Genomic DNA, 57,206 nt, shown 5'->3' with positions numbered 1-57,206 from the left:
CGCAGGTAGCGCACCGTCGCCCCGGCCTGCTCGTACCGGCGCACGTGGGCGTCGATATCGGCGACGGCGATCACCTCGTCGTTCACCCCCTGGACGATGAGCAGGGGTGCGGCGGGCGCGCGAGTGCCGGGTTCGATGTCGGCGAGGATGCGGCGCAGGACGGGCTCGGCGAGCAGCTCCCCCATGCCGCCGCGCAGATGCCGGGTCACATCGCGACGGGCGAACCGCAGCAGCAGCGCGAAGGTGCTGCGCTCCTCGGCCTCACCGAGCAGACCGCGATATCGCGCGTCGAGGTGATCGCTGAGCACCGGATCGAGCTCGGGATAGGCCTGCCGCAATCCCGCGACGAACGCCGCCGGGAACCCGGCGAACCATCCGCCGTTGAGACGCACGAACGCGGCGGCCGGGTCACCCACCGGTGATCCCGCCGCCGCACCGACGATATTCAGCTCCGGCGCGTACTCGGCGGCCAGTTCGGCGGCCCACGCCGTCGCCAACCCACCACCCGAATAGCCCCACAGGGCAACCGCCGTGGTGGGCGTCAACGCCATCGGGGCGAAGTCGAGCGCGGCCCGAATCCCGTCCAGCGCACGGTATCCGGGTTCACGTGCCGCTCCGAACCGGCCACCCGCCCCTTCGTGATCGGGTACCGATACCGCCCAGCCCTGCTCCAGGGCCATCGCGATGATCGGCAGCTCGAGCGGCGCGATCGAACCGATCGTCCATGCGCCGCTCCGCAACGCGTACGACGGAAAGCACTGCGGGGCAACAGCATCGATCGCGCACTGGAACGACACCAGCGGCCGTGGACGCGCGGCAGCGCCCCACGGCAGCAGCACTGTCGTCACCGACACTTCCGGCGCACCGTCGAGATCGCAGGTGCGGTACAGCAATTGCCAGGCCGTGATCCGCTGCCGGATCACCCCGAACAGCGCGACGTCCACCGGCCGCGACCGCACCACCGTCCCCGGCGCGAGCGCGTCGAAACCGGATGGAGCGTCGTAGAACGGGTCGGCGGGCGGGAGCAGCGGTGCGGCGCGGCGGGTCGGCGCCGGGGCGTCGACGGTCATAGGCTGCCGCCGCCACCGAAGAACCAGGGGTTGAACGTGCAGGTCAAGGTGGGACTGCCTTCCGGATCGAGGGCACGCAGCGCGATCGAGGCGGCGCGCGGGGAATACATCATGGTCAGGTGGTCGGAGACGTCCTGCTCGCAGCCGTTCTGCAGGGCGATGTTGTCGACAGTCGCGTCCGGTCCGGCCCGCAGGAAGGCGAGGTCGAGGGGATTCATCACCTCGTCGTAACGGGAACCGACCACGGTGTAGGCGACGCCGGGCACAGTGTCGCCGGTGGCGTTGAGGGTGGTGTAGAACGACGAGCCGACGGCCTGTTCGACATTGGCGGCACCGATGATCGGCCGGTAGAAGCCCATGATGTCGATGCCGGCGTTGTTGATCATCCGGCCGAGGGTGGCGATCCCGAGCAGCGAGGTGCCGTGGTGGGTGGCGCCGAAACTGACGAGCTTGCCGACCTTGCCCTGGCCGCCCTCGAACTTCAGGTAGTGATTGGCGATGGTGCCGCCCTGGGAATGGCCGACGATGTCGACCTGGTCCGACCCCGTCGCCGCGCGGACTCGTTCGATGAAATCGGCGACCTGACGGGAGGAGTCGGCCATCGGGCCCACCCCGTAGCGCCCCGGCAGCACGGCGCCGAGTCCGCCGGCCTCCAGCAGCCCGGATTTGCCGAAGTTCAGCGCGAACACGCAGTACCCGGCCTCGGCGAGGCGGGGCGAGAGATAGGAGAAGGTGTCGTAGGCGTTGAGCCAGGTGCCGTGCAGCAGCACCACCGGGCGCGGGTGCTGCGCCGAGGGCTTGCAGTCCCAGCGGTTGGCGCCGGGCGGCGCGGCGTCGGGGTGGAGCAGGCCGTAGGCGAAGGCGGGCAGGTAGGCCGACATCTCGGGGCCCTCACCGACGGCGTCGGAGGCGCGGCTGCCCGACGAACCCGAGCTGCTGCCCGAGGCGCTGCCGGTGTCGGCGATGGCGGTGGGTGTGCGGCCGTCGGCGGCGGCGACCGTGCCTGCGTTCACGTATTCGGCCAGCGAGGCGATCGTCGGCTCCAGGGTGGGAGCCGCGTCGGCCGGGCCTGCGGCCACGGTCAGCGCCGCGGCGATGCCGATTCCGCACAGCGCGCGGCGAAGGGAATGCGTCGTTGCAATCATGGTTTCACTTCCGTAGATCCGCGTCGACGAACAGGTGGCTCGGACGCGCTCTGCGAATCTATGACCCAGGACACAGTGATGTCACTGCACCGGGCAACGAGAAACTCTGGACCGGATTGGCGCGGGAGCCAAGTTCTGTACGTTTTCGATCGGATGGTCCACTACCGGGCTGTCGTCGGACACAATCGAGTCATGCTCGCCGAACACCCCGTTTCCGAACTCCCCGCTCTGCCCGCGCTGACCGCTCGGCTGCTGACGCGGTGGCCACAGATCTCCGAACGCATGCTCGCCGACGGTCTCGGCGCCAACGCGCCCGCCGAATTGCCCGACGGACACTTCACCGCGGAAGTGCTGCCGACCATCTACGCGTGCGGGCGGGCCGTGCTCGAGGCGATCGGCGCCGACCGCGAGTTCACCTACGCCGAGGTCGCGGCCTTCGTCGCCCCGGTCGCCGAGCGTCACGCCGAGGACCGGTTGCCGTTGCCGATGCTGATCGGCGCGATCCACGGCTCGGCGCAGTCGGTGTTCGCGGAGGCGCTGTCGCTGGCTCTACCCACCGAGACCGCGGAGATGGCGCGGGTGGGCAACCGCCTGCTCGATCTGCTGCGCCATATCAACATGACGGTCGTGGAAACCTACACCGAGGTCGAGCAGTCGATCTATCACGCCGAACGCGAGGCGCGCCGGGAGCTGTGTTCGGCACTGGTGCGCGGCCTGCCCGCCGAGGAGCTCGCTGCCCGCGCCGACACGATCCTCGCCGATCAGTACACGGTGCTGGCGGTCCATCTGAGCGAGCCACCGCGCGTTGGCACCGCGGCCAACCTGGTGACCAGGCGACGGATCCGGGTGTTGCAGCGCGCTTTGGACGAGCTCACCGGCACCACCACCCCGGCCACCTTCGACGGCGCTCACGGCATCGCGTTGCTGAGTCACAGTTCCGAAACCGACATCCTCGACGCGGCGAAGTTCGACGAACTCGCCGACCGCCTGCGGGCCCAGTTCGGGGTACCGGTGTATCTGGCCGAATTCTCCGGTGTCAGTCGTGACGCCATTCCCGCCGCGGCGAAGGACGCGACCGAACTGACCGAACTGGCGCGACTACGCGGCAAGCCCGGCGGCTGCTACCGGCTCGACGATCTGCTGCTCGAATATCAGCTCACCCGGCCCGGCCCGGCCCGAGAACGCCTGGCGCAGCGGGTGATTCCGCTCTTGAGCAGTCCGCACCTGATCGATGCGCTGGAAGCGCATCTCGTGCACGGCGCCGACCGCAAAACTGCGTCACGACTTATTCACGTGCACCCGAATACTTTTACCTATCGCCTGCGCAGGATCGCCGAACTCACCGGTCTCGACCCGGCTGATCCGAAAGATTCACGTATGCTCGCCGCGTCGCTCACGGTGTATCGACTCGATTCCCTGGAGAACGAAAAAACCCGCTATTCGACGTGTGCATCGAATAGCGGGTAATTCGTTTCCCGACAAGGAAAGTCTTACTTGTCAGCGCTCTTTACAGGTAGGCGCTGCACACGGGCCAGGCGCCGGGACCCTGCGCGGCCAGCACGTTCTCGGCCACGCGGATCTGCTCTTCACGGCTGGCGTTGTCGGCGGAGCCCGCGCCACCGTAGGCTTCCCAGGTGCTCTGCGAGAACTGCAGGCCGCCGTAGTAGCCGTTACCGGTGTTGATGTTCCAGTTGCCTGTGCTCTCGCACTGCGCCACGGCGTCCCAGTTGTTCGCCGAGGCGGTTGCGGTGGTCAGACCGGCCGGAACGGCGATCATCGCGCCGGCAACAGCGGCAAGACCAAGGGCACGGGTGGTGAACTTGCGATTGAAAGACATAAAGTATTTCCTGCCTGCGCCCACCGACTCGGTGATGAAAACTACCGCGTCCCTGCCCCTCAGTCATGTCGGGGATCCTCGAATCACGGGGCAGGCTTTCTGGCGTTCTGCGATTCGATTCGGCTCGGGTTGTTGTTCAAGCCGTGATCGAATGTAGCCGGTTTGCGATCTGAGATCACGTACCGATCACGACGCCATTTGTAGCGAGCATTGTCCAAACGAACACCGTTCACCCCTGGTCGACCGTAATAAATCCGTAATCACACCACTGTCGTTATAGCGTCGTAATGTGACGGGGCTCATAAGGAATCAGAGACCCCGATCACGTTTCTTTTCCGGCAATTCGGGCAGTCTGCCCACGCCCGGCCGGGGGATGATGGGTGAAAAGGAGGCGCACATGAGCACTCGCCGGACCCTGTTCACCGTCCTCGCGCTCGGCGTGGTCGCGGCCGTAGGCGTAGGTCTCTATCTGTTCCAGCCGTGGCGACTGTTCACCACGGTCACCGTCGACGAGGCACCGATCGTCGCGGTGGACGGCGCGCCACCGCCGGTGATCGCCGAGGGCACCTTCGTCTCCCACGAGCACGACACCTCCGGCACCGCCCAGCTCCAGCGCACGTCGGAGGGCACCGTCGTGCTCCGGATCGTCGACCTGAAGACCTCCGACGGGCCTGCCCTGCACGTCTGGCTCACCGACCAGCCGGTGATCGTCGACGACTGGCACAACTTCGACGACGGCGACCGCATCGACCTCGGCGCCCTGAAGGGAAACGAGGGCAGCCAGAACTACGAACTGCCCGCCGGTACGGATCTGGCCACAGTGAAGTCGGTCAGTATCTGGTGCGAGCGCTTCCACGTGTCCTTCGGCGCCGCCACGCTCGCGCCCGCGTAGGCGCCGCCCTGTCCGATCAGGGCCTGCCCCGACCCTTCAGCCATGCCTAGTGGGCACTCGAATCCCTCAGGCGAGCAAGCGCCGCTCGGTGGCCACCGCGACCGCCGCCGCACGGGTGTCGACCCCGAGTTTGTCGTAGATGCGGCCCAGATGCGTTTTCACCGTGGCCTCGCTGATGTGCAGTGCGCGGGCGATCTCGCGGTTGCCGAGGCCGTGGGCGAGCTGACCGAGGATGTCACGCTCACGCGCGGTGAGCGTGGGTCCTGGATTGCGCATCTTGGCCATCACCTTGGCGGCGACCGGCGCCGACAAGGCGGTCTGCCCGCCGGCGGCGGCGTGGATGGCGGCGAACAGTTCCTCCGGCCGCTCGGCCTTGAGCAGGTATCCGGTGGCGCCCGCCTCGATCGCGCGGGTGATGTCGGCGTCGGTGTCGTAGGTGGTCAGCACCAGGACGTGCGGGGTGGGGGCGGGCTGGGAGGTGATCCGGCGGGTCGCTTCGACACCGTCCATGTCACTACCGAGCTGCAGATCCATCAGCACCACGTCGGGGTGCAGGCTCGCGGCCAGCGTGACCGCGGTCGGTCCGTCGGCAGCCTCGCCGACAACCTCGATACCGGGCGCGCTCGACAGCAGTGCGTGCAGTCCGGCGCGGACGACCGCGTGATCGTCACAGATCAACAGGCGCACGGTGGTGGTCACGTGCCGATGTTAGTGCGCGCGTTCCCCGACGATGCGAATCCCTTCGCGGGCCGGCGCCGGCGCGGTCAGCGGATGTTCGTGGCGGCGTTCGCTTCAGTGGCCGGCGATCGCGTCGTCGATGATTCCGGGCGCGAGCGGAATCGCGGCGGAGAGCACCGTGCCGTCGCCGGCCGCGGATTCGATAGTGCAGGTGCCGCCGAGTTGGCGCACTCGCGCGCGAATCGCGGGCAGGCCGTGTCCACGATGTTGTTGCGGGTCGGCCTGCGCGTCGGGGTCGAAGCCGCGTCCGTCGTCGGCGACGTCGAGCACGATCTGGTCGTCGAGGCAGGTCAGGGTGATCGTGGCGGTGGTGGCCGCCGCGTGTTCGCGCACATTGGCCAGCGCGCCCTGGGCGATGCGCAGCAGGGTGGCCTCGACCCGCTGGGGCAACGGGCCCGGCGCTCCTTCTATATGGCAGCGCACGGTCAGGGTGTCCGTGGTCTCTCGTTCGGCGAGCGCGGCCAGCGCGGCGGGCAGGGATCCGCCCGCGGCGAGGTCGGCCGGGGCCAGATCGTGGACGAACCGGCGAGCCTCGGTGAGGTCACGTTCGGCGATGGCGGCGGCCGAGCGCAGATGCGTGTGCGCGAGTTGCGGGTCGCTGTCCCACACCAGGTCGGCGGCTTGGAGCAGCATGCGCTGACTCGACAGTCCCTGGGCCAGTGTGTCGTGGATTTCCATGGCCAGTCGTTGCCGTTCGGCCAGGGTGCCCGCCGTGCGTTCGGTGGCCGCCAGTTCCTGTCTGGTCCGCACCAGGTCGTCGATCAGCGCGGCCTGCCGTTCGGCCTGACGGCGCATTCCGACGAACAGCGCCGTGGTCACCGCCGCCACCGCGGGTGGGGCGAGCACCAGATTCGGATCGAGCCAGCCGGCGATGCGCACCTGACTCGACACCACCAGCGCGGTGAGTACCACGACCAGAATCACCGCGACCCGCTCCGACAGAATCCGCAGCCCCGTGTACACCAGTGGCACCGCGCACCAGGCGAAACTCGGCGCGAGTACCACAAGCACCGACCAGGTGAGCACCAGCATCGCGAACCACACCAGCCGACCCGACTGACGCAGCTCGCTCAGCGCGTACAGCACCGCGAGCACCACGGAGAGGACGACGATCAGCGGCGTCGACCGCGTCTCGCTGTGCCGGATCAGCCACCGCATCAACGACGCGGCGAGCAGCACATAGAACGCACTGTGGACGATGACGGCGAGCAGGCGCGTGTCGTCTCGCTGGGCGCCGAGCAACTGAGCCATGTCATCCACCTGGGTTCTCGGCGGCTGCCGCCGCGGTTGTCGGCCTCTCGACCTCGATCTTGCCTCCCGCGAGCACTTCGGCGTCGCACCCTCCGGTCGGTCCGGGTCGAGGCGGCCGAGAAAACAGCTCGGCCTGGGCGAACTGTTGATTCTTCCCGATGATCGCCCGCGGTGGGTCATCCGATCGGTTGACCCCGGTGTCGGCCGATCCGGCCCCGGAGTGCAGCCGGTACGCCGATCCGCGCGGGCCCGCGAGCGAACAGGATGGATATCAACAGGCCACGGCAGACCGCCGGCCGGCCGAGATCCGCACAGGAGCAGCCATGACCGCCAAGTCCACCACCCGCAACCGTCTCATCATCGCCGGCGCCACCGTCGGTGTCGTCGCCGCCGGTGTGGTCGGCGTCGTGACGGTCCAGGCGCAGGATCAGGACCCGGCCACTCGCACCCCCGTCGTCGTCAACGCCGCCGACGCCAACCTGGCCCAGTCGACTCACCTGTCGATCGCCGCCGCCACCAAGGCCGCGCAGACCGCCCTCGACGCCGCCGCCAAGGAGAACCAGCGGGTGAGCGTCGCGGTTGTCGACCGCAACGGCAATGTCATCGTCACCCTGCGCGGCGACGGCGCGGGCCCGCAGTCCTACGACGCCGCCCAGCAGAAGGCCTTCACCGCGGTCTCCTGGAACGCCCCCACCACCGAACTGGCCAAGCGCCTCGAGTCGGCTCCCCATCTGGCCGACATCGACGGCACCCTCTTCCTCGGTGGCGGCGCCCCGGTGAAGTCGAACAACGCCCCGATCGCGGGCATCGGCGTGGCAGGCGCTCCGAGCGGTGACCTCGACGAGAAGTTCGCCCAGGCGGGCGTCGCCTCGCTCGGAAGCTGATCAGGATCTGAAGTACTGTCCCCCTGCCGAATTCGGCAGGGGGACAGTGTTCATTCGGTGCGCCGGGCGCGCGCCCGGCGTTTACCCTCGTGCATCGCCTGGACTCGGGCGATCGGAATGGTGTGGCCCTCGGCGATCAAGTCGGCTGGAAGTACTTGTGGCGCAGGCATTTCCGTGTCCCACGGGTCAGCGTCACCGAGCAGGTCCCGCGCCGTACGTAGAGTGAAGTCGGCGGGGGTCACCGAGTCGATGTCGTTCCAGCGCACGGGAAAAGACACCGGTACACCCGGACGGATGCGCGGACTGTATGCCGCGATCACCGTTGCGCCACCGGCTCGCGTGGAGTCGAGAAAGACCTTGCCCGCGCGGTCCTCGCGGATGAACGCGGTGGTTCCGACGGTGGGGTCGATGCGCTCGGCCCTGGCCGCGACGGCCCGGGTCGCCGCCGCGGCGTCCTCGATCGCGACGCCGGGCTCGATCGGCACGTAGACGTGTAATCCCTTGGCGCCGCTGGTCTTCACCGCACCGGCGAGCCCGTCGGCCGCCAGCGCGGCCCGGATCAGCTGCGCACCCGCGGCTGCGTCGCGAAACGTCTGTCCCGGTGAGGGATCCAGATCCAGCACCAGGTGCGTCGGTCCCGCGCTGTGGTCGACCGGCAGCAGCAGCGGGTGGTATTCCACCGCGCGCTGGTTTCCGAACCACAGCAGCGTGCGCACGTCGTCGCCGAGCGCGTAGGTGACCTCGCGATGCGAGCTCTCGGCCCACACCGTCGCGCGCGGAACCCAGTCCGGAGTGTATTTCGGCAGGTTCTTCTGCATGAACGGCTCCTGCCCCGGCCGCACCCGCACCACCGACAGCACCCGCCCCCGCAACACCCGAACGAGCCGCTCCCCCACGAACTCGAGATAGTCGACCAGATCCCGTTTGGTCGCCTCGGCCCCGTCGAACAACGGCTGATCGAGATTGCTCATCTCCACCCCACCGCGCAGCTCTTTGCTGGTCATGGCCCCACCCTGCCCCGCTGCCAGAGGGCGGTCAACCGGTCATGGACACAAACCCGCCGCCCGGCCACAGCCGAACGCGGGGCGCCTCGATCTGCCGTCACCACCCGTTTTGGTCGATCACCAGGTCGTCGGCTATCGTATGTTCCGCGCGGCTCACCCCGGTGAGCTGTAGTTCTGGCCCCGTCGTCTAGCGGCCTAGGACGCCGCCCTCTCAAGGCGGTAGCGCGGGTTCGAATCCCGTCGGGGCTACAAAGAGAACTCCTCGGTCATGGTGACCGGGGAGTTTTTTTGTGCCCGCGTCTTGTGCCCGGAGTGCAACACATTGACAGACGTTGCACGGTTCATACACTGTAGGAAACGGTGCATGGAGGTGACGTGATCGAGCAGACGGCGTTGGAGAAGCGACTCCAGGACGCCGCGGCGCGTCCCGATGCCGTGAGCGCGTTCCGCGCCGCCAGGGCCGTATTCCTGGCCGGGCACCGACTCGAGATGAAGGAACTCGCCGTCGCGCTCGGGGTGAACCGGGCGACGCTGTTCCGATGGGTCGGCGGGCGCGACGAACTACTCGCCGAGGTGATCTGGTCGGTCGCCGAGCCGACCTTGCGTCGCGCGGCCGCCGCGGCTCCCGGCCACGGCGCGTACCGCATCGCGACGATCCTCGGTGATTTCGCCCAGGCCACCAACACCTCCTATGCCTTCCGCCAGTTCCTGCTGCGCGAACCCGAGCGGTCGCTGCGACTGCTCACCACACGCGCGGGATCGGTGCAGCACCGCGTCGTCGCGATCGTGGAAGAGCTACTCGCCGAGGAGATTTCGGCCGAGAATCTCGATCCGCTGCTGCCGGTGCCCGAGTTGGCGCTGCTGCTGGTGCGGATCACCGAGACCTTCATCTACACCGATGTGATCAGCGGTGAGGAACCCGACGCGGCCAGAGTTGTCCGGGCGTCATTGGTTCTGCTGGGCGAACGGCCCGAACAGTAAGTCAGCGAAAGGACACCATGAAGCGCTCCATCTTTACCGAGGATCACGACGCCTTCCGCGCGTCGGTCGCCGAGTTCGTCAAGCGCTCGATCGAGCCGAATGCCGAACGCTTCGTCGAAGAACGGGCGATCGACCGTGAAACCTGGCTCGCGGCAGGCGAACTCGGCTACCTCGGCCTGGGAGTGCCCGAGGAGTTCGGTGGCAGCGACGCGGGCGACTACCGCTTCAACGCGGTGTTCGGCGAGGAGCTGTCGAAGGCGAGCGCCGCGATCGCGTCCTCGTTCGGCATCCACTACGACGTGTGCGCCCCTTACATGGTCGAACTCACCAACGACGAACAGAAGCAGCGCTGGCTCCCGAAGTTCTGCACCGGCGAGATCATCACGGCCATCGGCATGACCGAGCCGTCGGGCGGCTCCGACCTGGCCGCGCTGAAGACCACCGCCGTGCGCGACGGCGACGACTGGATCGTGAACGGCTCGAAGACGTTCATCACCAACGGTTTCAACGCCGACCTGGTGATCGTCGCCGCCCGCACCAGCCCGGAGAAGAAGGCCAAGGGCATCACGCTGTTCGTCATCGAGACCGGCATGGACGGCTTCACTCGTGGTCGCAAGCTCGACAAGGTCGGTCAGCCCGAATCCGATACCGCCGAACTGTTCTTCGACAATGTGCGTGTCCCCGACGCCAACCGGCTCGGCGAGGTCGATCGTGGCTTCATCGCCATGATGGAGCGGCTGCCGCAGGAACGCATCGGCGCGGCGGTCTCCAACCTCGCGCACGCCTCGGCGATCCTGGACGAGACGCTGCAGTACGCCAAGGAGCGCAAGGCATTCGGGCAGCAGATCGGCAGCTTCCAGTACAACAAGTTCCTGTTCGCCGAGCTGGTCACCAAAATCGAAGTGACACAGGCGTTCGTCGATCAGGGCATCGTCGCCCACGCTGCCGGTGAGCTGTCCGCGGTCGACGCGGCGAAGGCCAAGTGGTGGTCGGCGCAGGTGCAGAACGACGTGCTCGACGCGTGTGTGCAGTTGCACGGCGGCTACGGCTACATGCGTGAATACCGGGTCGCGCGGGCGTGGATGGACGCCAGGGTGACCAAGATCTGGGCGGGCTCCAACGAGATCATGAAGGAACTGATCGGCCGCGATCTGGGTCTGTAGCGCACGGATAGCGTCGCGCCCGGCGTAGGAGCCACCGGGCGCGACGCGTCGCCGGTCAGTTCAGGATGATCGGCAGCGCGGCCAGATCGTTCTGCGTGAGCACCGGCAGGTTGCCGATCTCACTGTCGGGCACGGCAAGGCGCAGCTTCGGGAAGCGGGCGAACAGCGCGGGCAGCGCGATCGCGGCTTCCAGACGCGACAGCGCGGCGCCGGGGCAGATGTGCGGGCCGTAGCCGAAGGCCAAGTGGCGGTTGGCGGTCGGGCGGGTCACGTCGAACTCGTCGGCGGTCTCGCCGTGCACCGCGGTGTCGCGGCCGACGGCACGGTAGGACATCACCACGCCCTCACCCTTGGCGATCACGGTGTCGCCGACAACGATGTCCTCGGTGGCGAAACGCATCAGCAGGTGCGAGACCGGGCCGTCCCAGCGCAGCGATTCCTCGATGACCTGCTTCCACTCCACTTCCCCGGCAAGGACTTTCGCCAGCTGCTCGGGTTCGGCGAGCAGCGCGCGCACGGTGTTGATGATCAGGCTGACGGTGGTCTCGTGGCCCGCGGCGACGAGAGCCTTGATGTTGCCGATCGCCTCTTCCTCGGTGAGCGGCTCGCCGCCCTCGTCGGCGGTGACGAACGCCGAGGTCAGATCATCGGCCGGGTCGGCGATCTTCTGCCGGACCAGGTCGGTGAAGTACACATCGAGGCCGCCGATCACCTCGAGGCGCTCGTCCTGCGGGGTCATCACCGAGAAGAACTTCTTGTACCACTCGAGCAGCTGCGCGTGGTCTTCGCGCGCGACGCCCATCAGGTCGCCGACCACGCGCATCGGCAGCGGGTAGGCGAAGACCTCCTTGAGGTCCACGGCAGCGCCGTCGGCGCCGGCGGCTTCGAGGTCGTCGAGCAGGTCGGCGGTCAGCTGTTCGATCACCGGACGTAGCTCTTCCAGCCGCCGCGGGGCCAGTGCCTGGGCTGTCTTGAGCCGCAACCGGCGGTGCTCGGCACCGTCGACGCTGAACATCGAACGGTCGACGAGGACCATCCCGATCAGCGGCCACTGGGTGGTCACCACGCCGTCGGCATACAGCGACCACGCGTTGATGTCCTTGACCAGCCGGGTGTCGGTGGTCAGCTGACGCGCGAGGGCGTGATCGGTGACCGTCCAGGCGGGCACACCGAGCAGGTCGATCCGGGTGATCGGACCGAGTGCTCGAAGTCGGGCGGTTTCCCCGTTGAGGTCACCGACCATGGGGTCGATGGCGAAAGGGCATGGCGAGCTCACGAGAAACCTCCGACGGGTCGAACTGGTGTGAAACGAACGGGCAGTGCGGTCATGCCCCGAAGGAAAGCCGAAGGTCGCCGGGTGAGCTGGTCGGCGCGCACCCCGAGGTCGACATCGGGCAGCCGGTCGAGCAGCACCTCGATCCCGGTCCTCGCGATGATCTCGGCGATCTGCTGCGCCGGGAAAGGGCAGCGATATTCACCGTAACTGAACGCGAAGTGCGCGTTGTTGCCGGTGGGTACCGAGCCGCCATCGGTAAACGATTGGCGCACATGCGGATCCAGATTCGCGGCCGCGAGACCGAGCAGCAGCAGGTCGCCCGAACGAATCGTCTTGTCGGCGAGACGGGTGTCGCGCGCTGCCCAGCGCCCCGCCAGAATCGAGGTGGGACCCTCTTCCCAGAGCACCTCGTTCATGGCCTCACCGACACTGCGCCTGCCACCGCCGAGCGCGTTCGCGAACCGGTCGTCGGTGAGCATCAACCGCATGGAGCTGCCGAGCCAGTCGGCGGTGGTGAGGTGACCCGCGGCGGCGATCGCCATCAGGTCGTTCATGTATTCCTCGTCGGTGAACGGCTCGGGGTCGGCCAGCATCATCGAGGCCAGATCCCCAGCGGGACGTGCCCTTTTCGCCGCGACCAGGCGGGCCATGTGCTCGGCGAAGCGGGCGTGCCCGGACTGGGCGTCGGCGCCACCGTCGGCGAGCTGTTTCATCGCCAGGGCGAGGTCTGCGGCATCGATGTCGGGCAGACCGAGGATGCGCGCCAGCGCGAGCGCGGGCAGCGGCACCGCGAACTCGGCGATCAGGTCGGCGCTGCCGCGCCCACAGAACCCGTCGACGAGACGGTCGGCCAGTTCCTCACAGGCTCTGCGCAATTCGAAGTGATCCACCGCGTCCAGTGCCGGTTCCACCATCGCCAGGTGCCTGCGGTGTTCGGCGCCCGCGGTGAAGTAGATCGAGGGCATCGGGTGCCCGATCATCGGCAGCAGCGGCCAGTCCTCCGGAACCCGGCCCCACTGATTCCACAGCGACACATCGCGCGGGAACAGCAGTGGATCGCTGGTCACCTGGTGCAGTTCGCGATAGCCGATGATCAGCCACGCCGGAAAACCGCCCGGCAGCTCTACCTCGACGACCGGGCCGTGGTCGCGGCGCATCCGCCGGTAGACCTCGTGCGGTTCGATGTGGAACTCGGGCCCGCTCAACGGCACCGCGCCGGTGATCGGGCAGGCGCCGGTCGGTGTGCTCATCAGACGGTTTCTCCCTGCGGGACAGCGGAATACAGGTGCTCGACCAACGTGATCAGCACCTGCTTGCTCGATTCGCGCGAGCGCGCGTCACACATCACCAGCGGCACCGCCGGATCGAGATCGAGCGCGTCACGCACCGCTCCGGGCGAATGGGAATCGCCGAAGTCGTTGCAGGCGACCACGAACGGAGTGCCCTGATGTTCGAGCCGGTCGATCGCGTACCAGGAGTCGCTGATCCGGCGCTGGTCGACCAGCACGATCGCGCCGAGCGCACCGGCGAACAGCCGGTCCCACAGGAACCAGAACCGCTGCTGACCAGGAGCTCCGAACAGATACAGCACATGTTCGTCGTCGAGGGTGATGCGGCCGAAGTCGAAGGCGACGGTGGTGGTCGACTTGCCGGGCACACCGCTGGTGTCGTCGACACCTGCCCCGACGTCGGTCATCGTGGCTTCGGTGTCGAGGGGCCGGATCTCGCTCACCGAGCGCACCAGTGTCGTTTTGCCGACACCGAATCCGCCGATCACCACGATCTTCAACCCGTGCATTGCCGTGCTGTGCAGCGGCGCTCGAGCCCGCTCGGGCACGTTCTCAGAGCTTGCGAAGTCCAACGAGCACCTTCTCGAGGGTGGAAGCGTCCAGCGACATCGCCGCCGACAGCGGTGGGCGCACCGTGATCTTGCCCGAGGCCAGCAGGTCCGACAGCACGACCGTGGCCACCCCGACGGGCAGGCGCAGCTCGGCCGCGATCTCCACCACGGCGGTCGGCGCCCGGCACATGTCGAGGATCGCGGCCTGCTCCGAGGACATGCCCGCGGTGGGCGCGGACTCGCTGACCACCAGGGTGACCAGGTCGAAGTCCTCGGTTACGGGGGCGCGTCCGCCGGTCAGCGTATAGAAACGGTCGGGATCGTCGTCGCGACCCGCCCTGGTCACTCGATCGCTCCGCGTCTGGGCTGGGCAGCCAGATGCTCACCGAGCTGTTCGACCAGCTCGTGCATCGTGTGGCCGACCAGACCGGCATCGGCATCCTCGGCGGCGACCACCGCCAGGTGCGCGCCGCGCCCCGCCTCGACCACGAACAGGATGCCGCCGTAGAACTCGGTCATCGACTGGCGAACTCCGCCACGCCCGTCACCGAACTCCACGGATGCCCCGTGCGACAGGCTCTGGAATCCGGCGGCGATGGCGGCCAGCTGATCGGCGCGGTCCACATCGAGTTCCGGTGTGTGGCAGATCTTGAGCCCGTCGCCGGACAGCAGCAGGGCGTGCCTGGCGCGCGGGGTGCGGGCGAGCAGCTTCTCGAGCAGCCAGCCGAGGTGGGCGGGGGCGGTGGTGGTCATCGGTCCTCCATGGGGTCGGGAGCCGCGGCGGCGCTGCCCGGTTCGTGGCTTGTGGTGCGGCCCGGCGCGGAGCGCTGGAAGGCACCGAGGGCAGTGGGCTTGGCCGGTGCCGCCTTGGCGGCGGGTGCGGCGGTGAGACCTTCGGGGTGGACCTGGGCCAGGGTGTCGCCCCGGCGGCGTTTCGGCAGCGAGGGCGAGGTCGGGACCGCGCCGTCGGTCTCCGGTCGCGCGTGCTGGCCGGCCGGCTCGCTGAAATCCATGGTGCCGGTGTCGGTTCTGCGCGGGATCGGACTGTCGAACTGGCTCAGCGTGGCGGGTTCGGCGAAGCGTGGCGCCGCCACCACATTGCGGCTGCGGCGTTCGGCGCGGGCGGTGAGCTCGCGCGGGATGACGACGACGACCGCGGTGCCGCCGATCGCCGACGGCCGATACGACACGGTGAGTTCGTGCTTGCGCGCCAGATGCCCGACCACCGCGAGGCCGAGCCGGGTACCCGACAGCGAGGCGAGATCCACGCCCTTGCCCTTGTGATCGCGCCCGGTGACGGCGGATTCGGCGCGGCGCAGCGCGGAATCGCTCATGATCAGGCCGCTGTCCTCGATCGTGATCACCACGCCCGCGGGCACTTCCGCGGCGTAGACGTGCACCTCGGTGGTGGGCGGCGAGAAGTTGCAGGCATTGTCGAGGAGTTCGGCCAGTGTGTGCATCACGCCTTCGGCGGCGTGCCCGGCGATGCCGACCTCGGCGATCGCCCGCAGCCGCACGCGCTGATACCCGGCGACACGGCCCATCGCGCCGCGCAGAATCGATTCCATCGCGATCGGTTTCGCCCAGCGGCGGCCGGTGCGCGCACCGGACAGGACCGCGATGCTGTCGGCCAGTCGTCCGGCCTGGGCGGTGCGATGGTCGATGTGGAGCAGGTCGGTGAGCACTCGCGGGTCGGCGTGGCGGTGTTCCATCTCCCGCAGTTCGGCCAGCATCGAGGTGGTCATCGCCTGGATGCGGCCGGCCGCACCGGCGAAGGCGGCCAGTGCCGCCGCGCCCCGGCGCGAGTTCTCCTGGGCTTCCCACGCGTACGCGGCGGTGTGCTCGTCGGCCTGGGTCAGGCGCGCGCTCGCCTCGGCCACGGTCGCGGCCAGTTGCTGCTCGGCCTGCTGGGCAGCGGCCAGACTCGCACGCGCCTGCGCGCGCTGACGCAGGGCGAACCACACCGCGGGGCAGCCGATCAGTGCCGCGGCCACCGCCGCGGCGAGCACCGGGATGCCGATGGCCGGTGGCGTGAACACCGCGGTCACCGCGGCGATCGCCACCACCGCCACGCCGGCGCCGAGCACCACAGATCCGGCGCTGTCGCCGGACGCCTTCGGCGCAGCTACTGTCTGTGCCATCGGCAGTACTTCCGCAGTACTCACAGGCCCCCTGCCATAGTGGTCGATCAAACACGCAGCAAGGCAGCCTGTTTCGAAGTCGGAGTCGAGCATATCGAGCCCCCGCCCGACCTGCCACTCGACCGATCAGGGTTCACCGGCCGTTGGGGTACGGGTCAGTATCGGGCCTGGTCACGGCAGGTGGGGCGAGACGGCGATCACGTCGCCAGAGCAGGTGCGATGACCGTTGCCATGGCTCGGTAGCCGGAGTCGTTGGGATGCAGGTGATCACCGCTGTCGAACGCGTCGGCGAGGCGGGTGCGATCACCGGGAGTGGCCAGCGCTCGTTCGAGATCGACCACCGTGTCGAAAGCGCCCGACTCCCGAATCCAAGTGTTCACCTCGGTCCGCAATCGTTCCTTCTCCGGCGAGTAGTACGCGGAACCGGCGAACGGCAGAATGGTCGCGCCGACGATGCGCACGCCCGCCGCGCGCGCCTGCGCGATCAAGTCGCGGTATCCGACGATGAGCTGCTCGGTCGAAACCGGCGGGAAGACAACCCCGTCCGGGCCCGCACTGCCCGACAGGCCGATGTCGTTGATCCCGATCAGGACGACGGCGGTGCCGACGCCCGGTTGGTCGAGAACGTCGCGACGGAACCGCGCCAGCGCGCTGTCGCCGAGCACGGTCGAGTCGGTGAGCAGCCTGTTGCCGCTGATTCCGGCGTTGACCACCGGGCCGTGGTGGCCTACCGCCGCGAGCTGGTCGGGGTAGCGCAGGTCGGCGTCGGGGGTGGAGCGGTAGCCGTCGGTGATCGAATCGCCGAAGGCCACGGTGACGTCGCCGGTGCTCGACCGCAGCGTCTCGATGCCCGCCACGTAGTACCAGGACTGCGAGGTGTCGGTGAACTGCGCCGCCGACGGGTCGTCGGCGTGATCGCCCTGCGCTCGGTAGCTGGTGGCCAGCGACTGGCCGTGCTGAGTCGCGGGGCCGGTGGGTCGGTCGAAATAGAGCGTGACCGCGATCGATGACCCCACGGTGCGCACCGCGTCGCTGATCACCTCGGCCCCCGGTGCGATCACGAAGGTGGACTGCCCGCCGACGCTCAACCCCCGCACCGATTCCGGGACGATCGCCGCTCCGCCCGCGCTGGCGGCCACCGTCGCCGCCGACACGGGCAGGGGGTACTCGCCGAAGCGATTCGACAACCGAATCCTGACTCGCGGCCCCTCCTGCGACAGGCGAAACACCTGTCGCACAGTCTGATCGGCGAAACCCATCGCCGACCAGTTCTGGTAGACCGGGTACTGCACAGCGGTCGTCCAGGCACTCGACCACGAGGTTTCGGTGTCGCGCGCACCGAACGCCACCAGGATGAGCGCGGCCACGGCGGCGACGGGCGCGGCGATCCACCGCGGGCGCACCGTCAACGCAGCGACCATGTCATGCCGAAAGCCGCCAGAGCGTCGAGGAATTCGACCGGCTCGAACAGCTCGGCGGGTGCCTGCGCGCCCGGCTTGCCCACACCGGCGGCGATTCGCGTCGCGACCTCGACCGCGAGCTGGGCGCTGTTGCGGTAGGCGTCGGGACCGCGGCCGATCCCACGCAGGGTCCGGCCGTCGCGGTGGATGTCGACGACCATCGAGTACGCGGCCGGGGCCGACGGCGTTTCGGGCGCGGCGTCCAGATCGGCTTCGGTGACGGTGCCGACGATGTCGAAAATCGACTTCGCGAGTACGCCCTCCACCGAGCGTGCCGTGGTGTGGCGCGGAATCGTCACCACGGAGGGTTGCGGAAACTTCAGCACTGCAATGGGTTCCGTCTCGTCTGGAAGTAGGAAGGTGGTCCGGCGGGGCTGGGGACCGGTGTGGAATTCGCCGTCGGACCAAGACAGGCCGCCACTGGTGAAGACATCTAGATTCTGGAAGACGGTGCGCATACTTCCGCGCGAGCCCTCACCGCCGGGCGTGGCGACATGGCTCAGGACGATCTCGTCGGCGCCGCCGAGTCGCTCGGCGCCGAGGTGGGCGAGCAGGTCGCCGAAGATCCCCGCTTCGGTGGTCGCGGTCGAGAGCGTCACCCCGGCTTGCGCCGCGAGCGGGCCGAATTCGGCGAAGACCTTCTCGACGAAGAGCTGTTCCCCCGCGACGTCGACGTAGTGGACGCCGGCGGCGATGGCGGCGCGCAGCACTCCCTCGCCGCGACCGGTGTAGTCGGGCAGCGTACTGATCACGGCGTCGACGTCGGCGAACGCGGCGACGAGCGCGGCGTGATCGTCGGCGGCGGCGACGCGGACCTCGGCGGCGAGTCCGGCGAGCCGCGCGGCGTCGCGGCCTACGGCCACGGTCTCGATACCGCGCTCGCGCAGTTCCCGCACCGCGAATGTTCCGACGTGGCCACTGGCTCCGTAGACGGCGATCTTCATGTCGTGCTCCTTGTGCTCATCGGGCTGATGAACACAGCGTATGAACCATTCGTGAGACAAGAAATCATCCAGAATCTTGTCTGGATATCCGACCGTCTCTGCGAGTACCGTTTTGAACATGGATCTGCTGAGCGATGTCCTGGCCACCGCGAAGACCGGCAGCCCAGCCTCCGGCATGTTCGTGCGGCACGCGCCGTGGGGTCGGGCGTATCCACGCATCGAGAGCGCGGGCTTCCATGTGATTCTGCAGGGTTCGTGCTGGCTGACGCGACCCGATGCGCAGCCGCTGGCACTGGGCGCCGGTGACGCGGTCTTCATGCCTCGCGGGGTCGCCCACGATCTGCTCGACCAGCTCGACAGCCCGGTGACCGAAACCGCGGGCCCCGAGGATGTCCGGATCGTGACGGGGCCGGGTGCTCCCGCGACCCTGCTGTGCGGTTCCTACCAGCTCGCCGCCGACCGAACCCATCCGCTGCTGACGGAACTGCCCGAGGTGGTACACATTCCGGCCCGGCTCGGCACGCATCCGTCGCTGCGCGCCGCGGTGGACCTGCTGGCCGACGAGCTCACCCACCCCCACCCCGGCGCCGACGCGGCGATACCCCCACTGCTGGACCTGCTGCTCCTCTATCTCCTGCGCGCCCGGCTCGCGGACTCCGCCCAGACGACCGGCTGGGCGGCCGCGGTCGCCGACCCGGACATCTCCCGCGCCCTGCGCGCCGTCCACGACGACCCCGCCCACGGCTGGACCGTCGAATCCCTGGGCGCCCGAGCAGGTCTCAGTCGCGCCGCCTTCGCCAAACGTTTCACCACGCTGGTCGGCGAGCCCCCGCTGACCTACCTCACCCGCTGGCGCATGCTCACCGCTGCCCGCCTGCTCCGCGACACCGACCATCCACTCTCGACCGTCGCGAGGCACACCGGATACAGCTCCGAGTACGCCTTCAGCAAAGCCTTCAAACGCGAATTCGGCACGGCACCTGGCCGATACCGCTCGACATCGACCGAGGTCCTGCTCGCGGGCGCGCGGTAACCGTCAGTCGAGCACAGCCGTAGTCCTCCACCTCGACGAGCAGATCCGGCTCACCGAGCGCAGCCACCCCGATCAACGTGATCGGCTTGACCGGATCCACACCGAGCTTCGCCGCCGCCCCGGCAACGCCTTCGCCGCTCCTCGACACGCGAGATCAGTTGAGTTGGGCTACAGCGGCTTTCGTTGCCTCGGCGACGAGGTCGTTGGAGGGGTCGGCGTTCTGGTCCGGCTTGGTGGTGAGGACGGCGAGGACCAGGGGCGCGCGGTGAGGGGGCCAGGCGATAGCTACGTCGAGGGCGGAGCCGTAGGCGGGGCTGCCGGTTTTGTCGCCGACGATCCAGTCCGTGGGCAGACCTGCCTTGATGCGTTTGGCGCCGGTCTTGCTCGCCTTCAGCCACGTGGCGAGCTGGGCGCGTTCGGGTTCCGGGAGCGCGGTGCCGACGACGAGTGCACGGTAGTTCGCCACCAGGGCGGCAGCGGTGGTGGTGTCGCGTTCGTCGCCGGGGATCGCGGTGTTGAGTTCGGGCTCCCAGCGATCGAGACGGGACACGGTGTCACCCAGGCTGCGCAGAAAGGCGGTGAATCCCGCTGGGCCACCGAGCAATCGGAGCAGCATGTTGCCCGCGGTGTTGTCGGACAGGGTGATCGCCGCGTCGCAGAGCGCGGTGACGGTCATGCCGGTGTCGATGTGTTTTTCCGTCTCCGGCGAGTTCACGACGATGTCGGCCGCGGTGTAGCGGATGACCTGGTCGAAATAGCCGGTGGACAGCGGATGCGCCTGCAGGAGTGCGCCGCACGCCACACCCTTGAAGGTCGAGGCCATCGGGAAGCGTTCGCCCTCCCGGTAGTCGACCGTGGCTCCGCTTGCGGTGTCAACTACCGACAGACCCAGTCGGGCGCCGTATTTCGCCTCCATGTCGGCGAATGTCGCGGTGGCGGGCACGGCCGCCGAAGTACTCGGTGCCGGTTCGGCGTCGTTGCGCGAGCAGGCGGTGCACGTCACGGCCGAGATCGCCAGCGCGACGGCGGCGATCCGGGTGCGGAGGCGGGGCGTCAGTGTGGAGGAAGTCACCGGTGCACGCAATCATCGCCGACCGGTTCGAAGCCAATACCGGACAGCGGGCTGGACGAGTCGCACCCGATATCACCGCAGGTGAACAGCGGTAAGGCGACAGGGAAGACCGATACCCACCAGCTCGTCCGCCCAGATCGACCGAGCCGTGGCAACAGCGCTGGTTCAATGGCCGATATGGATCTGATCCGCCACCTCCGGTTCTTCGTCTCCGTCGCGGACGAGGGCCACTTCGGGCGGGCAGCAGCGGCACTCGACATGACCCAACCTCCCCTGTCGCAGGGGTTGCGCCGCCTCGAACAACATCTCGACGTCGAACTCATCCACCGCACCAGCCAGGGCGCGCTACTCACCACCGCGGGCAAACACCTGTTGCCGCGTGCCCGGCTGCTCGTCGACGACGCCGACCGATTGCTCGCCGAATCACTGCGGATCGCGCAGCTCAGCGGGACCGTGCGGTTCGCGGCGACGACCGCGCTCCCCGATCGTCTGGTCACCGCGTGTGTCACCGGCTTGCGCGCCGCGGGTGGCAGCGTGGCGACGACACTGGCCACGACCGTCGATCTCGTCGCCGAGGTGCGCGCGGGCATCTGCGATGTGGCGGTGATCGAACATCCGGCGCTGGTCGACGGGGTGGAGGCCGGACCGGTGGTGAAGTTACCGCGCTGGTTGGTGGTACCCGCCGAGCACCGCACCACCACCGCCGAACGACCGACCTTCCCGATGCTCGCCGGACTGCACTTCGCGCATCCACCGCGCGCCGCGAACCCGCCCGCCTTCGACAGCATCATCGACCTGCTGCGGGAACGGGGGCTGGACGCACCACCACTCGCGGCACCCGACGATCGGGCGGTGTTGGCCGCGGTGGCGGCGGGCACGAGTTTCGGCGTCACCGCCACCTCGCCGACGCCGACACCGGGGGTGGCCTGGCTCACGCTGGCACCGCAGTCGATTGCCCTGCGGATCAGGGTAATTCGCAGAGCGGACGCGGGAGCGCATGCCGATGCGCTGGATCGGGTGCTGTACCGGGAGCGGCTGCGATGAGTGTGTTCGACGCGGCGGTGCCGGCATGACGGAATCGGCGAGTGCCCGGATCCGTGCCGTGTTCGCCGATGCGGGCTGCGTCGGCTGGTTGCACGCCCGGCGCTGCGATGGGTCCGCCGGCGAGATCTCCGTCGGTGGGCACGAGCGGGTGGTGATCGCGTCGGTCTACAAACTGCTGCTGCTGGCAGCGTTCTTGCGACAGGTCGACCACGGCCTGATCGACCCCACCGGCCGGCTCACCATCGATCCCGCCGACTGCACGCCGGGCCCTACCGGCCTTGCGGCACTCCATGATCCGGTCACGCTGAGCCGCCGCGATCTGGCGGCATCGATGATGACCGTGTCCGACAATGCCGCCGCTGATGTCCTGCTCGGCGAGGTCGGTCTCGCCGCGGTGAGCGAGCTGGTGCACGAGCTCGCCCTGACGGATACCAGGATCGTCGGCGGTACGGCCGACCAGCACCGCAGCCTGGTCCGCGATACCGATACCCACAGCACCGCAGAGGCTTTCGCGGTCCTGGCGGACAACGACGAGGCGTGGACCGTCTCCGCCTACGACCCCTCCTACGCCAGCGCGACCACACCCGAGGAGATGACCCGGTTCCTGGGGAAGCTGTGGACCGGTGACATATTGTCCACGGCCGGTACGGCATTCGCGCGCACGGTGATGAGCAAGCAGATCTGGCCGCACCGCATCGCCGCCGGATTCCCCCATCGCGGAGTCCTGGTGGCGGGCAAGACCGGCACCATCGGGGTGATCCGCAACGAAGTCGCCGTCGTCGAATTCCCTGGCGAAACACCGGTAGCGGTAGCGGTCTTCACCCGCGCCGCCCGCGCGGATCCGATGCTGCCGGTGGTCGACACCGCGATCGGCGAGGCGGCACGGATCGCCGTCACCGAACTGCGCCGCCCGCGCTGAGGTGACAACTCCCTGACGACCATGGCTAGCATCGTCGTTTGTGGGTGGAGATTCTTCCGGCTTCGGCCGAGTGCAGAAAACCGGGATCGCGGCGGGGGCGCTGGGTGTGGTGCTGGCGGTGGCGACTCCGTTGCTACCGGTTCAGCAGCAGCGCGCGAGCCTGGAGTGGCCACAGCCCCAGTCGATGCAACTCAGCGCGCCACTCGTGGACTACGTGCCGTTGTCGCTCGACGTGAGCATTCCGTGTACGGCGTTGCGCGACATGACCGGCGGGACAGTCCTGGCCACCGTTCCCGCCCAGGCGCCGCGAGCAGGATCGAAAGGCTTGGTCGCGCGCATCGAGGACCGGCCGGGAGCCGGGCGCACATTGTCCGTGGTGCTACGCGACAAGCTGCTGTTGAGCGCGCCGATCGCGGATATCGCGGGGAACGCCCCCGTACAAGAGAGCTCGGCCGCCGACGGCCGGGATGGCACACAACCGCCCCCCACCGACGCGGACCGGCCACCTGCCCCCAACGGCACACCGCCCACCGGCGGCACTCCACCCAACAACGCACCACCCACCAGCGGCACCCCACCCAACAACGCACCACCCGCCAGCGGCACCTCACCCGGCGGTGCACCGCCCCTTAGCGGCACCCCGCCCAACGGTGCACCGCCCTCTGGCGGCGCCACTCCGAACGGTGCGCTACCACCCGGCGGCACCACTCCCAACGGTGCGCTACCACCCGGCGGCACCACTGCGCCTAACGGCGCGCCACCCACCGGCACCACCCCACCCCACGGCGCTCCCGCTCCTGGCAGCACTCCCCCTTCGGGCGCGGTTCCGCCGAACGGGCCGAGCGGTGCACCGTCCTCGACGACGAAGCCACCGGCCGGACCGGGCGGCACGCCCGGTCCGGCCGTGCCCGAGACCGCACACGACGCCCGATGCGGAGCGCTGACCGTGGTTTCCACCGGCTCGAGCACCACCGCCGAGCTCACCGGTATGACCCGGGCCGACGGCTCGCCGATGAAGACGACCGTGGACGCTGATGTGCGCCCGCAGGTGGTCGGGGTCTTCACCGAGTTGGATCGCGGACGGATGGGAGACGCGCGGCTGCATGCCGAGATCGATGCGCGGTTCTCGTCGAGTCCGAGTGGCTGGAAAGTGGCGGCGATCGTCGGGGCGGTGTTGAGCGCCTTGCTCGCCCTGATCTGCCTGCACCGCGGCGACGCTCGCGACGGCCGCCGGGCGCGTCGCGTTCTGCCCGCCCGGTGGTGGCGGTTCACCGGTCTCGACGCGGTGGTCGCGGGCACATTGGTCAGCTGGCATGTGTTCGGCGCCAACAGTTCTGACGACGGCTACATCCTCACGATGGCGCGCGCGTCGAAGGAAGCGGGCTACACCGCCAATTACTACCGCTGGTTCCAGGTCGCCGAGGCACCGTTCGGGTGGCCCTACGAGGTGCTCGCCCAGATGACCCGGGTCAGCGAGATCGGGGTGTGGATGCGGTTGCCCGCCTTACTCGCCGGGTTCGTGTGCTGGCTGGTGCTCAGCCGGGAAGTGCTGCCGCGCCTGGGTTCCGGTGTGCGCGCGAGCGGGGTCGCGCGCTGGACCGCGGCCCTGGTGTTCCTGTCGATGTGGCTGCCCTACAACAACGGGCTGCGTCCCGAACCCCTGATCGCGGTCGGCGCGCTCCTCACCTGGTGCTCGATGGAACGGGCGATCGCCACCCGCCGCCTGTTGCCCGCCGCCGTCGCGGTGCTGATCGCCGCGTTCTCCCTGGCGGCCGGTCCCACCGGATTGATCTGCGTGGCAGCACTGCTGGCCGGTTCGCGACCGGTGCTGCGCACGATCATCGCCCGCGCCAGACCGGCTTCGGGCGCCGGCGCGTCCGCTCGCGGAACTGTGGTCCTCCGATACGCCGCACTCGTGGCCCCGATCGTCGCCGCGGGCACTCTCGTACTGGTCGTCGTCTTCGCCGACCAAACCTTCTCGACCGTCCTCGAAGCCACCCGCGTGCGCCAGCTCGTCGGCCCCGACATGTCCTGGTTCGAGGAACGCACCCGCTGGGATTCCCTGCTGTCGGTCAACCCCGACGGCTCCCTGGCCCGTCGCTTCGGCGTCCTCGCCATGCTCCTGTGCCTCGCGGTCGGCATCGTCGCGACGCTGCGCCGCGGTCGGATCCCGGCGACCGCGCGTGGCCCGGTGACCCGAATCCTCGCCGTCGTCTTCATGGCACTGCTGCTGATGATGTTCACCCCCACCAAGTGGACGCATCATTTCGGCGTCTACGGGGGCCTGGCGGCCGCACTCGCCGCGATCACGGCAATGGCGCTGGTCCGCGTCGGCCGGAAGTATCTGCGAACACTGTTCGCCGCCGCGGTGCTGTTGCTGCTCGCCGTGAGCTTCACCGGCTCCAACGGGTGGTGGTACGTCTCCGGCTACGGGGTTCCGTGGCCCGACCGCGCCCCCACGCTCGGCGGGATCGAGGTGTCGACCCTCTTCCTCGCCGCGACAGCCGCAACCCTCCTCGCGGCCCTGTTCCAGTACTACCGTGCAGGCATCGAGCCCTCGGCCGTAGGAGACGGTGCCGATGGCCTCCGCGACCCGGGCGATGACGACGGTGGCACCGGTGATCACGGAACCGATGGCGAGGCCGCCGGTTCTGACACGAGTCGAGTACTCGAACGCGGAAGCGGCGTGCAGCGGAAGTCCGGTGGCGGTATCGGTCGCCGCAGGCCGAATCGCAAGATCCCGGCCGTCGCACCGCTGACCGTTGCCGCAGCGGCCATGGTGCTGTTCGAAGTGGGTTCACTTGCCGCGGCGGCTGTTTCGCAGTACCCGGCCTATTCGGTCGGGCTGTCGAATCTGCGCGCGCTGACGGGTGACCGGTGCGCGATGGCCGATGACGTTCTCGTCGAGACGAATACCGCCGACTCCCTGCTGACCCCGTACAACGGCACCGTCGCCGAGGGGCTGGCCGCCGAGAACACCGGCTTCACCCCGAACGGTGTCGGAAGCCTCGCCCCCGATCCCGGTCCCGGCCAATCCTCCGCCCCGCCGTCGGGTTCCGGCCCCAGTCCCAGCGGAAGCGGACCCGGCAACTCAGGCCCCGGCGGAGGTGCACCCGGCAGCTCAGGCCCCGGCGGAGGTGCACCCGGCAGCTCAGGCCCCGGCGGAAGTGGACCCGGCGGTGCGAGCCCCGGTGGCTCAGCACCTGGTGGGGGCACTTCTCCAGGTGGCGTGAACGGGACGTCGGGCAGCAACGGCGGCTCTACCGAGGCACCACCGAGCGGTCCGAACGCGGGACCACCCGGCGCACCCGGCGCGTCCGGTCCTGCCGTGGCCGGCGTGAACGGCAGCACGGCGGCATTGCCGTTCGGCCTCGCCCCGGAACGAACACCGGTACTCGGCAGTTACTCGACCGGCGAACCACAGCGAACGCAGTTGACGACGCAGTGGTATCGGCTGGATCTGGCCGCCGCACAGCAGAATCCGGTGTACCGGGTGATGATCCTGACGGTGGCCGGTCGGATCGAGTCCACGGCGCCCGATGGCTCACGCATGCCAGGGCAGCGCTTGCGAGTGGAGTTCGCTCGTCGGGCCGAGGACGGAAGCACCACCGCCCTGGGCGATGCGGTCCCGCCGACGGTTGGTGGCGCTCCGGGCTGGCGGAACCTCCCGATCGCGCTGGATCGAGTTCCTGTGGGCACCACTGCCGTTCGTCTCGTCGCCGACGCGGCGGAGCCCGACCCCATGCAGTGGCTCGCGATCACCCCACCGCGCCTGCCGAAACTGTCGAGCCTGAACACCGTCGTCGGCAGCACCGACCCGGTCCTCGCGGATTGGCATGTGGGACTGGCTTTCCCGTGCCAGCGTCCGTTCGACCACCATACCGGTGTCGCGGAGATGCCGATCTGGCGAATCCAGCCCGACAAGCTCAACGCCCAGGTCTCCGAGACCTGGCAGGGCCACACCGGCGGCGGCCCCCTCGGCTGGACCGGCATGCTCATGCAGTCACGCACCATCCCGGCCTATCTGGCCGACGACTGGACCCGCGACTGGGGCGAGCTCCAACGCCTCACCCGCACCGTCGCCGCACCACCGGCGGACATCACCGTGCGCACCGAGCTCCGCTGGGGCCTGACGAACGAAACCCCGATCAAAACCAGCTGACCCCCGCAAACGCGAACCGCCGCTACCCGAGCACGGGTGGCGGCGGTTTCGGTTGTGGCAGAGGCTACTTCGGCGGTTCACCACCGGCGGGCGGGCCACCGGCCGGAGGCCCGTCGACGGGCGGTGCGCCACCGGCGGGCGGGGTCGCGCCCGCGGGTAGCGGCTTGCCGATGTTGCGCGCCATGTCGGGCATCAGCCGGATGGCGACCTGTTCCCAGGTGCCCCAGTTGTGGATGCCGATGTCGGGGAAGTCGTAGCTGACGTTCTCGTAACCCAGTGCGGTCACCCGCTTCTCGAACGAACGGGTGTTGGCCAGGGCGATCGCCTCCAGTGGCATGCCCTGGGTGATCGCGTCGACCGAGGACAGGTCCTGGTCGGCGGGCTTGGCGCTCCCCGCGGAGACGTAGAGGCGGGTGTTGTTGGCGATCAACTTCTCGACGAACCCGTACGGGTCCATCCGCTTCCACTTCTCACTGCCCGCGGGCGCCATCGCCTCGATGTTGTACCCACCGCTGGCGATCATCGCCCCGCCGAGCGCCTCGCGCATGCCGGGCATCGACATGTGCAGGTAGCCCGACAGCGACCCCGCGTAGGTGAACTGCTCGGGGTGGTAAGCCGCCATCAGCATCGCCGCGCTACCGCCGCTGGACAGGCCGACCACACCGTTGCGGGTCGCGCTGAAGCCCAGCCGGGACTTCATCGCCTCCGGCAACGTCTTGGTGATGAAGGTTTCCCACTGGTAGGTGTTGACCTTGCCCTGGGTGTCCTCCCAGCCGCCGATCGCCGAGCCGGAGTCGGCGCTGGGCAGCATCGACCCGTCGGGGTTGACGCCGAAGAAATTGCTCGGCTGCTCCCAGTCGGCGTAGAAGCTGGACTGCCCGCCGACCGGCATCACGACGTTGATGTTGAACTTCGCCATCTGCGCCGGGATGGTGGTGTGCTTCTCCCACCCGTTCAGGTCGTCCTCGGCGCGTTCGCCGTCGAGCAGGTAGACCACCCGATCGGTGTTGCCGTCGGCCGCGCGGATGATCCTGGTGTTGATCTCCCCCATCGACGTATCCACCCGGAAGTCGATCGCGGACGGGTCGGCATCGGCGGCGGCAGGCGCGACGGAAGCGCCGAACGGCACCACCACCACGACGGCGCCTGCCATCACTCGCCGAAGAACTGTTCTTACCCCACGCATGATCGGTGTTCTGACCTTCCCGTCTGTGCGGCCTCGCCGCTTCCCCACTCGACCCGCCGCGGTACTGCACCTGCGCGCGGGGCCCTGTCGGGCAGCATAGCGCGCACCCGATCCCAGGGGTACATCGAATTGTGAAGTGGGGCAGCCCGCTTCGTGCGCCCGCTCCGAACTGCGGATTCTCGGCGAAGGGCGACGTCGGCGGAGCGCTACCCTGGGAGGTCGATTCGTGGCCGCGCCCGGCCGCCCTGCCCAGAACGGGAACGCCGTGAAGCTCGCCGTACGCCTGATGATGTTGTCGCTGGTCCTCGCAGTGCTGTTCGGGGTCCCCTGGTGGACGGTGGTCTCGGCGCCGACCGGCGGCAGCGGCACGCTGTTCTGGATCGGAACGGCGATCGCCGCGGCCGCCCTCGTGTGCCTGCCGCTCACGATGTTCCTCGGGCACGGGCCCGCGCAGTCCGATCCGGCGGTGATCGTCGGCGACACCCTGCTCGGGGTCCTGTGGGTGGTGTTCTCCTGGTCGGTGATCGGGCTGCTCGTGCGGGGCGCGTTGGCCGTCGGCGGGGTCGACGGTGCCCGGATCGTGGCGGCAGGAGTGCTGGTGATCTCGGCGGCGCTGGTCGGGTGGGGCGTGTACGAGGCGCGCCGGGTGCCGCGGGTGCGCACCGTCGACGTCGCGATTCGTGGGCTGGCGCAGGGCCTGGACGGGTTGCGCGTAGTGGTCGTCACCGACACCCATTACGCCGCGCTGAATCGGCGGCGCTGGTCGGAGCGCGTGGTCGAGGTGGTCAACGCGCAGCGGCCCGATATCGCCTGCCACGCCGGTGACCTCGCCGACGGTTCGGTCGTGAAACGCCAGGCGCAGGTCGATCCGCTCGGCAAGGTCGAGGCGCCGCTCGGCCGGTTCTACATCACCGGCAATCACGAGTACTTCGGTGACGCGCAGGGCTGGATCGACTACATGGCCTCGCTCGGCTGGCAGCCGCTGCACAACCAGCACAGCGTCCTGACCCGCGACGGCGACCGGCTCGTCATCGCCGGCATCGACGACCCGACCGGCGTCGGCCTGCCCGGTCACGGTCCCGATCTGCCCGCCGCGCTCGCGGGCGCCGACCCTTCGCTGCCGGTCGTCCTGCTGGCCCACCAGCCCAAACAGATCGCCGACAGCGCCGCGGCGGGCGTCGCGCTGCAGATCTCCGGTCACACCCACGGCGGGCAGATCTGGCCGTTCCACTACCTCGTCCGGCTCGACCAGCCGGTGGTCGCGGGCCTGAGCAGGCACGCGAACAACACCCAGCTCTACACCAGCCGCGGCACCGGTTTCTGGGGTCCTCAGCTTCGGGTTTTCGCCCCCAGCGAGATCACGGTGCTGGTGCTGCACCCGGACAACTGAGCCCCAGTTGCCCACCGCACAGGGGCGTCCGAGATCGGATCAGCGGTGCGGCTGGGTGACTTCGGTCGGCAGCGTGCCGCCCATCACCACCTTCGAACCGTTCCACGAATAGGTGATCGTCGCCGGACCTCCCTGCGGCGCGGCAAAGGGTTCGTCACCGGCGAGCCAGCGGTAGTCGACGGTCACCGCGTTGTTGCTCGACCCGACGACGGTGGTGAAGGCATACGGCTCAGAAGTGCCCGTGCCCAAGTACTTTCCGTTGTGGAAGAACAAGAGGTGGATCGGCGCACCCGCGGAGTTGCCGCCGATGGCGCGCACATACAACAGCTGCCCACAGCTACCCGGCTGATCACTCGAAGCCTGTCCGGCGACCCAGCTTCCCTCGAGGCTCGCGAGGGCGTTCTGCACACCGGTCGAGGCCGGGTCTATGCAGCGACCCGGTCCACTGATGTTGTCAGCGGGGGCGGGAGAGGTGGTGTCGGGGGCCGGGATCAGCGTGGGAGCTTGTGTGACCGGCGGTGTTTCGGGCTCCGGCGCGATGGTGGCGCCGGGCTGGGGCGCGGCGGTCTCCTCGGCAGCGGGCGACCCCGGGGCCTGGGTACCCGGCGCGGGCGCGCGGGAGGTCGACGAAGCGGCCGTCGCGCGGGAGGTCGATGTGGTTGTCCCTGAACCACTCTCGTCGGTGCAGCCTGTGACAAGTGCCGCGGCGACGGCGATGAGCGCGCCCATTCGAACTGCGTTCTTCATGGTTCCTCGATTCTGTGTCCCCTACGCGCTGTAGCGCGTACATGCAGACTTCATCGGGGCCCCCGACACGGTCGTTAGGCGATTCAACGGAATCCTCACCCTAGGGTGCGACATCCACACCCATATACCTAGTTCTGCTAGGTTGTTACCTAGATCTTCTAGGTATAGGAGTGCGATGCGGATAGACAAAGACCTGGTGGCGGCCTCGGCGACGCCGCTCGTGCTCGGGATTCTGGCCGAGGGCGAGTCGTACGGCTACGCCATCCTCGAGCAGGTCAACCAGCTCTCCCACGGGCGGATGCAGTGGACCGACGGGATGCTGTACCCGCTGCTGCACCGGCTGGAACGGCTCGGGCACGTGTCGTCGACGTGGCGGGTGTCCGAGGGCGGACGCCGCCGCAAGCACTACCTGATCACCGAGTCGGGCCGGGCGGCGCTCGCCGAACGACAAGCCCAGTGGAGTGTGGTCGCCGAGGCGCTCGACCAGGTCTGGCGCAGCGCCACCCAGCCGGTCGAGAAGGGGTGGGCGTGATGGAGACCGAATTGCAGGCCCATATCGACCAGTGGCGTGGGTACGTCCAGCGTCATCGTGCGATTTCGGTCGCCGACGTCGACGAGATGGAAGACCATCTGCGCGAACAGATCTCGACCTTGCAAACCGCGGGCCTGTCGGGCGAGGAGGCATTCCTCGTCGCGGTGAAACGGATGGGCAGCATGGACGCGATCTCCCGGGAGTTCGCGCTCGAGCATTCCGAAAGGCTGTGGAAGCAGCTCGTTCTGGTGCCGGAACAGTCCGAGGGCGGCGCGAAAAATCGAGAGCTGATGGTGGTTCTCGCACTCGCGGCGGGGGCGGCGGTCACGGTCAAAGCGGGCTTCACCTGGCTGGAGGGCCCCGCCTTGGGCCGCAACATCAGCCTGCTCGTCTTGCCGTTCCTCGCAGGGTATTTCGCGTGGAAGCGCCAGATTTCCGCGCGGGTCGGCGCCGTGCTGCTCGCGCCCGTCGTGCTCACCGCACTCGTGCTGAACCTGTATCCATTCGAGCCCGAAGGGGCGACCGAGATCATCGCCGCGATCCACGCGCCGATCCTGCTGTGGCTGGTGGTCGGTTTCGCGTACACGGGCGGCGACTGGCGATCCGGGCGGCGGCGAATGGACTTCATCCGGTTCACCGGGGAGTGGTTCGTCTACCTGACCTTGCTGGCGCTCGGCGGCGGCGTACTGATCGGACTGACGGTCGGCGCCTTCGGGACCCTCGATTTCGACATCGAGCCGGTGATCGAGGACTGGGTGCTGCCCTTCGGCGCCGCGGGCGCGGTGATCGTCGCCGCCTGGCTGGTCGAGGCCAAACAGAACGTCGTGGAGAACATCGCGCCGGTGCTCACCCGGGTCTTCACCCCGCTCACCATCGTCATGCTGTTCGCGCTGCTCGCCGCCCTCGCGACCACCCGCAGCCTGACCGCGATCGACCGCGATCTACTCATCCTGATGGACCTGATCCTCGTCTTGGTCGTGGGCCTGCTCCTCTACACGATCTCCGCCCGCGATCCGCTGACCCCACCCGGCTTCTTCGACCGCTTGCAGCTGGTGCTGGTGTTCACCGCGCTGGTCGTCGACGCGACGATGCTGGCCGCCATGCTCACCCGGATCGCCGAGTTCGGCTCCACCCCCAACAAGGTGGTCGCGCTCGGACTGAACGTGGTGTTGCTGGTGAACCTCGTGTGGTCGGGCCACCTCGGGCTCGGCTTCGTGCGCGGCAGGAAGACCTTCGCCGCTCTCGAGCGTTGGCAGACCGACTACCTGCCCGTCTACGGAGTGTGGGCGGCCGCCGTGATCGTCGCCATCCCGCCCTCGTTCGACTTCCGATGATCTCCGGACTCGGCGAAAATCACTGGCGGTCCGTGACACGATCATCAAGTGCTCTTGACGATCTCCACGACTCACACGCCGGCGACCGACCTCGGATACCTCGTGGTCAAACATCCCGACCGCGTGCAGTCGTTCACGACCACCGGCGGCACGGCACACGTCTTCTATCCACAGGCCGATGTCGATCGCTGCACCGTGGCCCTGCTGCTGGAGGTCGATCCGGTGGAGTTGGCGCGACCGAGCAAGGGGCACAACGGGTCCGCGCTCGGACGCTATGTGAACGACCGTCCGTATGTGGCGTCGAGCCTGCTGTCGGTGGCGATGGGCAAGGTGTTCCGGTCGGCGCTGAACGGCACGAGCCGGGACCGTAAAGAGCTGGCGGAGAAGGCGATTCCGTTGGAGATCGAGGTCCCCGCCGTGCCGTGCCGTGGTGGGACCGAGATCGTCGAGAGGCTGTTCGCGCCGCTGGGTTGGACGGTGTCGACCACCTCGGTGCCGGTCGATCCGGAGTTCCCGGAATGGGGCCCGTCGCCGTACACCCACCTGCGTTTGACCGGGACGCTGCGGCTGGCAGAGGCACTGAACCACCTCTACGTGCTGTTGCCGGTGCTCGATGACGCCAAGCACTACTGGGTGGACGCCGACGAAGTCGACAAACTGCTGCGCGCGGGCGAGGGCTGGCTCGGCGCCCACCCCGACCACGAACTGATCGCGCGACGCTATCTGGCCGGACGACGGACACTCATGCTGTCCGCCCTGGAACGCCTGCGCTCGGCGGACGAGGTGGTCGACGATGCCGAAATCCCCGGGGACGCGGTCGAACGCGTCGAAGCCGCCGAGCGCCGCATTCCTTTGGTGAAGCTCCGCACAGCGGCGGTGCTCGCCGCGCTCGCCGACACCGGCGCAGCGCGCGTCCTCGATCTCGGTTGTGGCCCAGGCGCTTTGCTTCTCGCGCTGCAAGCCGAGCCCCGGTTCACCGAGATCGTCGGCGCCGATGTCTCGAGCGCCGCACTCTCGATGGCGGAGCGCCGCTTGAAGTTCGACCGGATGCCGGACCGGCAGCGAGCCAGGATCACCCTGATCCAATCCGCGCTGACCTACCACGACAACCGGCTGCGTGGCTTCGACGCCGCAGTGCTCATGGAAGTGATCGAACACGTCGACGAGTCCCGGTTGCCCGCGCTCGAACGCGCCGTCTTCGGGCACGCCGCACCCGGCGCGGTGATCGTGACGACGCCGAACGTGGAATACAACGTGCACTACGAGACCCTCGACGGTCACCGTCACGACGATCACCGATTCGAGTGGACCCGTGCGGAATTCGCCGCCTGGTGTGCCCGCGTCGCCGAGACCTTCGGCTACGTCGTCGACATCCGCCCGGTCGGCGACCACGACCCGCAGACCGGCTCCCCCACCCAGCTCGCGCTGTTCCGGAAGGCCGCGTAAATGAACATCGACCTCCCCGAGCTGTCGCTCATCGCCCTCGTGGGTATCTCCGGCTCCGGCAAATCCACCTTCGCCCGCGAGCACTTCAAGCCCACCGAGGTGCTGTCGTCGGACTTCTTCCGCGGCATGGTGGCCGACGACGAGAACGATCAGTCCGCGACGAAGGACGCCTTCGACGCGCTCGGCCACATCGCCGGGATCCGGCTGCGCGCCGGTCGACGCGTCGTCATCGACGCCACCAATGTGCAGAAGCACGCGCGGGCCGAATTGGTCGCGCTGGCACGGTCTTTCGATGTGCTGCCGGTCGCGATCGTCCTCGATACGCCCGAAGCTGTGGCGTGGGAACGTACCCAGGCGCGCACCGATCGCGACTTCGGGCGCAATGTGCTGAAGCGGCAGAGTCAGGACCTGCGGCGTTCCCTGCGCGAGCTCGGTCGCGAGGGTTTTCGCAAGGTGCACGTCGTCAGTGATCCGGCCGAGGTGACGATCACCTACGAGAAGGCGTGGAACGACCGGCGTGAGCTCACGGGGCCGTTCGACATCATCGGCGATGTGCACGGCTGCCGGGCCGAATTGGAAACGCTGCTGGGCGAACTCGGATGGACGCTGGTTCGCGACGAAGCCGGGCGTGCTGTCGATGCCACCCACCCGGAGGGACGTCAGGCGGTCTTCGTCGGTGACCTCGTCGACCGCGGGCCCGATTCCCCCGGAGTACTGCGGTTGGCGATGGGGATGACCGCGAGCGGAAACGCGCTGTGCGTGCCGGGCAATCACGAGCAGAAGCTGCTGAAGAAGTTGCGTGGCAAGAACGTGACGGTGTCCCACGGCCTCGCCGAGACGCTCGAGCAATTGGGCAGCGAGACACCGGAGTTCATCGAGTCCGCGGCGCAGTGGATCCACGACCTCGTGAGCCACCTGCGGTTGGACGGTGGGCGGCTCGTGGTCGCGCACGCCGGACTGAAGCAGGCGTACCACGGTCGTGCGTCCGGGCGGGTTCGCGACTTCTGTCTCTACGGCGAATCCACCGGGGAGACAGACGAATACGGTTTGCCGGTGCGCTATCCGTGGGCGCGGGACTATCGCGGTGCGGCGATGGTCGTCTACGGGCACGTGCCGACGCCGAAGGTGGAGTGGATCAACAACACCGTGTGTCTCGACACCGGTGCGGTGTTCGGCGGCGAGCTGACAGCGCTGCGCTACCCCGAGAAGACGTTCGTCGCGGTGCAGGCCGAGCGGATGTACTACGAGCCGATCCGGCCACTCGCCGATACCGAATCCACGCGCGACAACGAGACGCTCGACCTCGCCGATGTCACCGGGCGCAGGCACATCAGCACCGAGCACGGCACGGTGATCGTCGATGCCGAGAACTCGGCGGCCGCGCTGGAGGCGATGAGCCGGTTCGCGATCGATCCTCGGCTGTTGCTGTGGTTGCCGCCGACCATGTCCCCGCCGTCGACATCGACCGTCGAGGGGTATCTCGAATATCCCACCGAGGCGTTCGCCGACTATCGCGCGGCAGGCGTGGACAAGGTGGTGTGCGAGGAGAAGCACATGGGGTCGCGGGCCGTGGTACTCGTGTGCCGTGACAAGGCAGCGGCCCGTTTCGGGGTCGGTGACGGCTGCTCCGGTGCGATCTACACCCGCACCGGCCGGTCGTTCTTCAACGATCCGGCCCTCACCGAGGCGCTCCTGGATCGCGTCCGCGCGGCGGCCGCACCACTTTTCGACGAACTCGACTCGGACTGGCTGCTCCTGGACTGCGAACTGCTGCCCTGGTCCGCCAAGGCCGCGGGGCTGATCCGCACCCAGTACGCGGCCGCAGGCGCCGCCGCACGGTCGGCGCTGCCCGCCGCGGTCGCGGCGCTCGACGCCGGACTGGCCCGTGGGCTCGACCTCGGCGAACTGCGTGCCCGCACTGCCGCCCGCGCCGAGAACGCGGACAGCTTCACCACCGCCTACCGCCGATACTGCTGGCCGACAACAGGACTCGACGGCGTACAGATCGCCCCGTTCGCCCTCCTTGCCTCCGAAGGCGCCGGCTACGCCGACCGCGACCACGGCTGGCACCTCGACATCAGCGACCGACTCGTTGCGGCCGACCCCGTGACCTTCCGCCCCACCGGCCGCCGAATCGTCGACCTGTCCGACCCTGCCGCCGAAGCCGACGCCACCACCTGGTGGCTCGAGATGACCGCGGCAGGCGGTGAAGGCATGGTCATCAAGCCCTACGCCGGCCTCACCCATCGCAGCAAGGGCAAACTCGTCCAGCCCGGCATCAAATGCCGAGGTCGCGAATACCTCCGCATCATCTACGGCCCCGACTACACCACCCCCGAACACCTCACCCGCCTCCGCGACCGCACCCTCAGCCGCAAACGCACCCTTGCCCTGCGCGAACACACGCTCGGCCTGGCGGCCCTGGACGCCGTCGCCGCGGGCGAACCGCTGTGGCGCGTCCACGAATTGGTCTTCGCCATCCTGGCCATGGAATCCGTGCCGACCGACCCTCGCCTCTGAGCTTTTCGGCGGTCAAATAGTGTCGTCTCCGGTATTCGCACCGTGCGGCTCGCCAGAACTGTTGAGAGAATAGAGAATTGACTCAGCTCGCCCCTTTTCCGTTGCCCTTTCGTGCCGCTCATCTGGTGGCTGTCGCACCGGTCAGGACGGTGCGCGAGCTGGAGATGATGCGATTGAGCGCCGCTGTTCGGGAGAAATCGCAGTGGCATCAGAAGCTGCAGGACGCCGGCATCGTCGCCCGATGGACCCGGGAGGCCGCCGAGACCGGGATGACGGAAGCTCAAATCCGCTATGTGCTCGACGAACTCGCGCATTACGCCGGAATACGCGACGAGGAGACCGGAATCGAGGTGTCCGCTGTCGACGGGGTGTGGCAATCGGACACCCTGATCGACGACGCACTACGGGATCGTCTGCGCGCGGCGGCTCGGGTGTTCGAGGATGTTCCAGCGGCAGAACAAGATTGGCATCCCGGCTCGAACGGACAGGTGCGCGATCTCGTCCATCCCTCGCTGTACTGCCTGGTTCGCGGCGTCAGCCGATCCGACGACGCACCATGGCCCAGCCCGGCGAACAAGGATGCCAAGTACGCGTACTCGCCGAAATTCCAATGGCTGCCCACCGATGTCGATGTCACCGATGCCGGCGACGTCGCCTTCCGTTCCTACGTCAACAACGTCGACCCGGCTCGCCATCACGCACTCGAATCCGTCTTGCCGGAACTGTTCGCCCGCATGCTTCCGCTGCTGGCCAATGTGCTGACCGACCTGCGCCGACCACGACCGGTGCGGATCGACGTCAACCCCTTCACCTGGTACGAAGACTCCGAACCCACCGAGCCGGCCGATGAGAGCGACGAAGCCCAGGAAGCCTTCGACGCCGCCTGGGACGAATGGTGGGAAAACCGCCGACCGGCCATCCCCGACGCCCCCACTTTTCAGCCGCCCACACCCGTCGACGACAGCGACCGCGTCGACCTCACCGGGCGCAGGTTGCAGGTCATCGTGAAACTCGCCAACATCTACCTCACCCCCGAGAAGCCGGAATATCCGGGCGGTTCGTGGCACGTCGAAGCAATGCTCAACGAAAGCATCGTCGCCACCGGAATCTACTACTGGGACAACGAGAACATCACCGACAGCCGGCTCGGTTTCCGCGCGGCGATCGACGACCCGGAATACGACCAGAACGATGAAACCGGGATGCGCGAGGTCTTCGGTCTCGCCGACGAGGACGCGCTCAACCAAGACCTGGGATCGGTCAAAGCCGAAGCCGGTCGCTGCGTGGCGTTCCCGAACATCCTCCAGCATCGCGTCGCACCGTTCCGGCTCCAGGACCCGACCCGAAACGGCCACCGCAAGATCCTGGCCTTCTTCCTGGTCGACCCTTCGATGACCATCGTCTCGACCTCCGACGTCCCACCCCAGCAACCCTGGTCCCCGACATCGACGATGACAGCGGCCCAGGCCGACGCCTTCCGCGCGGAACTGATGCGAGAGCGCAAGTTCTTCGTCGACGAACACAACAACGAGCTCTACGAGCGCGAATTCTCCCTCTGCGAACACTGATCTCGACGCATGGCGGGAATCCACGTCAACGACGGCACCGCCGTGATGTCGGATATCAACCCGGGAAACTCGATACAGGTGGTTGTCGTCTTCGACGTGCCCGCCGGAACCGTGCCGCCACGCTCGAACTGCACGACTCCGCATTCTCGGGTTGCGCCGAGGTCGCGCTTCGCTGAACTGCTGGACCGTAGTCATCTCGTCTCTGTCGGCACTCGAGTTGAGCGACAACGGATTTCGACGGCAATCACCAGTCGTAGTACGAGACGACCGATGGTTGGCCGGTGTAGCCGGGACCTGCCTTCGGGTCGGCGCCGAGGTAGGTGGCGGTGAATCTAGGCCGACCGTGGCCGTGGATCTGGCGACGGTTGTATGTCAGGCCCGCCGCTCTGAGGGTTTCGACGACCGCCTCGGTTATCGGTGAACCGTTGGCGCGGCGGATCTCAGCTGGATCGAAGTCGGCGGCGAAGAGACCATCGGGGGTGAGCCAGCTCGCCATCGTCTCGATGAGAGCCAGTTTGTCGCCGATGTAGTGCAGGCCGTGCACGCAGGTCACGAGGTCGGCTTCGCGAGGCGGGGTCCAGGTTGTCGCCGAGGTGGTGAGCAGGCGCAGGCGTGGGGTGCGGGGTTTGTTCAGGAAGAAGTCGACGAGGTCGAGGCCGATGATGGTGACGTCGGCGGTCGGGAATTCGCGGTCGAATCGTTCCTCCGCTTCGAGCAGGGCCCGACCGGAGCCGCAGCAGACGTCGATCCACGTGACCCGGGCGGTGGGGTCGGCGCGCAAGCGCTCGGCGAGTACCTCGTAGGGGTCGAATCCGAGTTCGCGGGCGTAGCTGTTCACCCCGGACAGTCCTCGGCCGCGGTTCATCGCGTTGTTCGCGACTACCGAGGACTGTTCCAGCGTCAGGTCGTCGAGCAGGACGGGATCTGTTGGCACCACGCAATTATCGCTGCCGCGCAGGTCACGCGATACTTCACCGACGCCAGAAGAAGTGGTGGACGACTCCGCTGGGGCTGGGGACCTGCTCGTGGTGGAAGCGGTCGTCGTATTCGTCGGGACTGTCCCACAGTCGTTCGCCCGCACCGATTTCCACCGGTGCGACGACGATGTGCATGGCGTCGATGAGGTCGGCGGCGAGGAATTCGCGGACCGTGGCGACACCGCCGCCGATGCGTACATCCTTGCCGTCGGCGGCATCCAGAGCCTGCGCGAGCGCGTCCTTCGGGGCGGCATCGATGAAGTGGAAAGTGGTGTCGGCCAGGGTGAACGACGGGCGCTCGTGGTGGGTGAGGACGAAAACCGGAGTGCGGAACGGCGGGTTGTCGCCCCACCAGCCCTGCCAGTCGTAGTTCTCCCACGGTCCACGCTGTGGGCCGAACTTGTTGCGGCCCATGATTTCCGCGCCGATGTTGAAGGCGTAGTCGCGGGTGATGTAGTCGTCGAGGCCGTAGGTACCACCGGGTTCGGTGCGGTTGGGCCAGTGCGCGGTGGCGCCGGCCCAAAACATGAGGTCAGAGGGTTCGGCGTGACCGAAGGGGCGTTCCAGACTCTGCCCCTCCCCCGCGCCGTACCCGTCGCTGGAAATGCTGAAGTTCTGAACGCGGACCATCTGAGCCATCGAGGTGCCCTTTCTGATTGCAATGTGCAAGCAGTGACGAACGTATCCTAGACTGATCCTATGTCGCAACCAGTTGCCCAGGAGAAGTTGCCGGTGCCGCCGGGCAAGTCGGGCTGCCCGATCAACCTCACGGTCGAGCTCCTCGGCGACCGCTGGAGCCTGATCATCCTGCGCGACATCATGTTCGGCGGGCACACGCACTTCCGGGAACTACTCACCGGGTCCATCGAGGGCATCGCCTCGAACATCCTGGCCGCGCGGCTCGCCAAACTCGTCGCCGCGGGTCTGCTCACGCGCGACGACGACCCCAGTCACCGGCAGAAGGTCGAATACCACCTCACCGAGGCCGCGATTCAGCTCGTTCCGATGCTGGCCGCACTGGGCGCGTGGGGCGCGCGATGGTTGCACACGGCGCCGGAGCTGACGGTGCGCGCGGAGTTACTCGCCGCGGGCGGGCCCCCGATGTGGGAGCGCTTCATGGATGAACTGCGCGCCACCCATCTGCGTGGCGCGTCGCTTCCCGACGACGGGGTGCTCGCAGAACTCACCGCCGCCTACCTCGCGGCGGCCGGCGAGTAAGCGTCAGCGGGCCGCTTGGCGGCCGACTTCGTTCAGGTGGGTCATCGCCTGGCGGTACGACTCGAACAGGCCGGTCTCGCAGTAGGGAACATCGATCTCGGCGCAGAACTGGGCGACCATCGGCTGGGCACGGCGCAGGTTGGCGCGCGGCATCGACGGGAACAGGTGGTGCTCGATCTGGTAGTTCAGCCCACCCATCGCGGTGTCGACGAGGAAGCTGCCGCGCACATTGCGCGAGGTGAGCACCTGGCGACGCAGGAAGTCGGTGTTGTCGCCGTCCGGCAGAACTTCCATGCCCTTGTGGTTGGGCGCGAAGGTGGAACCCATGTACAGACCGAACAGACCCTGCTGAACGGCGATGAACACCAACGCTTTACCCGGCGACAGCACCAGGAACGCGGCCGAGAGCAAGCCGATGAAATGCGCAGCCAGTAGCGCGCCCTCCCAGATACGGTTCGGGATCGGCCAGCGGAACACCGCGACGATGCTCTTCCAGTGCAGGCTGCCACCTTCCAGGAGCAGCAGCGGGAAGAACAGCCACGCCTGGTAGCGGAAAATGAACCGCCGCCAACCTGTTCCGGCCCGCGCACGATCACCGGAGAACGCGAGCACGCCCATCGCATCCGGGTCCATGCCCTCGGTATTGGGGTGGGCGTGATGCCGGTTGTGGTTGCTGGTCCACCACCCGATGCTCAGCCCGATGGCGAGATTGCCCGCGATCAGCCCGTACAGGTAGTTGGCCCGCCGCCCGGCGAAGATCTGCTTGTGCCCGGCATCGTGGCCGAGGAACGCGATCTGCGAGAACACCGCGGCCAGGAACACCCCCACCGCCAGCGTCCACCACGAGTCACCGATGGCGAAAAATGCCACCCAACCAGCCACGAAGGCGACTGCGGTCAGCGCGCTCTTCCACCCGTAATAACCCACTTGCCGGTCGAGCAGGTCCGCCGCCCGGACGCGACGCAACAGGACCGAGTACTCACTGCCACGCACGGGAACGACATCAGACGCGATAACCACGCCACAAGCATGGCGCATGCAGGCCACGTCCGGGTGAACGGGTTGCAGATCGGCGACGACTGACCGTGCCGCCACCCGAATCCGGTCGTCCTGCTACCCGGCCCGAACAAGGACACCATCACCTGGCAGACCATGTCGCCGGTCCTTGTGCCATCACACCCGAGATCCGCGTTGCCGCGATGGTCACTCGATCCGACCGGATCGCCATTGATGCCTACTCGCGATGGTGAGCGACCACCCACGCCGCGACCTGCGCGCGAGTCGCGCAGTGCAGTTTGCTCAGGATGTGCTCGACATGCCCCGCCGCAGTGCGCTGCGAGATAACGAGTTTCTCCGCGATGGCCCGGTTGGTCAGGCCCTGCGCGATGAGTTCGGCTATCTGCTTCTCGCGCCGGGTGAGTACGTCCACCGCGGCAGGAACCTCCGCCGCCGCGGACGAATCCTCCTCGAGGGCATAGGCGAGCACCGCGTCGATATCGAGATCGTGGCCCTGGCGCATCGCCGCCTCGAAGGCGCGCGGGCCGAGCGCGCGAGTGGCGTCCTGCTGCGCCTGGGTGTGGTGGCCGAACATCTCGAGAATACTGACCGCCTGGCTGCCCACGGATTCGCCGACCGCCATGGCCGCCCCGACGAGCACAGCAGCCCGCTGCGCCCGGCGCTGTGCAGCCGCGACAAAGGCCAGGGTTGCCAGACAGCTCGCGACGCCCGGCCAATCCTCGATCATCCAGGAAACCCGCAGACTCTCCTTGACCAGCACCGATCCGCGCTCGAGGTCACCGCGCTCGACCGTGGCAAAGGCGAGCTGCGCGACCGCGTAGGACCGGTAGACCGACTCGCCGTGCGCTGTGGCGAGCGCCAGCGCCTGCTCGTTGCACGCCATGGCGAGGTCCGTTTCCTGCAGCAGACCGCACGCGACGCCGAGGCCGAGCAAGCTCGATACCTGATGCAAGACATCACCGGACGCCTCGAACACCGGCACTGCCCGCGCGAGCCGTGTCCTCGCATCGGTGAGATCGCCGGAGAACAACGACAGCAAGCCATGTGCGCCGTCGACATACGCGCACAACAACTCGTCATCGCTGCCTTCGGCCAACGAACGCGCCTGTTCGATTCGCTCGGACCCGGACTGGATGTCTGTCTGCATCGCGGCCAGCACTGTGTCCGCGCACAGTGCCGCGATGTGCGCCAACGTGGCCCCGCTCGTTCTCTCCAATACGCGACCGAGCCAATATCGGGCCTCGCTGACCCGCTGCCGCGCGACCCAGAACTCGTAGAGGGCAACCGCGATCCGTTCGGCCGATTCCGCCTCGTCGGGCTCGGCCAGGCAGAACTCCATCGCCTCACGCAGATTCGGCTGTTCCCGGTGCAGCCGATCGATCCATTCCAACTGCTTCGGCCCCGCCCATTCGGTGTACGCCCGCAACGCCAGGCGTTCGAACCAGTCCCGGTGGCGGCGCTGCAATTCCCTCTCGTCACCGCTACCGCGCAACCGTTCCCGGCCGTACTCGCGCAGCGTTTCGAGCATCCGGTACCGGACGCCGCCGTCACCGCGGGTCGCACGGATCAGGACCGACTTGTCCACCAGCGAACCCACCAGGTCGAGTACCTCGCCGGGATCGAGTCCGGCACCGCAGATCGCCTCTGCGGCATCCAATTCGAAGCCGCCCGCGAACACCGTCACCCGCGCCCACAGCTCTCGCTCACGGTCGCTCAGCAGGTCGTAGCTCCAATCGACGCACTGGCGCAGCGTCTGTTGACGGGTCGGCGTCGCGCGACCGCCACCGGTGAGCAGTCGATATCGGTCGGTGAGCCGTTGCAGGACCTGCTCCGGTGACATCGACCGCAGCCGGGCCGCGGTCAACTCGATGGGCAGCGGCAGGCCCTCGAGTCGTCGGCATATGCGGGCGACGGTGATCTTGCTGTCTTCGGTCAGCTCGAATCCGGGGACGGCCGAGCGCGCGCGGTCGACGAACAGTGCGATCGCGTCACACCGCAACATCGCGCGTAAGCTCGGCGACCCCTCCGCCCCGGGAACCGACAGTGGCGGCACCGGGACCACCACCTCCCCACCGATGCCGACCGGCTCCCGGCTGGTCGCGAGGATGTGCAATCGTGGCGCGGCACGCAGCAGCGATTCGGCCAGCGAGGCGATCGTGTCCACCAGGTGCTCGCAGTTGTCGAGCACCAGGAGCAGATGGCGCGTGGCGACGAAATCGACGAGCAGTTCCTGCGGCGTCTGGGCCGTCCGCCCCACCAGTCTCAGTGCGGACACTGCGGCCCCGGCCACCAGATCCGGTTCGCGAACCTTTTCGAACTCGACGAGCCAGACCCCGTCGTCGAACGCTCGGCGCACCTCCTCGGCCGCCCGGATCGCCAACCGGGTCTTGCCTACCCCGCCGATACCGGTCAACGTCACCAGCCGCGCCTCGGACAACAACTGTCTGACCTCGACGATCTCGCGTCCTCGGCCGACGAATTGAGTCAATTCCGCGGGGAGATTTCCCAGCGCGCCCTCACTGGTTGGCGGCATCCGACATGCCTCGCATTCGATGGCGGAATGGTCCAGAACGCCAGGTTACGCCGTGTAGACCACGGCACCGCCACACCACCGCAACCTCCCGGACGCCGGCTGCAGAAGTAGCCCGATTTCCGAAAAACGGGTATATCGACCGTCCCCGTGACGCCGTGCTCGGAGGACGCTGAAGTGACGGTCAGTACCATTCCCGGAGGTCCGATGTACCCACCCGATCCAGTCGACAGCGATACGGCCGGCGACAACGACATGCAGCACGTGGAAGACGTGTTGATGATTCGCCGCTGCACCTGCTGCTCCACGCTGTTCGCGGCGGTGACCCTCGGCTGCTCGTCCTGCATCTCCGGCAGCCTCGAATGGCTGCCGTCGTCGGGCGCCGGTTCGATCGTGTCCTGTCGGGTCGTGGATCGCGCCGCGACCGGAATGCGCGGCATACGACCGTTGACGATCGCCATTGTCGAGCTCGACGAGGGCCCGTGGGTCTACACATCCATCGAAGGCGGGCTCCCGCCGCTGCAGAACTGCCCGGTGCGTGTGCAATTCCAGTCGTGTTCCTGGGACGACAGGTTCCCGGTCTTCGCCGTGAGCGCCGGTCGGCCGATGTCGGACGATCAGCGCCGGGCCGCCAGCCGTATCAGTGTCTGAGCGGCGGAACGGCCGGACCGTGGTGTACTGACCTGCGGCCACGGCTCGGAACAAGAACGTGACGCATTCACCGGAAATACAGATCCGACTCAGGGTGGTCGCGGAGCATCGCGTCAGTTCGCTATCGTCACGATGACGAGAGGACGCCGCATGTCCGCTGAACAGTTCGTTGCGAACTTCATCGACTTCTGGGATCGGCCGTCCGTCGATCGAATCCCCGAGATTCTGCATCCGGACGTGGTGCTGACCCAGCCGCTGTCCCCACCGATGCACGGCATCGCCGCGGCGCAACGAGAGTTCGCACAGATCTGGCGATTCCTCCCCGATCTCCGGGCGCACGTCGACCGATGGCGCGGCGACGACGACGTGGTCTTCATCGAGTTCCGGTTGCTGGGGCACGTAGGACGCCACCGCATCGAATGGCCGAACGTCGACCGCATGATCCTTCGCGACGGCAAGGCGATCCAGCGAATGAACTACTTCGACCCCCTACCGGTGCTGCCCATCGTTCTGAAACACCCGTCGCTGTGGCGGCGCTGGTGGGTATCGGGCGCGGCACGCCCCTGGCGGACCGGCCATCGGATCGACGACTACCGAACTATCACCGGAGGCGACCCGGCGACGGCGCTGGATTGAAGACCGAGTCGATGACGTCGCTCCTCGACACCAACGTCATCAGCGAGTCGCCCAGCACGGTTATACGTCCCGGACTCACGGCCCGAGCGCGATGCGATGATCGCGGCCACGGCGGACGAGCACGGTATGACCGTAGTGACTCGCAACATCAAAGACTTCGAGCCGATGGGCGTACCTGTCATCAACCCTTGGAGTCTCGCCTGACGATCCAGTCCCCCACCGCTGCGCTCCGCGATCAGAGTCGGGATCAAGATTGCGCTGCAACCGAACTGGATCACTGTGCGCTGCGAGTCAGGTGAACCGATCGCTACGCCACCTTCCCAGCTTCAGGCACACAGGCGCCATCCAGCTCCCCGATGCACACCCGCCGGTTGCAGGCCACGAAACGAACAAAAGGTCCGGCTCGAAAGCCGGACCTTTTTGTTGTGAGTGGAGCTAAGGGGACTCGAACCCCTGACCCCCACACTGCCAGTGTGGTGCGCTACCAGCTGCGCCATAGCCCCGTGTTCAGTTGTTTCAGCGGCTCTCGCTGCTGCCTGAATGAAGTTACACCATGCGTCTGAGAGAGAACAAATCGGCTGGTAGACGGCGAAAATGTGGGGTTACGGGCGGGGGTGCAGTGGCCGGTGGGGCGGGAAGGATCGGCTGGTCAGGGGTAGAATGTGCCGAACCTCACGCGGAGGCTCAGGGGGCCAGGTTCACTACCCAGTTCTCGTCTTGCCAGTCGATCTTGGTGGTGCCGTCGTAGATCGCGGGGGTGGCGGCCTTGTTGCCGGTGCGGGCGTCGAGGTCGGCGAGGTTCTTCGCGGCGGCGGTCTTGGCTGCGTCGGACTGGGTGCCGTTGTTGATGCAGGCGGCGACGGATTCGGGGGCGCCGGATTCGGTGGCGATGGTGGCCAGGGCGGGGTTGCTCAGGTCGGAGCCGCCTTCGGAGGGCTGCTTGTTCGTGAACAGGGTTTCGTGGAACTTGCTGTAGGTGGGCCCTGAACCCGTTTGGGCGACACAGAGATTCGCGGCCGTCGCGCGGGTGGAGTAGTCCTTGCTCTTGGACTGGGGGTCGAGGAAGGTGACGAGGTGGTAGTTCACCGCGAGCTTTCCTTCGTCGATCTTCTGGGCCAGTTCCTGGCCGTAGGCGGTTTCCATCGCGCCGCAGGCGGGGCAGATGGGGTCTTCGAAGATGTCGACAGTCTTGGGGGCGTCGGGGCGGCCGAGGCGGATGACGCCCTCGGGGGTGGTGGTGACCTGCACGGCGGCCTCGCGGACGGGGCCGTAGCCCTCGTTGCGGACGGCGGGCGGCGGTTCCGCGCTCCACTTGTAGGCAGCGAACACGATCAACCCGATGACGACGACCGCCACCGCGGCCAGCGCGTAGGTGGTGTTGCTGGAAACGGGGCGCGGATTGTGCGAAGAACCGGCTGTGCTCACCCGTCCACTCTGCCTCGAGTCGCCGGCGGCGCGCCGCGCGGGCACAACGAAATGGCGCTGACCTGCTATTGCGGCTTGTGGTAATCGCTGGGTCGACCGGCGGGAACCATGCCGTCACGCACCACCGGCTTACCGTCGGGGCTGCCGTCGCAGGCGCATTGCGGGTCGATGCGGTCGCCCGCGTGGTCGGGGTGCTCCGGATCTTCGGGGTGCGTGATCTGTGCGGGCTCGGGAGTGAATACCCATACAGCCGCCGACACCGCCAGCACCGCACCGGTCACGGCCATACCCACCCCGAACGACGTGCGTTCGGCCAACCAGCCGATCACGATCGGACCGAGCACGGTGCCCAGATCGGCCGACATCTGGAACGCGGCCAGCACCGGACCGCCGCGGGCCCGCGACCCGATCACATCGGCCAGCGCGGCTTGCTGCACCGGGCTGAACATCCCCGAACCCAGACCCGCGATGAACGACGCGGCGAAGAACCACGGCAGTGTCGGCGCGAAACCGAGCGCACCGGTGCCGAGCGCGCAGATGACGGACCCGGCGATCAGGAACGGTTTCCGGCCGAGCCGGTCGGAGAGCCTGCCCGACGCGAACAACACGGCCGCGTTGCCCGCGGCGAACACTGTCAGCGCGACGCCCGCCATGCCGACTTCCTGATGCAGCGTTTCCACGACGAGCAACGGAACGAATGCCATCCGCACACCGAACACCGCGATACCACCGGCGAAACTCGACAGCAGCACCGCCCGATAAGCAGGCTCGGCCCACCCTTGACGGAAGGTGAATTCGACCGGCTTCGCGCCGTTTTCGGGCGCGAGCACCGGCGATTCGCGCAGCCCGGCGAACACGATCACACACACCACGAGCAGCGCGGCCATGTAGATGACGAACGGCGCGCGCAGACCGAATCCGGCCAGACTGCTGCCGACCAGCGGTCCGAGCAACGACCCGATCAGAAAACTGGTCGAGTAGACCCCCGAAACCCGGCCGCGCGCGGCGGGCGGTGACACCCGGATGATCAGCGCCATCGACGACACCGTGAACATCGTGGACCCGATGCCACCGAGCGAACGCAGCACCAGCAGTTGCCAATACGTCTGCGCGAGCGCACATGCCCCGGTCGACAGCGCCACGATCACGATGCCCGCCAGATACACCCGTCGCTCGCCCAGCTTCTGCACGAGCCGACCGCTGGCGGGCGCGAAGAGCAACCGCATCAACGCGAACGCGCTCACGATCGCCGACGCCGCCGCGATACCCACCCCGAATTCGCGGGCGTACTGGGGCAGCACGGGCGCGACGAGGCCGAACCCGAGCGCGATCACGAAGGCTGCCGCGATCAGTACCCAGATCTCGGCGGGTAGCCGGACTTTGGCCGGAGCGCTCACTCGGTCAGCGCCTGGTTCACCATCTCCTCGGCCGCGGCCTGTACCTGGGTGAGATGCTCGGGGCCGAGGAAGGACTCGGCGTAGATCTTGTATTTGTCCTCGGTGCCCGAGGGACGTGCGGCGAACCAGGCGTTCTCCGTGGTCACCTTCAGTCCGCCCAGCGGCGCTCCGTTGCCGCGCGCGGTGGTGAGGATGCCGGTGATCTCCTCGCCCGCGATCTCGGTGCCGGAGACGGCCTCGGGAGTCAGGCGCGCGAGCTTGGTCTTCTGCGCGCTGGTGGCGGCGGCATCGATCCGCGCGTAGGCGGGGCTGCCGTATTGGCGTTCCAGTTCGCCGTACCTGGCAGAGGGAGTCTGGCCGGTGACGGCGGCGATCTCGGCGGCGAGCAGGGCCAGCAGGATGCCGTCCTTGTCGGTGGTCCAGACGGTGCCGTCCATCCGCAGGAACGACGCGCCCGCGCTCTCCTCACCACCGAATGCCAAACTGCCACTGAACAATCCGGGCACGAACCACTTGAACCCGACCGGGACCTCGTACACGTCCCGCCCGAGCACGCCGACCACACGGTCGACCATGGACGAGGTGACGACGGTCTTGCCGATCTTGGTGAGCGCGTCCCACCACATCCGGTTCGCGACCAGGTATTCGATCGCGACGGCCAGGAAGTGGTTGGGGTTCATCAGGCCACCGTCGGGGGTGACGATGCCGTGCCGGTCGGCGTCGGCGTCGTTGCCGGTGGAGATGTCGTAGTCGTCCTTGATGCCGACCAGGGCCGCCATGGCATGGCGTGAGGACGGGTCCATCCGGATCTGACCGTCGCTGTCGAGGGTCATGAAACGCCAGGTGGGGTCGACGAACGGGTTGACCACTTCGAGCTCGAGGTCGAACCGCTGGCCGATCTCCTCCCAGTAGTCCACGCTCGCGCCGCCCATCGGGTCGGCGCCCATCCGGATGCCCGCGCCCCGAATCGCATCCAGGTTCAACGCGTTCGGCAGGTCGCCGACGTACTGGTCGAGGTAGTCGTAGCGCTGGACGTGGGTGTTCATCGCCTGATCGAGCGAGACTCGTTTGACCCCGGCCAGACCGCCGCGCAGCAGTTCGTTGGCGCGGGCGGCGATGGCGTCGGTGGCCTTGGTGTCGGCGGGGCCGCCGTGCGGTGGGTTGTATTTGAAGCCGCCGTCGCGCGGTGGATTGTGCGAGGGGGTGACCACGATGCCGTCGGCCTGATGCTTGGTACCGCCGCGATTGTGGTTCAGGACAGCGTGGCTCAGCGCGGGCGTGGGTGTGTAGCGGCCGCGGGCGTCGATCACCGCCGTGACGTCGTTGCCCGCCAGGACCTCGAGCGCGGTGGTCCAGGCGGGTTCGGACAGGGCATGGGTGTCGCGCGCGAGGTAGACCGGGCCGGTGATGTCACGGGTGGCGCGGTATTCGACGATCGCCTGCGTCATCGCCATGATGTGTGCCTCGTTGAACGCGCCGTCCTCGCTGGACCCACGGTGACCCGAGGTGCCGAACACCACCTGCTGGCTCGGCTCGTCCGGATCGGGGACGAGGCTGTAGTACGCGGTGACCAGGTGAGCGATATCCACCAGGTCGGTCGGGCGGGCGGGCCGTCCGGCGCGATCGTGGGCCATGGTGGGTGTTCCCTTCCGTGTCGGCTGCGCGCGGCTGGTCATGAGAATCATGCGCACAACCACTGGGTCAGGGACGCGGCGGCATACACCGCGGCCAGGCTCGCCGCGACGCTGATCGCGACATTGCCCACGGCGTACACGTAAGCGCCCTCGGTTACCAGACGGACCGTCTCGTAGCCGAACGTGCTGAACGTGGTCAGCGCACCACAGAAGCCGGTTGCCGCGAATGCCAGCAGCGCACTGCCCACACTCGCGCCGATCAGACCCCCGAGCAACGCCGAACCGACAATGTTAACGGTTAGCGTCCCCCAGGGCAGCCCAGTCGGAAACCACGCCGACATCTGCCGGTCGATCAGGTACCGGGCGGGTGCCCCGAGCATGCCACCGACCATCACCAGCGCCACCGTCATGCCGCGCCTCCCCCTGTGGGAGCCCACATCTCGACCATCGGATGGCCCCCTTCCGTCGTCGAATTCATGTGAACCCCCGCCGCGCGACCCAGCGGGTCGCGCTCATGGCGACTGCCACGGCACCGAGCGCCGCGAGCACCGACAGGCCGAGATAGGCGACCGCCGTGCCCGTCGCACCGGTGCCGATGAGTCTACGAATCTCGAGGCTATAGGTGGAGAAAGTCGTGAAGCCCCCCAGCACACCGATTCCCAGGAACGGTCGCACGAGTTTCGGTGCTTCCCACAGTTCGGTGACCACGACCATCAGCACCCCGATCGCGAAGCAGCCGAGCACATTCACCGTGAACGTCGACCACGGGAACCGGCCCGGGAGTACCGGCCACCAGTACGCGACGCCGAAACGGGCGGTGGCACCGAGCCCGCCACCCACCGAGATCGCCGCGAGGACGGCCGGATCGAGCGCCGGGGGCCGCGATGCCATGCGTTGCCCTCCCGTCGGCCGATCCGTGTGGTGGTCGTCGCTCATGGTATCGAGACCCACCGACATCCGGGCGAGCGGTGCGCTCGTGGCAAACTTTCAGCAGCCCGTACCGGCGAACGACGATGGCCCGAACCGATTGTCGGTTCGGGCCATCGCCGTTCAGTTCTGCGGGATCAGTGCGCCAGCACCGGTTCGCCTTCGGCCGGGGCGGGCACGGTGTTCGGCATGATCGCCGCGATCACGATCGCGCCGAGCACGAAAGTGGCCGTCGCCCACCAGAAGCTGGTGGTGTAGCTCTCGATCGCGCCCTGCGCCATCGTGAGCGGGCCCGGCTGGTGCGAGGACACGTAGTCGGTCATCGCCGAGGCCGCGATGGTGCTGAGCAGCGCGGTACCGATGGACCCACCGACCTGCTGGCTGGTGTTGACCATCGCCGAGGCGACGCCGGCGTCCTCGTGCTGCACGCCCGCCGTTGCACCCTGGAACGCGACCGACATCGCACCACCGAGGCCGAGGCCGAGCAGCACCAGCGCGGGCAGGATATGGGTGGCGTAGCCCGAGTCCAGACCGATCCGGGTGAGCCACAGCATGCCCGCGGCGGCGACCAGGAATCCACCGCTGATGACGATCTTGGGTCCGACCTTCGGCAGCAGCAGCGACGGCGCGGTGGTCGAGGAGACCACCATGCCCGCCACCATCGGCAGGAACGCCAGACCGGTCACGATCGGCGTGTACGCCAGGGTCAGCTGCATGTAGAAGGTGAGGAACAAGAAGATCGCGAACATGCCGATGCCCATGACGAACACGGTCAGGTACGACGCGCCGCGGGTGCGGTCGGCGACGATGCGCAGCGGCAGCAACGGATGCGCGACCTTGGTCTCGATCCAGACGAAGGCCGCCAGCAGCACGGCGCCACCGATCAGGAAGGCCAGCGTGGTCGGGTCGCTCCAGCCGTTGGACTCGGCGTGCGAGAAGCCGTACACGATGCCGAACAGCGCGGCGGTGACGGTGACCGTGCCGTACCAATCGAGCTTGGGACGCGAGGCCGATGTGTGCTTGGCCAGCAACAGCACGGCGCCGACGAGCGCGACGGCGGCGAAGATCAGGTTGACGTACATCGCCCAGCGCCACGACGCCCATTCGGTGAGCACGCCACCGAGCAGCAGGCCGATCGCACCACCGGCACCGGCGACGGCACCGAAGATGCCGAACGCCTTGGACCGCTCACCGGGTTCGGTGAAGGTGACCGTGAGCAGTGAGAGCGCGGCGGGCGCGAGCAGCGCACCGAACACACCCTGGCCGACGCGGGCCGCGACGAGCATCTCGAAGCTGGAGGCCGCACCGCCGATGGCCGAGGCCACCGCGAAGCCGACGAGGCCGACGATGAAGGTGTTGCGGCGGCCGAACAGGTCGCTGAGCCTGCCGCCGAGCAGCAGGAGGCTGCCGAAGGCGAGGGCGTAGCCGGTGATGACCCACTGCCGGTCACCGTCGCCGAAGCCGAGGTCGGCCTGGGCCGCGGGCAGCGCGATATTGACGATCGTCGCATCGAGCACGACCATCAGCTGGGCGATGCCGAGTACGGCAAGCACCCACCAGCGCAGGGCGTGCGAGCCGCGGCGACCGGTATCCGCGGGGCTCTGCGGCCCCTTGTCGAGTGTGGTGGTCATAACTCCCCTAGTAGGTCTGCGGATGGTTTCAGGTGGCATAATCGGAGACACCGCCTCCGCTTCAATCGAAGCTACCAGAGTAACGGAGAAACAACCTCCACTTAATCCCCGGATTGATAGGATGTACTTGTGAATCACGCCACGACGACTGCCACACCACCCCGCAGATTGCGCGCCGACGCCGCACGCAATCAGCAACGCATCGTCGCGGCCGCCCGTGAGCTATTCGCCGACCACGGCCTCGAGATCACCCTCGACGACGTCGCCGAACGCGCGGGAGTCGGCGTCGGCACGGTGTACCGGCGCTTCGCGAACAAGAAGGAACTGATCGCCGAGGTCTTCGATCAGCACGTCAAGGACTTCGCCGACGCGGCCGACGCGGCCATGAGCAACCCGGACGCCTGGCTTGCGCTCGTCGAGTTCTTCGAGAGTGCGTGCAAACACCTGGCGACCAACCGCGGCTTCGGCGAGGTGATGCTCGAACTCGAGGAAGATCCGGCCCGTTTCGCCGAGTTGCGCGACCGAATCCAACCGGCGGTCGCGGGCATCATCGATCGTGCGCGCGCGGCGGGCGCGGTGGACCCCGATATCGCGACCACCGACTTCTTCGCGCTGATCCACATGGTCAATTCCCTCGCGGAGTTCGCGGCGCCGATCAATCCCGAAGTATGGCAACGGTATATGGCCATCGCACTCAACGGCGTCCGCACCGACGCGGTGCCGCGCAGGCCACTGCTGGTCGCGCCGATGACCAACGAGGAAGTCGAGCAGGCCAAGGCCGCCGGCTGCCTCGGACGTCGTCGCTGAGCCGAAACCTGCCCATCCAGTAGCGCGCGTCACAGTGCATCCTCTACTGTTGGACACATGACCAAGAGCACCTGGGTGAACTGGGCAGGCCAGCAGAGCTGCACACCCGCCGTCGTCGCCGCGCCGCGCGACGTCGAGGAACTGGCCGCGATCGTGACCGAATCGGCCGCCGCGGGGCGGACCGTGCGCGTCGCCGGGTCGGGACACTCGTTCACCGACGCCGTGCTCACCGACGGCACGCTGATCGACCTCAGCGGTCTGGACAAGGTTCTCGACGTCGACTCCGCCACCGGACGCGTGCGGGTGGAGGCCGGGATCTCGCTGCACGCGGCGAGCCCGCTGCTGCACGGGCACGGCCTGGCCTTCCCCAATCTCGGCGACATCGATACACAGAGCCTCGCGGGCGCGACCGCCACCGCCACCCACGGCACCGGCGCCCGGCTGCGCAATATCTCGGCGGCACTGCACTCGGTAGAGGTGCTGCGCGCGGACGGCACCCGGGTGGAGCTCAACGAGCAGACCGACCCTGACGGCTGGAAGGCGGCGCGGGTCAGCGTCGGCGCGCTCGGCGTCGTCACCGCGGCCACCCTGCAACTCGAGCCGTCGTTCGTACTGGAGTGCGTCGAGCGGCCGGTGCCGCTGGACGAGGTGCTCGCCGATATCGACGAATTCGCGGACGGCAGTGATCATTTCGAGTTCTTCGCGTTCCCGCACAGCGCCACGGCGATGACCAAGGCCATCGATCGCACGCAGGCGCCGGAGCAGCCGCGCGGCACGATGCGCGAGTGGATCAACGACATCCTGATCGCCAACCATGTATACGACGGCATGTGCAAGCTCGGTCGGCGAATTCCCGCCGCCATCCCCCTGATTCACCGCGCGGCCACGCTCGCCGGGAGCAACAACCGGCAGGTCGACCGTTCCTATCGTGTGTTCTCCACCCCGCGGCTGGTGAAGTTCAACGAGATGGAATACGCGATCCCGCGCGCGCACGCGGCCGAGGCGATTCGCGAGATCCTCGCGCTGGGAAGGCAATTCGGCACCCCGATGCCGATCGAGGTGCGCTGGGTCGCGCCCGACGACGCCTTCCTGTCCCCCGCGGGCGGACGCGACACCTGCTACATCGCGGTGCACCAGTATCAGGGCATGGTGTGGGAACCGTACTTCCGCGCGTGCGAGGCGGTCTTCGACGCCTACGACGGCAGGCCGCACTGGGGCAAACGCCACTTCCAGACCGCCGAGACCCTGCGGCCGCGCTACCCCGACTGGGACCGGTTCACCGCGGTGCGACGCCGCTTCGACCCCACCGGTGTATTCGCCAACGACTACGTGCACCGGGTACTGGGCTCACTCGACTGACGTCCTCGCCGCGCGGACACTGCTCGGACAACCTGGTCGCCGGTTCGTCCACACCCACCCCCGCCGCAGCGCGCTGATGGAATGATGACGGGTGATATCCGAAGCGCCACAAGCACTTCGCCCCTGCGCCGAAAGGGCGACCATGGCCCACACTCCCAGCGTGTTGTTCGTCTGCGTCCACAACGCGGGCCGATCACAGATGGCGGCGGGTCTCCTGCGCGCCATGGCCGGTGACCGGATCGAGGTGCGCACCGCGGGCAGCGAACCGGCCGCCGCGCTGAACCCCGCCGCGGTGGTGGCCATGGCCGAGATCGGGATCGATATCGCGGGCGCACGGCCTGCCGCGCTCACCGACGATGTCGTCGGGCTCTCGGATGTGGTGGTCACGATGGGATGCGGCGAGGTGTGCCCGTATTTTCCGGGGATCAGCTATCGCGACTGGGTGCTGTCGGATCCGGCGGGCCAGCCCATCGAGGTGGTGCGCGGCATTCGCGACCACCTGCAGATCCTGATCGGCAATCTGATCGCCGAACTGCTGCCGGTACCCGCCCGCTGACACGTCCGATTCGTTCAAGACGCACCCACGATCGAGTGTTTACGCTGCGAATATGACTCCACAGCTTGATGTCGTGTCCGTTGTAGTTTCCGATATGGCCGCTTCGGTGGCCTTCTACCGCAGGCTGGGACTGGTCTTCCCGGACGGCGCCGAAGCCGAGGGCCATGCCGAGGCCGTGATCGGCGGCGGCCTTCGGCTGGCACTGGACACCGAGGCGACGATTGCCTCCTTCGCGCCCGATTGGCAGCCGCCGACCGGTCCCGGCCGCAGCAGTCTCGCGTTCCGATGCGCCGATCCGGCCGAGGTCGACAAGCTCTACGCCGAGCTCGTCGACGCCGGCCATCACGGCGAACTCCCACCGTGGGATGCCTTCTGGGGTCAGCGCTACGCCTCGCTCGCCGACCCCGACGGGCACGGAATCGACCTCTACGCGCCGTTGCCCGCCGAATAGGACGACCAGTCGTGGGGGTCGCGCTGACGCTGCTGATAGCGGCCGAGCATCTCGCGGACCTCGTCGCTGACCGGGGGTTCTCCGGTGAGCCTGGTCCACAGGTGCGCGTCGTGGTCGGTGAGCGTCACCGGTCCCGACGCGGCCACGTCGACGACGAAGGTGAACTGCCTGGTGCGGGCGCCCGCACCGGTCAGGTAGTCGAAATCGCCGAGGTAGTCGCTGACTCCGGTGACCTGCAGCCCGGTTTCCTCCGCGACTTCGCGGGCCAGCGCTTCGTCGAGTGCCTCACCCGGCTCGACGACGCCGCTGGGCAACTCCCACCGGCCACCCAGGAAATCCGATCGTCGGCGGCGCAGAATGAGCACTCGCTGATGGCGGACGACGACCGCGCCGACGACAAGCCGGCGGATTTCGTCTCGTTCTGCCTCGATACGGAGCGTGGAGTACACGGATTCGTCGATCATCAGGTCACATCCTCTCGTCGGTGTTCGGACTGGACTGAGCACTTGCGACGGGGCGTGCACTAGTGAGCCTAAACCTTCCGTCACGCTGTGCCGAATGAGACTTTCCGGGCGGTGAGACGCCCGGTCAGCGGGTTTGCAGAGTACTTACCGAGCATCCAGCCAGGTCACGGACCTCTCGGGACAGGTGCGCCTGGTCGGCGAAGCCGGTCACGGCGGCGATGTGTGCCGCCGGAATTCCGGTGTGAAGCGCGGCGAGCGCTCGTTGAAATCGCAGAATACGAGCCAACATCTTGGGTCCGTAACCGAAGGCGAACAGGGAGCGCCGGTGCAGCATCCGGGCCGACATGCTCGTCCGAGCGGCGGTTTCGGCGACCGTCGCGCCCGCCGAGAGGGCATCGACGACAGCGGTGAGCGCCGGATCGGCAGGGCCGTTGTCGGCGGCGAATCGTAATGCGATCGCTTCCAGGGCAGCAACGCGGTCGGGCGCGTTGTCGAGGCGATCGACGAGTTCGCGGGTGGTGCGCGACGGTGCGATCTCGGCCAGATCGACCCGCTGGTTCAGCAGTTCTACCGCCGGAACCCCGAGCAACGTGGGCGCGCTGCCCGGCGCGAATCTGACGCCGACGAATTCTCGCGCCCGCGCGGTCGGTGCGAGAAACGCGCGGCTGTCCGGACCCGCCACCATCAGCGTGCCCTCGGTCCAGATCAGATCCATGCAACCGTCGGGGAACACCGTGACGGGACCGGTGGCGGCGGGCATGGTTCGCGACCAGACCACCGCTCGGTCCAGCCGTGATTCGCGTTCCCGGTATTCGGCCACACTTCGACGGTAGTCCCGCCCACCGACAGGTAGCTGCCGCACCATGATCACCCGGTCCGTAAGATCTGACGGCACGACGTTCGGCTCGGCAGAGGGGTGCCAATGCAACCGACAGCATCAGTGCGGGGTGGACGGCCGCGGGTGGCGGGATTTCCCGGTGCGGACATAGATATCGAGCCGGACATCTGGTCGGGGGCGTTCGTCGACGACGACCGGATCAGGGCGCTGGCTGTCGGTGCGTATTACGGGCGCAGCTGGGGCGCGCAATGCGACGGCGTCGCGTTCCTCCCGGAGGAGCCCGACAGCGCGTCGACGCGGCGGGAGACCGCCATCGAAGGACTGCACGAGTCGTGGGGCGTCGACAACGCCGAGGACGCCCACGACACCGTGCGGCGGCTGCTGGCCGGGATGCACGCGCCGCTGTTCGAACTCGTTCATCCGCTCGCCGTCATGGCCGCGACCGACACCGGCCGGGTCGATCGGTCGGGATTGGCCGACGAGCATCGCGAATTCCTGCACACCCTTTCGGGTTTCCGTGGCTATCGCGGGCCCGCCGGGATCGATCGCGACTACGACGCCTGGCTACAGGCCATCAAACTCGGCATCACCGACAGCCTGCCGACGCCGCTGCAGATCGATGCCACCGCGTGGGATCTGGCACGGCTGGTGTTCATCGCCCGCGCCGCGTGCACGGCCGGATACCTGACCGAGGACGAGGCGTGGGAACACATGCTGACCGGGCTGGATCGGGCGCGTCAGCACTATCGCAACTGGCGCCAGTTCGGCGACGGGTTCCTCACCGGTGCGATCTTCTGGGCGGCCACGCAAGATCTGTCGGCCGCGAAAAGCCAAGTGGCCGAACGTAGACGGATGATCGCGGGGCTGCACCTTCGACCGTCGAGTCCGTGGCGGCGGGTGTCGCTGCATCCGGGTGCGCCGGTGTTCAGCCCGGCATCGTCAGCATGATGCCGACGGCTTGACGGCGGAACGGATCGTCGTCGACCATGCCCAGTTTGCGGCGTTCCACCAGCAGTTGCCATTCGCCGAAGAGGTCGGCCGAGCAGGGCATCGACTGGGTGATGGATCCGTCGACGTGCTCGATCTCGCAGGCCAGACGCACGGCCTCG

At 67.9% G+C, this 57,206-nt stretch carries 52 protein-coding genes, 2 tRNA genes and 1 pseudogene (2 of these 55 running past the window's edge); 24 read left to right on the top strand and 31 right to left on the bottom strand.

Features of this window, described 5'->3' with window-relative positions; all coding sequences use genetic code 11:
* Both ACWDXS_RS10480 and ACWDXS_RS10475 read right to left on the bottom strand, forming a co-directional pair.
* Positions 1–1,070, bottom strand: the 5' portion of a protein-coding gene (locus ACWDXS_RS10480) for a lipase family protein (RefSeq protein ID WP_449964285.1). 292 nt of this gene lie to the left of the window's left edge; 1,070 of the gene's 1,362 nt are visible here — the first part of the coding sequence; it begins with the start codon at positions 1,068–1,070; its stop codon lies beyond the left edge, outside the window.
* Positions 1,067–2,215, bottom strand: coding sequence for an esterase/lipase family protein (locus ACWDXS_RS10475; protein WP_378991461.1), 1,149 nt, complete (start codon positions 2,213–2,215; stop codon positions 1,067–1,069). The genes ACWDXS_RS10480 and ACWDXS_RS10475 overlap by 4 nt, the downstream gene beginning before the upstream one ends.
* A 192-nt stretch (positions 2,216–2,407) precedes the next feature.
* Here ACWDXS_RS10475 and ACWDXS_RS10470 point away from each other — a divergent pair, with 192 nt between their 5' ends.
* Positions 2,408–3,682 (top strand): PucR family transcriptional regulator, encoded by a 1,275-nt coding sequence (locus ACWDXS_RS10470; protein ID WP_378991460.1) that lies wholly within the window; start codon positions 2,408–2,410, stop codon positions 3,680–3,682.
* Between the two features lie 43 nt (positions 3,683–3,725).
* On the opposite strand, the pseudogene ACWDXS_RS10465 reads toward ACWDXS_RS10470, so the two are convergent.
* Positions 3,726–4,052: pseudogene (locus tag ACWDXS_RS10465) on the bottom strand (transglycosylase family protein); the annotation flags it as partial.
* 397 nt (positions 4,053–4,449) lie between these two features.
* Between ACWDXS_RS10465 and ACWDXS_RS10460 the strand changes: the two are divergent.
* Entirely contained in the window at positions 4,450–4,944 is a 495-nt protein-coding gene (locus ACWDXS_RS10460) for a DM13 domain-containing protein (protein ID WP_379314650.1), read from the top strand.
* Between the two features lie 66 nt (positions 4,945–5,010).
* On the opposite strand, the gene ACWDXS_RS10455 is transcribed toward ACWDXS_RS10460, so the two are convergent.
* Complete coding sequence (locus tag ACWDXS_RS10455; RefSeq protein WP_378991457.1) at positions 5,011–5,643, bottom strand: response regulator; 633 nt, start codon at positions 5,641–5,643, stop codon at positions 5,011–5,013.
* A gap of 93 nt (positions 5,644–5,736) precedes the next feature.
* The gene (locus ACWDXS_RS10450) at positions 5,737–6,933 is read right to left on the bottom strand and encodes a sensor histidine kinase (RefSeq protein WP_387447169.1); all 1,197 of its coding nucleotides are present in this window, start codon (positions 6,931–6,933) and stop codon (positions 5,737–5,739) included.
* Between the two features lie 323 nt (positions 6,934–7,256).
* On the opposite strand from ACWDXS_RS10450, the gene ACWDXS_RS10445 reads away from it, so the two are divergent.
* Positions 7,257–7,817, top strand: a complete 561-nt coding sequence (locus tag ACWDXS_RS10445; protein ID WP_378633096.1) for a GlcG/HbpS family heme-binding protein — start codon at positions 7,257–7,259, stop codon at positions 7,815–7,817.
* A 50-nt stretch (positions 7,818–7,867) separates the two neighbouring features.
* Here ACWDXS_RS10445 and ACWDXS_RS10440 read toward each other — a convergent pair whose 3' ends face one another.
* Positions 7,868–8,821, bottom strand: coding sequence for a DNA polymerase domain-containing protein (locus ACWDXS_RS10440; protein ID WP_449964279.1), 954 nt, complete (start codon positions 8,819–8,821; stop codon positions 7,868–7,870).
* 176 nt (positions 8,822–8,997) lie between these two features.
* Between ACWDXS_RS10440 and ACWDXS_RS10435 the strand changes: the two genes are divergently transcribed.
* The 3 genes from ACWDXS_RS10435 to ACWDXS_RS10425 all read left to right on the top strand — a co-directional run bounded on the left by ACWDXS_RS10435 (position 8,998) and on the right by ACWDXS_RS10425 (position 10,965).
* Positions 8,998–9,070 (top strand) — tRNA-Glu (locus tag ACWDXS_RS10435).
* A gap of 126 nt (positions 9,071–9,196) precedes the next feature.
* Positions 9,197–9,802 (top strand): QsdR family transcriptional regulator, encoded by a 606-nt coding sequence (locus ACWDXS_RS10430; RefSeq protein WP_378991452.1) that lies wholly within the window; start codon positions 9,197–9,199, stop codon positions 9,800–9,802.
* A 17-nt stretch (positions 9,803–9,819) separates the two neighbouring features.
* Positions 9,820–10,965 (top strand): acyl-CoA dehydrogenase family protein, encoded by a 1,146-nt coding sequence (locus ACWDXS_RS10425; RefSeq protein WP_378991451.1) that lies wholly within the window; start codon positions 9,820–9,822, stop codon positions 10,963–10,965.
* A 55-nt stretch (positions 10,966–11,020) separates the two neighbouring features.
* On the opposite strand, the gene ACWDXS_RS10420 is transcribed toward ACWDXS_RS10425, so the two are convergent.
* The 8 genes from ACWDXS_RS10420 to ACWDXS_RS10385 all read right to left on the bottom strand — a co-directional run bounded on the left by ACWDXS_RS10420 (position 11,021) and on the right by ACWDXS_RS10385 (position 18,626).
* Positions 11,021–12,241 carry a cytochrome P450 family protein gene (locus ACWDXS_RS10420; RefSeq protein WP_449964273.1) on the bottom strand — a complete coding sequence of 407 codons (1,221 nt, stop codon included), beginning with the start codon at positions 12,239–12,241 and terminating at the stop codon, positions 11,021–11,023.
* A complete protein-coding gene (locus ACWDXS_RS10415) occupies positions 12,238–13,491 on the bottom strand; it encodes a cytochrome P450 (RefSeq protein ID WP_449964270.1) in 1,254 nt (417 codons plus the stop codon). Before ACWDXS_RS10415 ends, ACWDXS_RS10420 begins: the two co-directional genes overlap by 4 nt.
* Positions 13,491–14,039 carry a GTP-binding protein gene (locus tag ACWDXS_RS10410; RefSeq protein ID WP_378633469.1) on the bottom strand — a complete coding sequence of 183 codons (549 nt, stop codon included), beginning with the start codon at positions 14,037–14,039 and terminating at the stop codon, positions 13,491–13,493. Before ACWDXS_RS10410 ends, ACWDXS_RS10415 begins: the two co-directional genes overlap by 1 nt.
* Before the next feature lie 43 nt (positions 14,040–14,082).
* A complete protein-coding gene (locus ACWDXS_RS10405) occupies positions 14,083–14,427 on the bottom strand; it encodes a DUF742 domain-containing protein (RefSeq protein ID WP_378991448.1) in 345 nt (114 codons plus the stop codon).
* On the bottom strand, positions 14,424–14,834 hold the full coding sequence (locus tag ACWDXS_RS10400) for a roadblock/LC7 domain-containing protein (RefSeq protein ID WP_378633077.1): 411 nt from the start codon (positions 14,832–14,834) through the stop codon (positions 14,424–14,426). The genes ACWDXS_RS10405 and ACWDXS_RS10400 overlap by 4 nt, the downstream gene beginning before the upstream one ends.
* Entirely contained in the window at positions 14,831–16,222 is a 1,392-nt protein-coding gene (locus ACWDXS_RS10395; RefSeq protein ID WP_449964266.1) for a sensor histidine kinase, read from the bottom strand. Before ACWDXS_RS10395 ends, ACWDXS_RS10400 begins: the two co-directional genes overlap by 4 nt.
* A 197-nt stretch (positions 16,223–16,419) precedes the next feature.
* The gene (locus ACWDXS_RS10390; protein WP_449964756.1) at positions 16,420–17,625 is read right to left on the bottom strand and encodes an SGNH/GDSL hydrolase family protein; all 1,206 of its coding nucleotides are present in this window, start codon (positions 17,623–17,625) and stop codon (positions 16,420–16,422) included.
* Between the two features lie 2 nt (positions 17,626–17,627).
* Entirely contained in the window at positions 17,628–18,626 is a 999-nt protein-coding gene (locus tag ACWDXS_RS10385) for a saccharopine dehydrogenase NADP-binding domain-containing protein (RefSeq protein WP_449964263.1), read from the bottom strand.
* A 118-nt stretch (positions 18,627–18,744) separates the two neighbouring features.
* Between ACWDXS_RS10385 and ACWDXS_RS10380 the strand changes: the two genes are divergently transcribed.
* The gene (locus tag ACWDXS_RS10380) at positions 18,745–19,659 is read left to right on the top strand and encodes an AraC family transcriptional regulator (RefSeq protein ID WP_449964261.1); all 915 of its coding nucleotides are present in this window, start codon (positions 18,745–18,747) and stop codon (positions 19,657–19,659) included.
* Between the two features lie 154 nt (positions 19,660–19,813).
* On the opposite strand, the gene bla is transcribed toward ACWDXS_RS10380, so the two are convergent.
* Positions 19,814–20,731, bottom strand: a complete 918-nt coding sequence (gene bla / locus ACWDXS_RS10375) for a class A beta-lactamase (protein WP_449964258.1) — start codon at positions 20,729–20,731, stop codon at positions 19,814–19,816.
* Positions 20,732–20,899: 168 nt separating this feature from the next.
* Between bla and ACWDXS_RS10370 the strand changes: the two genes are divergently transcribed.
* Genes ACWDXS_RS10370 through ACWDXS_RS10360 form a run of 3 tightly spaced genes read left to right on the top strand, consistent with a single transcriptional unit; the run spans position 20,900 to position 26,856 of the window.
* On the top strand, positions 20,900–21,775 hold the full coding sequence (locus ACWDXS_RS10370) for a LysR family transcriptional regulator (protein WP_378991439.1): 876 nt from the start codon (positions 20,900–20,902) through the stop codon (positions 21,773–21,775).
* Positions 21,776–21,800: 25 nt separating this feature from the next.
* Positions 21,801–22,694, top strand: a complete 894-nt coding sequence (locus tag ACWDXS_RS10365; protein WP_378991631.1) for a serine hydrolase — start codon at positions 21,801–21,803, stop codon at positions 22,692–22,694.
* Between the two features lie 40 nt (positions 22,695–22,734).
* Complete coding sequence (locus tag ACWDXS_RS10360) at positions 22,735–26,856, top strand: arabinosyltransferase domain-containing protein (RefSeq protein WP_449964253.1); 4,122 nt, start codon at positions 22,735–22,737, stop codon at positions 26,854–26,856.
* A gap of 64 nt (positions 26,857–26,920) precedes the next feature.
* Here the strand turns inward: ACWDXS_RS10360 and ACWDXS_RS10355 are convergent, their stop codons facing one another.
* Positions 26,921–28,009 carry an alpha/beta hydrolase gene (locus ACWDXS_RS10355; RefSeq protein ID WP_378991437.1) on the bottom strand — a complete coding sequence of 363 codons (1,089 nt, stop codon included), beginning with the start codon at positions 28,007–28,009 and terminating at the stop codon, positions 26,921–26,923.
* A gap of 259 nt (positions 28,010–28,268) precedes the next feature.
* Between ACWDXS_RS10355 and ACWDXS_RS10350 the strand changes: the two genes are divergently transcribed.
* Positions 28,269–29,432: a metallophosphoesterase gene (locus ACWDXS_RS10350; RefSeq protein WP_449964249.1), complete on the top strand. Its 1,164-nt coding sequence runs from the start codon at positions 28,269–28,271 to the stop codon at positions 29,430–29,432.
* Between the two features lie 39 nt (positions 29,433–29,471).
* On the opposite strand, the gene ACWDXS_RS10345 is transcribed toward ACWDXS_RS10350, so the two are convergent.
* Complete coding sequence (locus tag ACWDXS_RS10345) at positions 29,472–30,179, bottom strand: LppP/LprE family lipoprotein (RefSeq protein ID WP_449964247.1); 708 nt, start codon at positions 30,177–30,179, stop codon at positions 29,472–29,474.
* Between the two features lie 175 nt (positions 30,180–30,354).
* Between ACWDXS_RS10345 and ACWDXS_RS10340 the strand changes: the two genes are divergently transcribed.
* The 5 genes from ACWDXS_RS10340 to ACWDXS_RS10320 all read left to right on the top strand — a co-directional run bounded on the left by ACWDXS_RS10340 (position 30,355) and on the right by ACWDXS_RS10320 (position 37,579).
* The gene (locus ACWDXS_RS10340) at positions 30,355–30,711 is read left to right on the top strand and encodes a PadR family transcriptional regulator (protein WP_378991431.1); all 357 of its coding nucleotides are present in this window, start codon (positions 30,355–30,357) and stop codon (positions 30,709–30,711) included.
* Entirely contained in the window at positions 30,711–32,045 is a 1,335-nt protein-coding gene (locus tag ACWDXS_RS10335; RefSeq protein WP_387447158.1) for a permease prefix domain 1-containing protein, read from the top strand. Before ACWDXS_RS10340 ends, ACWDXS_RS10335 begins: the two co-directional genes overlap by 1 nt.
* Positions 32,046–32,093: 48 nt before the next feature.
* Positions 32,094–33,491: a 3' terminal RNA ribose 2'-O-methyltransferase Hen1 gene (locus ACWDXS_RS10330; RefSeq protein ID WP_449964243.1), complete on the top strand. Its 1,398-nt coding sequence runs from the start codon at positions 32,094–32,096 to the stop codon at positions 33,489–33,491.
* The gene (locus ACWDXS_RS10325) at positions 33,492–36,011 is read left to right on the top strand and encodes a polynucleotide kinase-phosphatase (RefSeq protein ID WP_449964240.1); all 2,520 of its coding nucleotides are present in this window, start codon (positions 33,492–33,494) and stop codon (positions 36,009–36,011) included. It begins immediately after the preceding gene.
* Positions 36,012–36,088: 77 nt separating this feature from the next.
* Positions 36,089–37,579 (top strand): DUF4246 domain-containing protein, encoded by a 1,491-nt coding sequence (locus ACWDXS_RS10320; RefSeq protein ID WP_449964237.1) that lies wholly within the window; start codon positions 36,089–36,091, stop codon positions 37,577–37,579.
* A gap of 244 nt (positions 37,580–37,823) precedes the next feature.
* Here the strand turns inward: ACWDXS_RS10320 and ACWDXS_RS10315 are convergent, their stop codons facing one another.
* Complete coding sequence (locus tag ACWDXS_RS10315; RefSeq protein ID WP_378991423.1) at positions 37,824–38,513, bottom strand: class I SAM-dependent methyltransferase; 690 nt, start codon at positions 38,511–38,513, stop codon at positions 37,824–37,826.
* A gap of 37 nt (positions 38,514–38,550) precedes the next feature.
* Positions 38,551–39,195 (bottom strand): dihydrofolate reductase family protein, encoded by a 645-nt coding sequence (locus ACWDXS_RS10310; RefSeq protein ID WP_378991422.1) that lies wholly within the window; start codon positions 39,193–39,195, stop codon positions 38,551–38,553.
* A 60-nt stretch (positions 39,196–39,255) separates the two neighbouring features.
* On the opposite strand from ACWDXS_RS10310, the gene ACWDXS_RS10305 reads away from it, so the two are divergent.
* The gene (locus ACWDXS_RS10305; protein ID WP_449964233.1) at positions 39,256–39,774 is read left to right on the top strand and encodes a winged helix-turn-helix transcriptional regulator; all 519 of its coding nucleotides are present in this window, start codon (positions 39,256–39,258) and stop codon (positions 39,772–39,774) included.
* A gap of 3 nt (positions 39,775–39,777) precedes the next feature.
* On the opposite strand, the gene ACWDXS_RS10300 is transcribed toward ACWDXS_RS10305, so the two are convergent.
* Entirely contained in the window at positions 39,778–40,794 is a 1,017-nt protein-coding gene (locus tag ACWDXS_RS10300) for a fatty acid desaturase family protein (protein ID WP_378991421.1), read from the bottom strand.
* A gap of 214 nt (positions 40,795–41,008) precedes the next feature.
* The gene (locus ACWDXS_RS10295; protein ID WP_449964227.1) at positions 41,009–43,324 is read right to left on the bottom strand and encodes an ATP-binding protein; all 2,316 of its coding nucleotides are present in this window, start codon (positions 43,322–43,324) and stop codon (positions 41,009–41,011) included.
* A 174-nt stretch (positions 43,325–43,498) separates the two neighbouring features.
* Here ACWDXS_RS10295 and ACWDXS_RS10290 point away from each other — a divergent pair, with 174 nt between their 5' ends.
* Together ACWDXS_RS10290 and ACWDXS_RS10285 are read left to right on the top strand one after the other, a co-directional pair.
* A complete protein-coding gene (locus ACWDXS_RS10290) occupies positions 43,499–43,972 on the top strand; it encodes a Zn-ribbon domain-containing OB-fold protein (RefSeq protein ID WP_449964224.1) in 474 nt (157 codons plus the stop codon).
* Between the two features lie 150 nt (positions 43,973–44,122).
* Positions 44,123–44,608, top strand: a complete 486-nt coding sequence (locus ACWDXS_RS10285) for a nuclear transport factor 2 family protein (protein WP_449964220.1) — start codon at positions 44,123–44,125, stop codon at positions 44,606–44,608.
* A 430-nt stretch (positions 44,609–45,038) separates the two neighbouring features.
* Here ACWDXS_RS10285 and ACWDXS_RS10280 read toward each other — a convergent pair.
* From ACWDXS_RS10280 to ACWDXS_RS10250, 7 genes are all read right to left on the bottom strand, one after another.
* Positions 45,039–45,111, bottom strand: a tRNA-Ala gene (locus ACWDXS_RS10280).
* A gap of 181 nt (positions 45,112–45,292) precedes the next feature.
* Entirely contained in the window at positions 45,293–46,033 is a 741-nt protein-coding gene (locus tag ACWDXS_RS10275) for a DsbA family protein (protein WP_449964217.1), read from the bottom strand.
* 65 nt (positions 46,034–46,098) lie between these two features.
* Positions 46,099–47,430, bottom strand: coding sequence for an MFS transporter (locus ACWDXS_RS10270; protein ID WP_379314502.1), 1,332 nt, complete (start codon positions 47,428–47,430; stop codon positions 46,099–46,101).
* Entirely contained in the window at positions 47,427–49,064 is a 1,638-nt protein-coding gene (gene pgm / locus ACWDXS_RS10265) for a phosphoglucomutase (alpha-D-glucose-1,6-bisphosphate-dependent) (RefSeq protein ID WP_449964213.1), read from the bottom strand. Before pgm ends, ACWDXS_RS10270 begins: the two co-directional genes overlap by 4 nt.
* Positions 49,065–49,111: 47 nt before the next feature.
* Positions 49,112–49,474: a fluoride efflux transporter CrcB gene (gene crcB / locus ACWDXS_RS10260; protein WP_378991409.1), complete on the bottom strand. Its 363-nt coding sequence runs from the start codon at positions 49,472–49,474 to the stop codon at positions 49,112–49,114.
* 64 nt (positions 49,475–49,538) lie between these two features.
* Positions 49,539–49,955, bottom strand: a complete 417-nt coding sequence (locus tag ACWDXS_RS10255; protein WP_378991407.1) for a fluoride efflux transporter FluC — start codon at positions 49,953–49,955, stop codon at positions 49,539–49,541.
* 173 nt (positions 49,956–50,128) lie between these two features.
* Complete coding sequence (locus ACWDXS_RS10250) at positions 50,129–51,622, bottom strand: MFS transporter (RefSeq protein ID WP_449964209.1); 1,494 nt, start codon at positions 51,620–51,622, stop codon at positions 50,129–50,131.
* Positions 51,623–51,751: 129 nt separating this feature from the next.
* Between ACWDXS_RS10250 and ACWDXS_RS10245 the strand changes: the two genes are divergently transcribed.
* The 4 genes from ACWDXS_RS10245 (at position 51,752) to ACWDXS_RS10230 (ending at position 54,795) form a co-directional block, all read left to right on the top strand.
* A complete protein-coding gene (locus ACWDXS_RS10245) occupies positions 51,752–52,429 on the top strand; it encodes a TetR/AcrR family transcriptional regulator (protein WP_378991403.1) in 678 nt (225 codons plus the stop codon).
* A gap of 57 nt (positions 52,430–52,486) precedes the next feature.
* A complete protein-coding gene (locus tag ACWDXS_RS10240; protein ID WP_449964206.1) occupies positions 52,487–53,788 on the top strand; it encodes a D-arabinono-1,4-lactone oxidase in 1,302 nt (433 codons plus the stop codon).
* A 142-nt stretch (positions 53,789–53,930) separates the two neighbouring features.
* Positions 53,931–54,344 (top strand): arsenate reductase ArsC, encoded by a 414-nt coding sequence (locus ACWDXS_RS10235; protein WP_378991400.1) that lies wholly within the window; start codon positions 53,931–53,933, stop codon positions 54,342–54,344.
* A gap of 52 nt (positions 54,345–54,396) precedes the next feature.
* On the top strand, positions 54,397–54,795 hold the full coding sequence (locus ACWDXS_RS10230) for a VOC family protein (protein WP_378633010.1): 399 nt from the start codon (positions 54,397–54,399) through the stop codon (positions 54,793–54,795).
* On the opposite strand, the gene ACWDXS_RS10225 is transcribed toward ACWDXS_RS10230, so the two are convergent.
* Positions 54,771–55,259, bottom strand: coding sequence for an NUDIX hydrolase (locus ACWDXS_RS10225; RefSeq protein WP_378991399.1), 489 nt, complete (start codon positions 55,257–55,259; stop codon positions 54,771–54,773). The two genes, ACWDXS_RS10230 and ACWDXS_RS10225, sit on opposite strands and share 25 nt — an antisense overlap.
* Positions 55,260–55,383: 124 nt before the next feature.
* Positions 55,384–56,079 (bottom strand): helix-turn-helix domain-containing protein, encoded by a 696-nt coding sequence (locus tag ACWDXS_RS10220; RefSeq protein ID WP_449964201.1) that lies wholly within the window; start codon positions 56,077–56,079, stop codon positions 55,384–55,386.
* Positions 56,080–56,220: 141 nt separating this feature from the next.
* Between ACWDXS_RS10220 and ACWDXS_RS10215 the strand changes: the two genes are divergently transcribed.
* Positions 56,221–57,045, top strand: a complete 825-nt coding sequence (locus ACWDXS_RS10215) for a DUF1266 domain-containing protein (RefSeq protein WP_378991397.1) — start codon at positions 56,221–56,223, stop codon at positions 57,043–57,045.
* Here ACWDXS_RS10215 and ACWDXS_RS10210 read toward each other — a convergent pair.
* Positions 57,023–57,206, bottom strand: the end of a protein-coding gene (locus tag ACWDXS_RS10210) for a hypothetical protein (RefSeq protein ID WP_449964198.1). Its footprint extends 704 nt past the window's final position; only the last 184 of its 888 coding nucleotides appear in the window; the start codon falls outside the window, past its right edge; its stop codon occupies positions 57,023–57,025. The genes ACWDXS_RS10215 and ACWDXS_RS10210 overlap by 23 nt on opposite strands.

The sequence above is a fragment of the Nocardia sp. NPDC003183 genome (assembly GCF_053590715.1).
The sequence above is the reverse complement of the archived record's forward strand: the minus strand, read 5'-3'. Positions and strand labels throughout refer to the sequence as shown.

Coding starts and splice junctions, on each gene's coding strand:
- ACWDXS_RS10395 (WP_449964266.1), bottom strand. CDS start 16,222: ATGGCACAGACAGTAGCTGCGCCGAAGGCGTCCGGCGACAGCGCCGGA.
- ACWDXS_RS10285 (WP_449964220.1), top strand. CDS start 44,123: ATGTCCGCTGAACAGTTCGTTGCGAACTTCATCGACTTCTGGGATCGG.
- ACWDXS_RS10340 (WP_378991431.1), top strand. CDS start 30,355: ATGCGGATAGACAAAGACCTGGTGGCGGCCTCGGCGACGCCGCTCGTG.
- ACWDXS_RS10400 (WP_378633077.1), bottom strand. CDS start 14,834: ATGACCACCACCGCCCCCGCCCACCTCGGCTGGCTGCTCGAGAAGCTG.
- ACWDXS_RS10305 (WP_449964233.1), top strand. CDS start 39,256: ATGTCGCAACCAGTTGCCCAGGAGAAGTTGCCGGTGCCGCCGGGCAAG.
- ACWDXS_RS10370 (WP_378991439.1), top strand. CDS start 20,900: ATGGCCGATATGGATCTGATCCGCCACCTCCGGTTCTTCGTCTCCGTC.
- ACWDXS_RS10440 (WP_449964279.1), bottom strand. CDS start 8,821: ATGACCAGCAAAGAGCTGCGCGGTGGGGTGGAGATGAGCAATCTCGAT.
- ACWDXS_RS10250 (WP_449964209.1), bottom strand. CDS start 51,622: ATGACCACCACACTCGACAAGGGGCCGCAGAGCCCCGCGGATACCGGT.
- ACWDXS_RS10445 (WP_378633096.1), top strand. CDS start 7,257: ATGACCGCCAAGTCCACCACCCGCAACCGTCTCATCATCGCCGGCGCC.
- ACWDXS_RS10295 (WP_449964227.1), bottom strand. CDS start 43,324: ATGCCGCCAACCAGTGAGGGCGCGCTGGGAAATCTCCCCGCGGAATTG.
- ACWDXS_RS10415 (WP_449964270.1), bottom strand. CDS start 13,491: ATGAGCACACCGACCGGCGCCTGCCCGATCACCGGCGCGGTGCCGTTG.
- ACWDXS_RS10475 (WP_378991461.1), bottom strand. CDS start 2,215: ATGATTGCAACGACGCATTCCCTTCGCCGCGCGCTGTGCGGAATCGGC.
- ACWDXS_RS10410 (WP_378633469.1), bottom strand. CDS start 14,039: ATGCACGGGTTGAAGATCGTGGTGATCGGCGGATTCGGTGTCGGCAAA.
- ACWDXS_RS10225 (WP_378991399.1), bottom strand. CDS start 55,259: ATGATCGACGAATCCGTGTACTCCACGCTCCGTATCGAGGCAGAACGA.
- ACWDXS_RS10385 (WP_449964263.1), bottom strand. CDS start 18,626: ATGAAGATCGCCGTCTACGGAGCCAGTGGCCACGTCGGAACATTCGCG.
- ACWDXS_RS10355 (WP_378991437.1), bottom strand. CDS start 28,009: ATGGCAGGCGCCGTCGTGGTGGTGGTGCCGTTCGGCGCTTCCGTCGCG.
- ACWDXS_RS10380 (WP_449964261.1), top strand. CDS start 18,745: ATGGATCTGCTGAGCGATGTCCTGGCCACCGCGAAGACCGGCAGCCCA.
- crcB (WP_378991409.1), bottom strand. CDS start 49,474: ATGACGGTGGCGCTGGTGATGGTCGGTGGCATGCTCGGGGCACCCGCC.
- ACWDXS_RS10255 (WP_378991407.1), bottom strand. CDS start 49,955: ATGGCATCGCGGCCCCCGGCGCTCGATCCGGCCGTCCTCGCGGCGATC.
- ACWDXS_RS10310 (WP_378991422.1), bottom strand. CDS start 39,195: ATGGCTCAGATGGTCCGCGTTCAGAACTTCAGCATTTCCAGCGACGGG.
- ACWDXS_RS10240 (WP_449964206.1), top strand. CDS start 52,487: ATGACCAAGAGCACCTGGGTGAACTGGGCAGGCCAGCAGAGCTGCACA.
- ACWDXS_RS10470 (WP_378991460.1), top strand. CDS start 2,408: ATGCTCGCCGAACACCCCGTTTCCGAACTCCCCGCTCTGCCCGCGCTG.
- ACWDXS_RS10450 (WP_387447169.1), bottom strand. CDS start 6,933: ATGGCTCAGTTGCTCGGCGCCCAGCGAGACGACACGCGCCTGCTCGCC.
- pgm (WP_449964213.1), bottom strand. CDS start 49,064: ATGGCCCACGATCGCGCCGGACGGCCCGCCCGCCCGACCGACCTGGTG.
- ACWDXS_RS10460 (WP_379314650.1), top strand. CDS start 4,450: ATGAGCACTCGCCGGACCCTGTTCACCGTCCTCGCGCTCGGCGTGGTC.
- ACWDXS_RS10235 (WP_378991400.1), top strand. CDS start 53,931: ATGGCCCACACTCCCAGCGTGTTGTTCGTCTGCGTCCACAACGCGGGC.
- ACWDXS_RS10425 (WP_378991451.1), top strand. CDS start 9,820: ATGAAGCGCTCCATCTTTACCGAGGATCACGACGCCTTCCGCGCGTCG.
- ACWDXS_RS10365 (WP_378991631.1), top strand. CDS start 21,801: ATGACGGAATCGGCGAGTGCCCGGATCCGTGCCGTGTTCGCCGATGCG.
- ACWDXS_RS10230 (WP_378633010.1), top strand. CDS start 54,397: ATGACTCCACAGCTTGATGTCGTGTCCGTTGTAGTTTCCGATATGGCC.
- ACWDXS_RS10335 (WP_387447158.1), top strand. CDS start 30,711: ATGGAGACCGAATTGCAGGCCCATATCGACCAGTGGCGTGGGTACGTC.
- ACWDXS_RS10325 (WP_449964240.1), top strand. CDS start 33,492: ATGAACATCGACCTCCCCGAGCTGTCGCTCATCGCCCTCGTGGGTATC.
- ACWDXS_RS10345 (WP_449964247.1), bottom strand. CDS start 30,179: ATGAAGAACGCAGTTCGAATGGGCGCGCTCATCGCCGTCGCCGCGGCA.